This is a genomic window from Bradyrhizobium sp. SZCCHNR1043 (assembly GCF_032489675.1).
Taxonomy (GTDB): domain Bacteria; phylum Pseudomonadota; class Alphaproteobacteria; order Rhizobiales; family Xanthobacteraceae; genus Bradyrhizobium.
Map to the genome: position 1 here is coordinate 1 of NZ_JAUEYN010000010.1, position 57,671 is coordinate 57,671.

General features: G+C 64.9%; 47 protein-coding genes and 3 pseudogenes. 28 read left to right on the plus strand and 22 right to left on the minus strand.

The window, feature by feature from the left end; translation table 11 throughout:
• Positions 1–77: 77 nt before the first annotated feature.
• Positions 78–461 (minus strand): annotated as a pseudogene (locus QX039_RS18130) (hypothetical protein); the annotation flags it as partial.
• Between the two features lie 493 nt (positions 462–954).
• Here QX039_RS18130 and QX039_RS18135 point away from each other — a divergent pair.
• The 12 genes from QX039_RS18135 (at position 955) to QX039_RS18190 (ending at position 14,189) form a co-directional block, all read left to right on the plus strand.
• The gene (locus QX039_RS18135; RefSeq protein ID WP_315737946.1) at positions 955–2,295 is read left to right on the plus strand and encodes an ABC transporter substrate-binding protein; all 1,341 of its coding nucleotides are present in this window, start codon (positions 955–957) and stop codon (positions 2,293–2,295) included.
• 123 nt (positions 2,296–2,418) lie between these two features.
• Complete coding sequence (locus QX039_RS18140; RefSeq protein ID WP_315737945.1) at positions 2,419–3,354, plus strand: sugar ABC transporter permease; 936 nt, start codon at positions 2,419–2,421, stop codon at positions 3,352–3,354.
• On the plus strand, positions 3,354–4,265 hold the full coding sequence (locus tag QX039_RS18145; protein ID WP_315737944.1) for a carbohydrate ABC transporter permease: 912 nt from the start codon (positions 3,354–3,356) through the stop codon (positions 4,263–4,265). The genes QX039_RS18140 and QX039_RS18145 overlap by 1 nt, the downstream gene beginning before the upstream one ends.
• Before the next feature lie 19 nt (positions 4,266–4,284).
• Positions 4,285–5,385, plus strand: coding sequence for a sn-glycerol-3-phosphate ABC transporter ATP-binding protein UgpC (locus tag QX039_RS18150; RefSeq protein ID WP_315737943.1), 1,101 nt, complete (start codon positions 4,285–4,287; stop codon positions 5,383–5,385).
• Positions 5,386–5,413: 28 nt separating this feature from the next.
• Entirely contained in the window at positions 5,414–6,412 is a 999-nt protein-coding gene (locus QX039_RS18155; RefSeq protein ID WP_315737942.1) for a hydroxyacid dehydrogenase, read from the plus strand.
• Between the two features lie 252 nt (positions 6,413–6,664).
• Positions 6,665–7,075, plus strand: a complete 411-nt coding sequence (locus tag QX039_RS18160; RefSeq protein WP_315737941.1) for a hypothetical protein — start codon at positions 6,665–6,667, stop codon at positions 7,073–7,075.
• A gap of 172 nt (positions 7,076–7,247) precedes the next feature.
• Positions 7,248–8,039: a transporter substrate-binding domain-containing protein gene (locus QX039_RS18165; protein WP_315737940.1), complete on the plus strand. Its 792-nt coding sequence runs from the start codon at positions 7,248–7,250 to the stop codon at positions 8,037–8,039.
• A 274-nt stretch (positions 8,040–8,313) separates the two neighbouring features.
• Entirely contained in the window at positions 8,314–8,682 is a 369-nt protein-coding gene (locus tag QX039_RS18170) for a hypothetical protein (protein ID WP_315737939.1), read from the plus strand.
• Positions 8,683–8,773: 91 nt separating this feature from the next.
• Positions 8,774–9,166 carry a FixH family protein gene (locus QX039_RS18175; protein ID WP_315737938.1) on the plus strand — a complete coding sequence of 131 codons (393 nt, stop codon included), beginning with the start codon at positions 8,774–8,776 and terminating at the stop codon, positions 9,164–9,166.
• Between the two features lie 77 nt (positions 9,167–9,243).
• Complete coding sequence (locus tag QX039_RS18180) at positions 9,244–10,668, plus strand: efflux RND transporter periplasmic adaptor subunit (RefSeq protein WP_315737937.1); 1,425 nt, start codon at positions 9,244–9,246, stop codon at positions 10,666–10,668.
• Positions 10,665–13,838, plus strand: a complete 3,174-nt coding sequence (locus tag QX039_RS18185; protein WP_315737936.1) for an efflux RND transporter permease subunit — start codon at positions 10,665–10,667, stop codon at positions 13,836–13,838. The genes QX039_RS18180 and QX039_RS18185 overlap by 4 nt, the downstream gene beginning before the upstream one ends.
• A gap of 198 nt (positions 13,839–14,036) precedes the next feature.
• Entirely contained in the window at positions 14,037–14,189 is a 153-nt protein-coding gene (locus QX039_RS18190) for a GNAT family N-acetyltransferase (RefSeq protein WP_315772255.1), read from the plus strand.
• A 1,011-nt stretch (positions 14,190–15,200) separates the two neighbouring features.
• On the opposite strand, the gene QX039_RS18195 is transcribed toward QX039_RS18190, so the two are convergent.
• Positions 15,201–16,220, minus strand: coding sequence for a 1-aminocyclopropane-1-carboxylate deaminase (locus QX039_RS18195; protein WP_315737934.1), 1,020 nt, complete (start codon positions 16,218–16,220; stop codon positions 15,201–15,203).
• 133 nt (positions 16,221–16,353) lie between these two features.
• Between QX039_RS18195 and QX039_RS18200 the strand changes: the two genes are divergently transcribed.
• Positions 16,354–16,842 carry an Lrp/AsnC family transcriptional regulator gene (locus QX039_RS18200; RefSeq protein WP_315737933.1) on the plus strand — a complete coding sequence of 163 codons (489 nt, stop codon included), beginning with the start codon at positions 16,354–16,356 and terminating at the stop codon, positions 16,840–16,842.
• 91 nt (positions 16,843–16,933) lie between these two features.
• A complete protein-coding gene (locus QX039_RS18205; RefSeq protein ID WP_315737932.1) occupies positions 16,934–17,821 on the plus strand; it encodes a DUF2147 domain-containing protein in 888 nt (295 codons plus the stop codon).
• An 89-nt stretch (positions 17,822–17,910) separates the two neighbouring features.
• On the opposite strand, the gene QX039_RS18210 is transcribed toward QX039_RS18205, so the two are convergent.
• Both QX039_RS18210 and QX039_RS18215 read right to left on the minus strand, forming a co-directional pair.
• The gene (locus tag QX039_RS18210) at positions 17,911–18,318 is read right to left on the minus strand and encodes a cupin domain-containing protein (protein ID WP_315737931.1); all 408 of its coding nucleotides are present in this window, start codon (positions 18,316–18,318) and stop codon (positions 17,911–17,913) included.
• A 48-nt stretch (positions 18,319–18,366) separates the two neighbouring features.
• Positions 18,367–19,065 (minus strand): ribonuclease activity regulator RraA, encoded by a 699-nt coding sequence (locus QX039_RS18215; RefSeq protein WP_315737930.1) that lies wholly within the window; start codon positions 19,063–19,065, stop codon positions 18,367–18,369.
• Between the two features lie 247 nt (positions 19,066–19,312).
• On the opposite strand from QX039_RS18215, the gene pxpB reads away from it, so the two are divergent.
• Genes pxpB through QX039_RS18230 form a run of 3 tightly spaced genes read left to right on the plus strand, consistent with a single transcriptional unit; the run spans position 19,313 to position 21,893 of the window.
• Complete coding sequence (gene pxpB / locus QX039_RS18220) at positions 19,313–20,044, plus strand: 5-oxoprolinase subunit PxpB (protein ID WP_315737929.1); 732 nt, start codon at positions 19,313–19,315, stop codon at positions 20,042–20,044.
• Positions 20,041–21,075, plus strand: a complete 1,035-nt coding sequence (locus tag QX039_RS18225; protein WP_315737928.1) for a biotin-dependent carboxyltransferase family protein — start codon at positions 20,041–20,043, stop codon at positions 21,073–21,075. Before pxpB ends, QX039_RS18225 begins: the two co-directional genes overlap by 4 nt.
• Before the next feature lie 50 nt (positions 21,076–21,125).
• Positions 21,126–21,893: a 5-oxoprolinase subunit PxpA gene (locus tag QX039_RS18230; protein WP_315737927.1), complete on the plus strand. Its 768-nt coding sequence runs from the start codon at positions 21,126–21,128 to the stop codon at positions 21,891–21,893.
• Positions 21,894–21,899: 6 nt separating this feature from the next.
• On the opposite strand, the gene QX039_RS18235 is transcribed toward QX039_RS18230, so the two are convergent.
• From QX039_RS18235 to QX039_RS18255, 5 genes are all read right to left on the minus strand, one after another.
• Positions 21,900–22,049: a hypothetical protein gene (locus tag QX039_RS18235; protein ID WP_315737926.1), complete on the minus strand. Its 150-nt coding sequence runs from the start codon at positions 22,047–22,049 to the stop codon at positions 21,900–21,902.
• Positions 22,050–22,209: 160 nt separating this feature from the next.
• Positions 22,210–23,811, minus strand: coding sequence for a sulfite reductase subunit alpha (locus QX039_RS18240; protein WP_315772099.1), 1,602 nt, complete (start codon positions 23,809–23,811; stop codon positions 22,210–22,212).
• Complete coding sequence (locus QX039_RS18245) at positions 23,808–25,598, minus strand: NirA family protein (protein WP_315772100.1); 1,791 nt, start codon at positions 25,596–25,598, stop codon at positions 23,808–23,810. The genes QX039_RS18240 and QX039_RS18245 overlap by 4 nt, the downstream gene beginning before the upstream one ends.
• 345 nt (positions 25,599–25,943) lie before the next feature.
• Positions 25,944–27,098, minus strand: coding sequence for a CmpA/NrtA family ABC transporter substrate-binding protein (locus QX039_RS18250; RefSeq protein WP_315772101.1), 1,155 nt, complete (start codon positions 27,096–27,098; stop codon positions 25,944–25,946).
• The gene (locus QX039_RS18255) at positions 27,095–27,685 is read right to left on the minus strand and encodes an ANTAR domain-containing response regulator (protein ID WP_012044202.1); all 591 of its coding nucleotides are present in this window, start codon (positions 27,683–27,685) and stop codon (positions 27,095–27,097) included. The genes QX039_RS18250 and QX039_RS18255 overlap by 4 nt, the downstream gene beginning before the upstream one ends.
• 113 nt (positions 27,686–27,798) lie before the next feature.
• On the opposite strand from QX039_RS18255, the gene rimO reads away from it, so the two are divergent.
• Positions 27,799–29,124 (plus strand): 30S ribosomal protein S12 methylthiotransferase RimO, encoded by a 1,326-nt coding sequence (rimO, locus tag QX039_RS18260; RefSeq protein WP_315772102.1) that lies wholly within the window; start codon positions 27,799–27,801, stop codon positions 29,122–29,124.
• A gap of 91 nt (positions 29,125–29,215) precedes the next feature.
• Here rimO and QX039_RS18265 read toward each other — a convergent pair whose 3' ends face one another.
• Positions 29,216–30,337: a DUF2336 domain-containing protein gene (locus QX039_RS18265; RefSeq protein WP_315737921.1), complete on the minus strand. Its 1,122-nt coding sequence runs from the start codon at positions 30,335–30,337 to the stop codon at positions 29,216–29,218.
• A gap of 419 nt (positions 30,338–30,756) precedes the next feature.
• Here QX039_RS18265 and QX039_RS18270 point away from each other — a divergent pair, with 419 nt between their 5' ends.
• The 3 genes from QX039_RS18270 to QX039_RS18280 all read left to right on the plus strand — a co-directional run bounded on the left by QX039_RS18270 (position 30,757) and on the right by QX039_RS18280 (position 33,497).
• Positions 30,757–31,953 (plus strand): acetylornithine transaminase, encoded by a 1,197-nt coding sequence (locus QX039_RS18270; RefSeq protein ID WP_315772104.1) that lies wholly within the window; start codon positions 30,757–30,759, stop codon positions 31,951–31,953.
• A 386-nt stretch (positions 31,954–32,339) separates the two neighbouring features.
• A complete protein-coding gene (locus QX039_RS18275) occupies positions 32,340–32,621 on the plus strand; it encodes a hypothetical protein (protein WP_315772105.1) in 282 nt (93 codons plus the stop codon).
• A 120-nt stretch (positions 32,622–32,741) separates the two neighbouring features.
• Entirely contained in the window at positions 32,742–33,497 is a 756-nt protein-coding gene (locus QX039_RS18280; protein WP_315772106.1) for a hypothetical protein, read from the plus strand.
• 24 nt (positions 33,498–33,521) lie between these two features.
• On the opposite strand, the gene QX039_RS18285 is transcribed toward QX039_RS18280, so the two are convergent.
• From QX039_RS18285 to pcsA, 3 genes are all read right to left on the minus strand, one after another.
• A complete protein-coding gene (locus QX039_RS18285) occupies positions 33,522–34,496 on the minus strand; it encodes a quinone oxidoreductase (RefSeq protein WP_315772107.1) in 975 nt (324 codons plus the stop codon).
• A 184-nt stretch (positions 34,497–34,680) separates the two neighbouring features.
• Positions 34,681–35,406 (minus strand): TerC family protein, encoded by a 726-nt coding sequence (locus tag QX039_RS18290; protein ID WP_315772109.1) that lies wholly within the window; start codon positions 35,404–35,406, stop codon positions 34,681–34,683.
• The gene (pcsA, locus tag QX039_RS18295; protein ID WP_315772111.1) at positions 35,403–36,137 is read right to left on the minus strand and encodes a phosphatidylcholine synthase; all 735 of its coding nucleotides are present in this window, start codon (positions 36,135–36,137) and stop codon (positions 35,403–35,405) included. The genes QX039_RS18290 and pcsA overlap by 4 nt, the downstream gene beginning before the upstream one ends.
• A 118-nt stretch (positions 36,138–36,255) precedes the next feature.
• Here pcsA and QX039_RS18300 point away from each other — a divergent pair, with 118 nt between their 5' ends.
• Positions 36,256–37,455, plus strand: coding sequence for a UbiH/UbiF family hydroxylase (locus tag QX039_RS18300; protein ID WP_315772113.1), 1,200 nt, complete (start codon positions 36,256–36,258; stop codon positions 37,453–37,455).
• Positions 37,456–37,461: 6 nt separating this feature from the next.
• On the opposite strand, the gene QX039_RS18305 is transcribed toward QX039_RS18300, so the two are convergent.
• On the minus strand, positions 37,462–38,415 hold the full coding sequence (locus QX039_RS18305; RefSeq protein ID WP_315737913.1) for an AEC family transporter: 954 nt from the start codon (positions 38,413–38,415) through the stop codon (positions 37,462–37,464).
• A gap of 144 nt (positions 38,416–38,559) precedes the next feature.
• On the opposite strand from QX039_RS18305, the gene hspQ reads away from it, so the two are divergent.
• Entirely contained in the window at positions 38,560–38,892 is a 333-nt protein-coding gene (hspQ, locus tag QX039_RS18310) for a heat shock protein HspQ (RefSeq protein WP_315711998.1), read from the plus strand.
• A 149-nt stretch (positions 38,893–39,041) separates the two neighbouring features.
• Here the strand turns inward: hspQ and QX039_RS18315 are convergent, their stop codons facing one another.
• Entirely contained in the window at positions 39,042–39,818 is a 777-nt protein-coding gene (locus QX039_RS18315; protein ID WP_315737912.1) for an invasion associated locus B family protein, read from the minus strand.
• A 261-nt stretch (positions 39,819–40,079) separates the two neighbouring features.
• Between QX039_RS18315 and QX039_RS18320 the strand changes: the two genes are divergently transcribed.
• From QX039_RS18320 to QX039_RS18330, 3 genes are all read left to right on the plus strand, one after another.
• Entirely contained in the window at positions 40,080–41,906 is a 1,827-nt protein-coding gene (locus QX039_RS18320; protein WP_315737911.1) for an extracellular solute-binding protein, read from the plus strand.
• A 51-nt stretch (positions 41,907–41,957) separates the two neighbouring features.
• Positions 41,958–43,466 carry a class I adenylate-forming enzyme family protein gene (locus tag QX039_RS18325; protein ID WP_315737910.1) on the plus strand — a complete coding sequence of 503 codons (1,509 nt, stop codon included), beginning with the start codon at positions 41,958–41,960 and terminating at the stop codon, positions 43,464–43,466.
• Between the two features lie 155 nt (positions 43,467–43,621).
• Entirely contained in the window at positions 43,622–44,854 is a 1,233-nt protein-coding gene (locus QX039_RS18330) for a GGDEF domain-containing protein (RefSeq protein ID WP_315772115.1), read from the plus strand.
• A gap of 53 nt (positions 44,855–44,907) precedes the next feature.
• Here the strand turns inward: QX039_RS18330 and QX039_RS18335 are convergent.
• Both QX039_RS18335 and opgC read right to left on the minus strand, forming a co-directional pair.
• Positions 44,908–45,039, minus strand: a pseudogene (locus QX039_RS18335) (IS3 family transposase); the annotation flags it as partial.
• Between the two features lie 431 nt (positions 45,040–45,470).
• Positions 45,471–46,838, minus strand: a complete 1,368-nt coding sequence (gene opgC / locus QX039_RS18340) for an OpgC domain-containing protein (RefSeq protein WP_315772116.1) — start codon at positions 46,836–46,838, stop codon at positions 45,471–45,473.
• 566 nt (positions 46,839–47,404) lie between these two features.
• Here opgC and QX039_RS18345 point away from each other — a divergent pair.
• Positions 47,405–48,067: a response regulator transcription factor gene (locus QX039_RS18345; protein WP_315772117.1), complete on the plus strand. Its 663-nt coding sequence runs from the start codon at positions 47,405–47,407 to the stop codon at positions 48,065–48,067.
• Here the strand turns inward: QX039_RS18345 and QX039_RS18350 are convergent.
• The 5 genes and pseudogenes from QX039_RS18350 to QX039_RS18370 all read right to left on the minus strand — a co-directional run bounded on the left by QX039_RS18350 (position 48,062) and on the right by QX039_RS18370 (position 55,260).
• A complete protein-coding gene (locus QX039_RS18350; protein ID WP_315772119.1) occupies positions 48,062–50,182 on the minus strand; it encodes an MASE1 domain-containing protein in 2,121 nt (706 codons plus the stop codon). The two genes, QX039_RS18345 and QX039_RS18350, sit on opposite strands and share 6 nt — an antisense overlap.
• Before the next feature lie 217 nt (positions 50,183–50,399).
• Positions 50,400–50,933: pseudogene (locus tag QX039_RS18355) on the minus strand (integrase core domain-containing protein); the annotation flags it as partial.
• On the minus strand, positions 50,816–51,076 hold the full coding sequence (locus QX039_RS18360) for a transposase (protein ID WP_315772120.1): 261 nt from the start codon (positions 51,074–51,076) through the stop codon (positions 50,816–50,818). The pseudogene QX039_RS18355 and the gene QX039_RS18360, both read right to left, overlap by 118 nt.
• Positions 51,077–51,457: 381 nt before the next feature.
• Positions 51,458–54,973, minus strand: coding sequence for a transcription-repair coupling factor (gene mfd / locus QX039_RS18365; protein ID WP_315772122.1), 3,516 nt, complete (start codon positions 54,971–54,973; stop codon positions 51,458–51,460).
• On the minus strand, positions 54,973–55,260 hold the full coding sequence (locus tag QX039_RS18370) for a succinate dehydrogenase assembly factor 2 (protein ID WP_315757546.1): 288 nt from the start codon (positions 55,258–55,260) through the stop codon (positions 54,973–54,975). Before QX039_RS18370 ends, mfd begins: the two co-directional genes overlap by 1 nt.
• 196 nt (positions 55,261–55,456) lie before the next feature.
• Between QX039_RS18370 and recG the strand changes: the two genes are divergently transcribed.
• On the plus strand, positions 55,457–57,559 hold the full coding sequence (gene recG / locus QX039_RS18375; RefSeq protein ID WP_315772124.1) for an ATP-dependent DNA helicase RecG: 2,103 nt from the start codon (positions 55,457–55,459) through the stop codon (positions 57,557–57,559).
• Positions 57,560–57,671 lie beyond the last annotated feature (112 nt).

The following is a 57,671-nucleotide window of genomic DNA, read 5'->3' on the forward strand; positions in this document are numbered from 1 at the left end:
CTCCTTCGAATCGGACGAAGCTTGCCTGTCAGGAATCAACCCGGTCTGAATTGTCAGGACTCAGCCCGGTTCATACCACCCCAGTTCTTCGCCTGCTCTTCCGTCAGGTTCAGCCCGGTCTTCAGGCGCTCGATATTGCTGTCGCTGTTGGCGACGATCTGTTCGGCCGTGAGTTGCGGGACGCCCGGCTGCGTCAACATCGGCGTCGCCTTGGCGACCTTGCTCGTCTTCGTCGCCTTGGAAGGCTTCGCCTTCCTGCCCTCGGCCGGCGGTGCCTCGGGCTGCGTACTCTGCTGGCCGCTGTTGCCGGTGAACGCCCCGGTCACGCCGGTAACCACGCCGACGACACCGCCGATCGCGCCGCCGAGCACACCGCCGACCGGGCCCGCCGCCCTGTTGCCTTCGCGCGCGCCCTGCTCGACGCCCTTGAACAGGCCCTGCGCGCCAAGCTGACGCGGCAGGCCCGCGAGGCCGATGAGGCCTATTGACACTCCTATTGCGATGCACCGGAAAGACCGGCGCCAAATGCCGGCGGGGCTCGTCATCATCAGTTCAGGCTCCGTGCAACACGTCCGACCGTCGCGCGCAGTCGCTGGTCGTGACGGCCATGATTCCAACGAATTCTATCGTTGCCGCAACGCGCAAGTCCATCGGCCGCATGCAGTGCGATGCATCGAACGCGTTCGGCTAGACTGATTCCTGCTCTGCTTCCTGCTCTGCCGGGGACGCGCCTTGCACTGCAGCGCTCAGCGCTGCGATGCAATCAGTTACGGACCTGCGACGAATTGTGCCCGCCATTAGTTCAAGGATTCGCCTCACCTGCTTTCTCGACAGCCGCTCGCAATTCTGCTCTGATTGCACCCAAGCGAAATCCATGCGCGCATGACGCGACGCAACAACTAACAAATCGGATTCGCATTGACAGAATGCTTGGCTCACCAGGGAGGGAACGCCATGTCACGGAGGAAGCTGAACCGTCGACAATTCGTTGCTGCGACCGCTGCCACCTCGGCGGTCATGATTGCCGCGCCCTATGTGCGCGGTGCCTACGCCGCCGGCAAGCTCTCGATAGGCTTCTGGGACCATTGGGTTCCGGGCGCCAACCAGGCCTCGACCGATCTCGTCAACGAGTGGGCCGCCAAGGAGAAGGTCGAGGTCCAGATCGACTACATCACCAGCCAGGGCAAGAAGATCGAGCTGACGATCGCCGCCGAGGGCGCCGCGAAGTCCGGCCACGATCTGATCGCTATGCCGACCTGGTGGCCGCATGCGCATGCCGAATTGCTGGAGCCGGTCAACGACATCATGGGGCCGATCATCCAGGAGAATGGCGAGGTCAACGGCACCGTCAAATATCTCGGACAGTCCGGCGGCAAATGGCTCGCCGTGCCGGCCTGCGTCGGCAGTCAGATCAAGGGCCCCTGCACCCGCATCGATCTCATGAAGAAGCATGCGGGCATCGACGTGCAGGAGCTGTATCCGGCCGGCTCTCCACCGAAGGCCGACAGCTGGACCACAGAGACCTTCCTGAAAGCGGCGGAGGCCTGCCAGAAGGCTGGCGTGCCGTTCGGCATCGGGCTCGGCGAAACCACCGATAGCGTGGACTCCGCCGGCGCGTTCTTCCAGGCGTATGGCGCCGAGCTGGTGAATGCCAAGGGCGATGTCACGGTGAAGACGGATGCCGTGCGCCAGGCGCTCGAGTTCTACAAGCGGCTGATCGCGGCACTGCCGCCGGATGTCGCCTCATGGGACGACGCATCGAACAACAAATGGCTGGTCTCGGGCAAGGGCGCGATGATCATGAATCCGCCGAGCGCCTGGGCGGTGGCCAAGCGCGACGCGCCGCAGATTGCCGAGCAGTGCTGGACCCACGGCTTCCCGGCCGGCCCCAAGGGCCGCTTCGCGCCGTTCCTGCCCTACTTCTGGAGCATCTGGTCGTTCTCCAAGAACAAGGAGGCCGCCAAGAGCCTGATCGTGCACCTGTCGAAGCCGTCATCGATCGAGAAGATGGTGGTGGCGAGCGGCGGCTACGATCTGCCGGCCTATCAGAAGCTGACGACGCTCAAGGTGTGGCAGGAGGAGGGCCCGCCGAAGGGGACGCTCTATCACTATCCCAACCCCTATAATCACCAGACGCTGTCGATCGCAGCCTCCCCTGCTCCGCCCAAGATCGCGCAGCAGATCTATGCGCAGGCAACGATGACCAAGATGTGCCTGCGCTACGCCCAGGGCGAGAAGATGGAATCGACCCTCGCCTGGGCCGAAGGCGAGTGCGAAGGCTTCATGCGCAGCTGAGGCATGTTGAAGCAACGCCGGCGGTCCGCTTCAGCAGGCGGGCCGCCTCCTTTCACCTTGTCAGTGTTCCCCATCCAGTGAGGACCCCGCCGTCGCGGGGGACATCACGAGGAGCCCTTTTTCATGGTTGATGCCGCCATCGGTGAAAACGCCGTCGCCCGCCCTCGCGCGGCCCGCCGCAATGGTCTGCACAGGGCGCTGAAGCGGAAATCGACCGCCGCTTTCCTGATGACGCTGCCGCTGATCCTGCTGATCGTGCTCCTCGTCGTTTATCCCGCCCTGTATTCGGTGCATCTGGCGACGCTGAACAAGTCGATGCAGCGCTTCGTCGGTTTCGGCAATTTCGAGTTCCTGTTCAAGCGCGACACGTTCTGGCTGGTCGTCAAGCAGTCCTGCATCTTCGCGATCACCGCCGTCGTGTTCAAGGCGCTGATCGGCTTCATCGTCGCGCATTTCGTGCACAACATCCCCGCCAAGGGGCAGCGCAAATGGCGCGGCATGCTGCTCGTACCCTGGGTGATCCCGCCGGCGATGAGCACGCTGGCGTGGCTGTGGCTGTTCGACCCGTCCTACAGCGCCTTCAACTACACGCTCGCCTTCTTCGGCATCGGCCCGATCCCGTGGACCGGCGACGCCGCCTGGGCGCGGTTCTCGGTGATCCTGGTCAACATCTGGTACGGCGCGCCGTTCTTCATGATCATGTACCTGGCATCGCTGAAATCCGTCCCGGAGCAGCTCTACGAAGCCGCAGCGATCGACGGCGCCAATTGGTGGCAGCGCATCTGGTACGTGACGCTGCCGATGATGCGCAACATCATCGCCATCACGACGCTGTTCTCGCTGATCGTGACGTTCGCCAATTTCGACATCGTCCGCATCCTCACCGCCGGCGGCCCGCTCGACAAGACGCACATCTTCGCGACCTGGGCGTTCCGCGTCGGCATCGAGGGCAGCGACATTCCGCTCGGCGCCAGCGTCTCGCTGTTCATGGTGCCGATCCTGGCGGTGGCCGCCATCTTCATCCTGCGCGACGTCAACAAGCGGGGGAACGAATCCTGATGAGCACCGTCACGATCGACAAGGCCGGCCCGACCCGCAACGTCAAATATGGCTCGATGAGCCGCGACCGCGCCTGGGCGCTGCGCTGGTCGTATTTCTTCCTGACGCTGTTCGCGATCTTCTCGCTGGTGCCGCCGCTCTACATGCTGATCACCTCGCTGAAGGGCAGCGCGGAGATCTCCGCGGCGACCAATCCGTGGTGGGTATTCCACCCGACGCTGGAGAACTATCTCGAGCTGCTGACCTCGAACCAGTTCATGCGCTTCTTCTTCAACTCGGCCATGGTCTCGATCGTCGTCGTGATCATCACCATGCTGATCAGCATCCCCGCGGCGTTCGCGCTGTCGCGGATGAAATTCTGGGGCTCGGCCACGCTCGCGACCGGCGTGTTCCTGACTTACCTGATTCCGGACAGCCTGCTGTTCATCCCGCTGTTCAAGATGTTCGCACTGATCGGCGACGTCACGGGCATCCAATTGATCAACCGCTGGTACGTGCTGCTGTTCATCTATCCGACGCTGACGGTGCCGTTCTGCACCTGGATCATGATCGGCTATTTCGCGTCGATCCCGAAGGAGCTCGACGAAGCCGCCATCATCGACGGCGCCTCCTGGCTACAGACGCTGACGCGGATCTTCATTCCCGTCGCCCTGCCCGGCCTGATCGCCGCGACGATCTTTGCCTTCACCGTCTCCTGGGCGCAGTTCCTGTATCCGCTGGTGTTCACGACCTCGACCGACCAACTGGTGCTGCCGGTCGGCATCGTCACGAGCCTGATCAAGGGCGACGTCTTCAACTGGGGACAGATCATGACCGGCGCGCTGCTTGGCGCGGCGCCGCCGTTGATCATCTACGCGTTCCTGATGGATTATTACATTGCCGGACTCACGGCCGGCGCGACCAAGGGCTGATGACGGGGGTTGACCACACATGGCTGAAGTGAGCTTGCGCAAGGTCGTGAAGCGTTATGACGACGTCGAGGCGGTCAGGGGCATCGATCTCGATATCGCCGACCACGAGTTCGTCGTGCTGGTCGGCCCGTCCGGCTGCGGCAAGTCGACGACATTGCGGATGATCGCAGGGCTCGAGGACATCTCCGACGGAGACATCACCATCGGCGGCGACGTCGTCAACGACGTGCCGCCGAAGGACCGCGACATCGCGATGGTGTTCCAGAACTACGCGCTCTACCCGCACATGACGGTGGCCGAGAACATGTCGTTCGGGCTGCGTCTGAAGCACTATCCGAAGGCCGAGATCAAGAGCCGCGTGGCGGAGGCCGCGCGCATGCTGGATATCGCCGACCTCGTCGACCGCAAGCCCAAGCAGCTCTCCGGCGGCCAGCGCCAGCGCGTGGCGATGGGCCGTGCGATCGTGCGCAATCCCAAGGTCTTCCTGTTCGACGAGCCGCTGTCAAACCTCGACGCCAAGCTGCGCGTGCAGATGCGCATCGAGATCAAGAAGGTGCACCAGAAGGTCCGCACCACGACGGTCTACGTCACCCACGACCAGGTCGAGGCGATGACCCTGGCCGACCGTGTCGTGGTCATGAACAAGGGCCGCATCGAGCAGATCGGCACGCCGAACGAGCTGTACCACAATCCGGCGACACGCTTCGTCGCCGGCTTCATCGGCTCGCCCGCGATGAACTTCGTGCCGTGCCGGCTCGAGGAGGCCAATGGCCGGCTCCACATCCGCCTCACCGACCGCATCGCCTTTCCGCTGCCGCCGGCGCGCGCCGCGCGCTATCAATCCGTGTCACGAAATGAGCCGCTGCTGCTCGGCATCAGGCCGGAGCACATCACCGAGACCAAGCCGCATGCGGAGCCTGGGATTGAGCCGTTCGAGGCGCTGCTCGACGTCACCGAGCCGATGGGCATGGAGACGCTGGTCTACTTCACCCTCAACGAGACGCCGGTCTGCGGGCGGGTGAACCCCAACGCCGGCGCGCGGGATGGCAGCCCTCTGCGCATGGCAATGGACCTCAACAACATGCACCTGCTAAACGAGGCGACCGGGCTCGTGATCTGACGAGCACAAGAAGCTTCAAGGGCAGGATATGACCACCAGGACGGCAACCAACAAGAACAAGATCCTCGTCACGGAATCCTTCTCGGCCAAGGGACGCGCGCTGCTCGCGGCGCGCGACGACGTCGAGATGATCGAGTTCCCCAACATGATCTCGGCGGCGGACTTTTCTGCGCTGCTCACCTCCCATGCCCCGGTGCATGGCGTCGCCCTCGGTGCGACCCGGTTCGGCGAGCCGGAGCTCGTCGCTGCCGGCGACATGAAGGTCGTGACCCGGATCGGCGTCGGCTTCGACGCGGTCGACGTGCCGGCGCTGAGCCGCCACAAGGTGCCCTTGATGGTCGCGGGCACCGCGAATTCGCCGTCGGTCGCCGAGCAAGCGCTGTTCATGATGCTGACGCTGGCAAAGCGCGCCAACGAGATGCATGCGATGGTCAGGGACGGCACCTGGGGCGCGCGGCTCGGCGTGCTGCCGTTCGATCTCTACGGCAAGACCGTGCTGATCATCGGCTTCGGCCGCATCGGCACCCGCACCGCCAAGCGCTGCCTGGCGATGGAGATGCACGTCCTGGTCTACGACCCGTACAAGCCCGCCGCCGATATCACCGCCGCCGGCTGCGAGCCGGTGACCGACCTCGACGCCGCGCTGCCGCGCGCCGATTTCGTCAGCATCCACTGCCCGAAGACGCCGGAGACCATCGGCCTGTTCAATGCCGCGCGTCTGCGGCTGATGAAGCCGTCCGCCTATCTGATCAACACCGCGCGCGGTGGCCTGATCGACGAGGCCGCGCTGTACGACGCGCTGCTGTCCGGCCGCCTCGCCGGCGCCGGCCTCGACGTGTTCGAGCAGGAGCCGCCGCCGGTCGGCCACGCGCTGCATGCGCTACCCAACGTGATCATGGCGCCGCACGTCGCAGGCGTTACCCGCGAGGCCGTCGACCGCATGAGCGAGCAGACCGCGCGCAACATCCTGAGTGTGCTCGACGGCGATCCGATTCGGCAGAACGTGATCAATCAGGACGTGCTCTGAGTCGCGAGCTGGTGCCGTCCTCGGACTGACCCATGCTCAGTTCTCACGAATAATCATGGCCGGGCTCCGTCCCGGCCATCCATTTTTGGAGAACGGGCCGGCTGAGTCGAGCGTCCTCCTGCACTCCTCGAGATCCTCATCCACCGCTTTGTTGCCCAAATTTGAACGCATTATTGCATCTCGCCCAGATTTCGCTACAACTATAGCTATTGGCGTCGGCGTTTGCGCGCGTCAGTAGGAACAGAGGCGATCATGAGTGTTGCGACGGAGCACGCGCTCGCAACGATAGCGAGCATCCTCGACAAGCCGGAGTCTGCGAAGCGTGACGACCGGGCGGCCGCGCCTGCTCCCAACTCTCCCGCCAAGAAGGCCGCAGGCACGGTGGTCTCGTTCGATGAGGCCGACGGCTACACCAAGATCGGTCCCGGCCCGATCTCTGCGATCCGCTTTCGCTGGACCGCGCGGCGCGGCGAAGACGGCTACTACGTCGATGAGACCGTCGGGCCGACCTCGATCGCCGTCAGCAGCGGCCCGATGACGGCCGAAGCCGCCATCGACATGGTCGACACCCGTGCGCACGAGGCGGCAGAGCGCTTCGAGGCGCTGAAGAACGAGATGACCGGCAAGGGTGCGTTTGCTCCGGTAGGACCCGGCCGGACCTAGCGCTCGGTCGCTCCGCATCGTTGAATGATGCGCGGCATCGCCTGGTGGACCAGCAGGCTCGACCGCCGGCGGCGGCCGTGAGCCGATCCGAACGGCCGCCCCCTGCCCCTCGTCCAGCGACACCGCTTCGTATAAGAAGAACCTCGTCCCACTCAAGCCGAGGTGTCGCATCATGGGGTTCTTCGATCGTCCGCTGTCCGTCCTGACTGGGCTCGTCCTCGTCTGCAGCCTTGCCGTCCCGGCGGCCGCCGAGCAGGCCTCGCGCCTCGACGAGATCATGCAGCGCGGTAGCTTGCGGGTCGGCATGACCGGCGACTACAAGCCCTTCACCTATCTCGACAAGGCGACCGGAAAATTCTCCGGCTTCGACGTCGACATGGCCGAGTCGCTCGGCAAGGCGCTCGGCGTCAAGGTCGAGTTCGTGCCGACCAGTTGGCCGCAACTGATGAAGGATTTCGAGGCCGACAAGTTCGACGTCGCCATGGGCGGCGTGTCGATCACGCTCGACCGCCAGAAGAAGGGCTACTTCTCGACCGCGATCATGCGCGAGGGCAAGACGCCGATCGCTCGCTGCTCGGACACGTCGAAATACCAGACGCTGGCCGACATCGACAGACCCGGCACCCGCGTCGTCGTCAACCCCGGCGGCACCAACGAGCGTTTCGCCCGCGCCAACGTCAAGGCCGCCGACATCCGCGTCCACAACGACAACGTCACGATCTTCGAGGAGATCGCCAAGGGCGACGCCGACCTGATGATGACGGACGCGTCGGAGACGCGCTATCAGCAGAAGCTGCATCCCGGCGTGCTCTGCGCCGTCCACCCGGAGAAGCCGTTCGACTTCTCCGAGAAGGCCTACTGGCTGCAGCGCGACGTCGCCCTGAAGGCGTTCGTGGATCAGTGGCTGCATATCTCCACGGAGAACGGCAGCTACCAGGCGATCTACAAGAATTGGTTTGATTGACGTTGCCATTTGCCCCGCGCGACTCCTGTCGGAACCATCGCTTCAAACCGGGCGCGCGCCGGAATGGCAGGAATTCACCGGACTTTCGGTCGTCATGCCCGGCTCGCCCGGACATTCACCCGGCTTGCGGAATCTACCCCATGGGGGTATATCGTGGTCGATGACGTCGACCCTGGCAGCCATCGCGTCCGCGATGGCGCAGTTTGACCCGTCTCAAGGACTGCCTCCAGAAGCGCAGTAAGGTATGCTGCGGTCAAGGCAAACTCGGATCCTGATGCGGCTTGTTCGTACCATCCTGGCGTTCGCGATCGCCCTCTCGCTGGCGATGCTGCCGATTGGCGCATCGACGGCGGCGGTCGCAATGTCGTCGAACGACATGCAGACAAGCATGGCCATGGGCGATGGCGCCGACATGTCGATGGACGAGTGCTGTCCTGACGACGTGAAGGGGACGAGTTCCCCGTCACACGGCGACAAATGTGGGATGGGTTTCTGCTGCGCCGGCGGAACGGTTGCGCTCGGCGATATCAGGACCATCGTCGTCGCTCCACTCGCCATCGCGGCGACCACGCTGGCGCTTCCCGCCGACCAGGTGGCCTCCCTCGATAGCGGCAGTCCTCCTTTCCGACCTCCTCGAGTCTGATCTCGTTACCGACGCGCGCATGCCTGCGCGCCGACCGCTGACGTGCGCGCCATCGGCGCCACGGCCGAGATCCATTCATGAGGACAGGACCATGCTTTCCAGACTCAGCATCGCGGCGTTCGCCGCCACCCTTTCGCTTGCCACATCAGCCGCCCTGGCAGGCGCGACTGACTACACGTTCGAGCCGGTCACTCCGGAGATGAAGAAGGGCGACGATGTCACGGTCGCCATTCGTCTCACCAACAAGCAGACCGGCAAGCCGGTCGCCGACGCGGTCATCTTCAAGACGCGCGTCGACATGGCTCCCGACGGGATGGCCGACATGGTGTCGGACGTGGCGCCGCTGCCGTCGAAGGAACCGGGCGTCTACGCCTTCAAGACCGACCTGCCGATGGCCGGGCGCTACCAGGTCACGCTGTCCGCCAAGGTGCAGGGCGAGCCTGAGACGGTCACCGGCAAGGTCATCGTCAAGGCGACGAAGTGAGCTTCGCGGGGCGCTCCCGACGAGCGCCCCAGTCTCCCAACGGATAGCGCGCGCCTAGCGCGCCTCACGGTGATGCCATGAACACGTTGCGTCTGCTCGCGACCATTGCGGTCGGTGCTGGCCTCGGCTTGGGTGGGCTCGTATCCATCCAGACCACGCCTCCGTCGTTTCGCGCCCCTCTTGCCGCCGCCGCGGCGGATCGGATGCCGCTGTACTATCGCGACCCAAGCGGTGCCCCCGCTTGGTCGGCGACCCCCAGGAAGGACGATCGCGGGCACGACTATCTGCCCGTCTATGACGACGATCAAGCGGGGCCGGAGCCGGCCAAGCCGAAGCAGCAGGCGGACTCCTCACGCAAGATTCTCTACTACCGCAATCCGATGGGCCTGCCGGACACGTCTCCCACTCCGAAGAAGGACCCGATGGGAATGGACTACGTTCCCGTCTACGACGGCGACGAGGCCGACGACGGCGTGGTGAAGCTGTCGCCCGGCAAGATCCAGCGCAGCGGCGTGAAGTCAACGCCGGTCGAGCGGCGCACGCTCCACGTCGCGGTGAAGGCGCCGGGCACCATCCAGCTCGACGAGCGGCGCATCTCCGTGATCGCGATGCGCACCGAAAGCTTCGTGCAGAAGGTCGCCGACGTGACGACCGGCACGCGCGTCAGAGCGGGCCAGCCGCTGATGGAGATCTATAGCTCGGCGATCGCGGCGGCCGCCGCCGAATATCTCTCCACCATCAATTCCAACATCGTCGGCGGCAATGCCGCCTATGGCCGCGGCTCGCGCCAGCGGCTGACCAATCTGGACGTGCCGGAGCCGGTCATCGCGGCCATGGAGAAGTCGCACGTCGCCCCCGTGACGGTGCAATGGTCGGCGCCGCGCGACGGCATCGTGCTCGAGCGCAATGCGATCGAAGGCATGCGGGCCAATCCGGGCGACGTACTGTTCCGCATCGCCGACATCTCGCTGGTCTGGGCCCTGGTCGACGTCGCCGAACGCGACCTCGGCAGCATCGCGGTGGGTCAGCCCGTGATGATCCGCGCGCGCAGCTTCCCGGGGCGGACCTTCGCTGGCGCGATCGCGGTGATCTATCCCCAGGTGAACAAGGACACGCGGACGGCGCGGGTGCGGATCGAGCTCGCGAATCCGGACCTCGCGCTGCTGCCTGACATGTATGTCGATGCCGAGATCGAGACCGCAGCCCCGGCGCCGGTGCTGGCTGTGCCGGCGGATGCCGTGCTCGACACCGGCAGTCGCCAGGCGGTCCTGATCGACAAGGGCGACGGCCGCTACGAGCCGCGCGCCGTCAAGCTCGGCCGCCACGGCGCCGGCTATGTCGAGGTGCGGGACGGTCTGTCGGAGGGCGAGGCGGTCGTCACGTCAGCCAACTTCCTGATTGATGCCGAGAGCAACCTCAAGGCCGCGTTGAAGAGCTTTGCCGAAGCGGCTGAGCAGCAGCCCGCCAACGCCGATCACGCCGGGATGGGAGCGCACAAATGATCGCCCGCATCATCGCCTGGTCCGCGCGCAATCTCCTGCTGGTCCTGTTCGGCACCGGCTTCGCCGCAGCCGCCGGCTTCTACGCGCTCATTCATCTGCCGCTCGACGCGATCCCCGATCTGTCGGATACACAGGTCATCGTCTACACCGAATATCCCGGTCAGGCACCGCAGGTGATCGAGGATCAGGTCACCTATCCGCTGACCACGGCCATGCTCACGGTGCCGAAGTCGAAGGTCGTGCGCGGCTTCTCGTTCTTCGGCGTCTCGTTCGTCTACGTCATCTTCGAGGACGGCACCGACATCTATTGGGCACGCTCGCGCGTGATGGAATTCCTGAACAGCGCAGCGTCGCGGCTGCCGGCGGGAATTGCACCCACGATCGGCCCCGACGCCACCGGCGTCGGCTGGGTCTATCAATACGCCGTCATGTCGAAGGAGCTGAACCTCGCCGACGCCCGCACGATCCAGGACTGGACCCTCAAATTCGCATTGGCCAAGGCCGAAGGTGTCGCCGAGGTCGCGAGCATCGGCGGCTTCGTCAAGCAGTACAACGTCGTTCTCGATCCGCAGCGGATGCGCGATCGCGGCGTCAGCACGCAGAAGATCCGCGATGCGATCCGTTCCAGCAATGCCGATGTCGGCGGCCGCACCGTCGAGCTCTCGGAGTTCGAATACGTCATCCGCGGCAAGGGCTACATCAAGAATATAAACGACCTCGGCAACATCGTGCTGAAGACGTCCGGCGGCACGCCGGTGCTGCTGCGCGACGTCGCAACCGTCGAGCTCGGTCCGGACGAGCGGCGCGGCATTGCCGAGCTCAACGGCGAGGGCGAAGTCGCCAGCGGCATCGTGCTGCAGCGCTTCGGCGTCAACGCGCTCGATGTCATCGAGAACGTCAAGAAGCGCTTGCACGAGATCGCGAGCAGTCTGCCAAAATCGGTCGAGATCGTTCCGGTCTACGACCGCTCGAACCTGATCTATGCCGCCATAGCCACGCTCAAGCACACCCTGCTCGAGGAGAGCATCGTCGTCGCCCTCGTCTGCGTCGTCTTCCTGCTGCACGTCCGCAGCGCCCTGGTCGCGATCCTGATGCTCCCGGTCGGCGTGCTCATGGCGTTCGGCGCGATGAGACTGCTTGGGCTCGGCTCGAACATCATGAGCCTGGGCGGCATCGCGATTGCGATCGGCGCCATGGTCGATGCCGCGATCGTCATGATCGAGAACGCCCACAAGCACCTCGAGCGGGCCAAGCCCGACCAATCGCGTGTTCAAATCCTGATCGACGCGGCCGCGGAGGTCGGCCCTGCCCTGTTCTTCAGCCTCCTGATCATCACCGTGTCGTTCATGCCGATCTTCACGCTGGAGTCGCAGGAAGGCCGGCTGTTCAGCCCGCTCGCCTTCACCAAGACGTTCGCGATGGCGGCGGCCGCGCTGCTGTCGGTCACGCTGGTGCCGGCGCTGATGGTGATCTTCGTGCGCGGCAGAATCATTCCCGAGCGCCGCAACGTCATCAACCGCTTGCTGATCTGGATCTACCGGCCCGTCATCAAGGGCGTGTTGCGGGCCAAGACGATCGTAATCCTTGCCGCGGTCGCGGTGCTCGCCATCTCCATCTGGCCGGCGCGCCAGCTCGGCACCGAGTTCATGCCCAGCTTGAACGAGGGCACGCTGCTCTATATGCCCACGACCCTGCCCGGCATCTCCGTGACCAAGGCCGCGGAGCTGATGCAGATGCAGGACCGCATCATCAAATCGTTCCCGGAGGTCGCTTCGGTCTACGGCAAGGCCGGGCGGGCGGCGACCGCAACCGATCCCGCGCCGATCGAGATGTTCGAGACAGTCGTCAACCTCACGCCGAGGGATCAATGGCGCCCTGGCGTCACGATCGACAGCCTGATCGCCGAGATGGACAAGGCGTTGCAATTCCCCGGCGTTTCCAACGCCTGGACGATGCCGATCAAGGCCCGCATCGACATGCTCTCGACCGGCATCCGCACGCCGATCGGCGTGAAGGTGATGGGCACTGATTTGACCGAGATCGATCGCCTGGCAAAGCAGATCGAACGGGTCATCAAGACCGTCCCCGGAACGTCCTCGGCCTATGCCGAGCGCGGCATCGGCGGCTACTACCTCGAGATCACACCCGACCGCGAGGCGCTCGCCCGTTACGGCCTGCTGGTCCAGGACGTCCAGGATACGATCGCGGCTGCGCTCGGCGGCCAGACGGTCACCACCACGGTGGAGGGCCGCCAACGCTTCACGGTCAACATGAGGTATCCGCGCGATCTCCGCGACAATCCGAAGGCCATCGCCGACGATGTCCTGGTGCCGATGCCGGCCGGCGGCGCCGTGCCGCTCGGCGAGGTCGCCAGGATCGAGCCGGTCCGGGGACCCACCTCGATCCGGACCGAGAACGGACAGCTTGCAACTTACATCTATGTCGACATCCGCGATCGCGACATCGGCAGCTACGTCGCCGACGCGCAGCGCGCCGTCACCGAGAACATCCAGTTTCCAGCCGGCACCTACGTGGTCTGGAGCGGCCAGTACGAATATCTGCAGCGGGCCGCTGCCCGCCTCAAGATCGTCGTCCCCGTGACGCTCTCCATCATCTTCCTGCTGCTCTATCTGAACTTCCGGGCCATGACGGAGACCCTGATCGTGATGCTGTCGCTGCCGTTCGCGCTGGTGGGCGGCATCTGGATGATGTGGTGGCTCGGCTTCAATCTATCGGTCGCCGTCGCGGTCGGCTTCATTGCACTCGCCGGCGTGGCCGCTGAGACCGGCGTCGTGATGCTGATCTATCTCGACCACGCGCTCGCCGAGATGAAAGCCAGGCGGGCCGCTGAGGGCGCGCCCTTGACCCGGCGCGATCTCCATGACGCGATCATGGAGGGCGCCGTCGAGCGCGTCCGGCCGAAGATGATGACCGTGGTCGCCATCATGGCAGGTCTGCTTCCGATCATGTGGAGCAATGGTACGGGCTCCGAGATCATGCAGCGCATCGCCGTCCCCATGATCGGCGGCATGATCTCATCGACTCTGCTCACTCTGATCGTGATCCCCGCCATATTCGGTCTGGTGAAAGGACGTGGCCTGTCATCCGGCAGCACAGCGGCGCGCGGCACCTCTGGCGATGGATCGGAACCGGTGGCAGAGGCGGCTTGAGCCGAAGCTTCGAGACGGAGGTTAGGTCATCGCCCTGCCGCCAGGCTCGCTTGGACACGTCGACGGGACTTGCGGGTCGCGCGCTCGCGGTGGCACGCGAGAACAGCCGTCTTCCAATATGCTGCCTTGGGGGAGCTGCGCGACCTGCGTTGCGCCGACAGCGCCATTGCCTCCCCTCGTCTGGCGCAGGACACGTGCTTGCCTGGTGATTACGCCCATTGCGGCACCCTCGGCATAGGTCTGCTGCCAGCTCATCGCGGCCGCGGAATTGGTCGTGCTCTCATTCGACGGACGATGGACGCCGCGCTTGCCGTCGGCCTCACGCGCATCAAGCTGACCGTGTGCGAGTAGAACATGAATGCGATCGCCTTTTACAAGGACGTCGGCTTCCGAGCCGAAGGGCTGCAACGCTACGCCGTCCGCATCGACGGCCGCTATGAGAACGTGATCTCGACGGCGTTCGTGGTAGCGTGAGTGTAGCATAGTGCGATGATTTCGCTGCTGTGGATGTCTCCGGAGAGCATTATCGCGGGGCTTATACAAGACGGCGGTCGGGGTCTCCATTGGGATACTGCGGATTCCGAGATGAGGCCGCAGCCGGAACCTGACATGGAATGTCCAGCAGGACGCAAAACGCAAAGTCCTGCAGTCATTTCAACGCGAAGACCCCTGTCCAGTCCTTGCGCTAAAAATATTCACATTTCGTTTTTCCGGAAACTATGATTGACTGCCGCCATCCCACCTCAACGAGAGGGGCGTTGCGCGCGATCGTCACGACACGCGAGGTGGGGAGGCGATGGCCGCGTTTTGCCGCAGCGTGCTTGCACGCGGACGAACGGCACGGCGCGGACGTGAAATCGCAGCGTCCTGACACCCCGATGCTGGTGTCCAGCGCAGTGCGCGCAAGCGCATTGTCGCCATGGTGGCCAACAAGCCCGGCGCACCAGGGAGACTGCGTATAAGCGTTAAGACCGTCGCGCAGGGAATGCCGGATGTTCGGCTGATCCTGTGGTAACTGCCGCCTGCTTTTCTTGTTGCAGGCGGGCCATGGGTGAGGCCCTCACCCGGCATTCCCTGCGCCCTCTTCATTCAGAGGGGCGAACTGATGGATCCCTCGGACGCTGGCGCGTCGCGAGAAGGCGACGTCATGTGTGGATCGCTCGCGCGACACATTCGGTGTCGTCCCGGCCTTGAGCCGGGACCCATACTCACAGGCCGTGGTTTGAGGCACAGCCGGAGATGCAGAGGACGACAACAGCACCGCCGGCGGCTATGGGTCCCGGCCCGAAGGCCGGGACGACAGCGGAATGTGGTGTTGGACCTCGGACCACCGCTACGCTGCGGCGGAAGACGAAACCGCCCTCACCCGTTCCGGTACGTGTAGCTGTAGCCGTTGATCGCCGGGGCACCACCGAGATGCGCATAGAGCACCTTCGAGCCTTCCGGGAAGTAGCCCTTCTTGACCAGGTCGATCATGCCCTGCATCGACTTGCCCTCATAGACCGGGTCGGTGATCATCGCCTCGGTGCGGGCGGCGAGGCGGATGGCCTCGTTGGTCTCGGCGCTCGGCACGCCATAGGCCGGATAGGCGTAGTCATTCAGGATCACGATCTCGTCGTCGCGGACCTTGCGGCCGAGCTCGACGAGCTCGGCGGTGTTGTCGACGATCTGGCGCACCTGGGTGCGGGTCTGCTCCGGCGTGCCGGAGGCGTCGATGCCGATGACGCGGTCGGCGCGGCCGTCGGCGGCGAAGCCGACGATCATGCCGGCCTGGGTCGAGCCGGTCACGACGCAGACGATGATGTAGTCGAACTTGATGCCCATCTCGGCTTCCTGCGCCCTCACCTCCTCGGCGAAGCCGACATAGCCAAGGCCGCCGAACTTGTGCACGGAGGCGCCGGCCGGAATGCCGTAGGGCTTGCCGCCGGCATCCTTCACCGACTGGATCGCATCCTCCCAGCTCTTGCGGATGCCGATGTCGAATCCATCCGGCACGATTCGGCTGTCGGCGCCCATCAGGCGCGTCATCAGGATGTTGCCGACGCGGTCATAGACGGCGTCCTCGTGCGGCACCCAGCTCTCCTGCACCACGACGCACTTCATGCCGATCTTGGCGGCAGTCGCCGCGACCATGCGGGTGTGGTTGGACTGCACGCCGCCGATCGAGACCAGCGTGTCGGCATTCGACTCGATCGCGTCGGGCATGATGTATTCGAGCTTGCGCAGCTTGTTGCCGCCCATCGCGAGGCCGGAATTGCAGTCGTCGCGCTTGGCGTAGATCTGCACCTTGCCGCCGAGTGCCGCGGTCAGCCGCGGCAGATGCTCGATGGGCGTGGCGCCGAAGGTGAGCGGATACTTCTTGAACTTGTCGAGCCGAAGCACGGGATCTCTCCGTGGGTGGATGAAAGGGTCGCCTCACCATACGAAAATCCCTCAGAAAGGTGCTCTCTTTATCGCCCAATGTTTTCGTGCTTACCTCCGCATCGTCGCGATTTGACGATAGATACATCCGCAAATGACGCAGAAATCGAAAGAAGCTTCCACCCCTGATCTGAACCGTGTCGACCGGCGCATTCTGCAATTGCTGCAGAAGGACGGCCGGATGACCAATGCCGAGCTCGCCGCCGCCGTCCACGTCAGCCCCGCCACCTGCCATCGCCGCACGCAGCGGCTATTCGACGACGGCTACATCACCGGTGTGCGCGCCCAGATCGCGCCCGAGAAGGTCGAGCGCAGCGCGCTGGTCCTGGTCGGGGTCGTGCTCGACCGTTCAACGCCGGAGAGCTTTCGCACCTTCGAGGCCGCGATCCGAAAGCTGAAATTCGTGCTCGACTGTCATCTCGTGGCCGGCGATTTCGACTTCTTCCTGAAGATCCGCGTCCGCGACATGCACGACTTCAATCGGATGCATGGCGACCAACTGATCTCGCTGCCCGGCGTGCGCCAGACGCGCACGTTCTTCGTGATGAAGGAGGTCGTCGACAATGCGCCGCTCGATTTCTGAGCAGGTGGCGCATTGAACCGGGGACGCCGCATCAGCGACTTAACTGCGCGTGAGCTCGCTCACATCAGCAACCGACATCGCGGAGACACGGATGAAGAGGCTGTTGGCTGTTGTGGCTTTGGTTCTGGCCAGCAGTGCCGCCGAGGCGCAGTACGTCATCGAATACGGCGGCAAGACGATCCGCATCGATCCCGACCGCGGCACCGTGCAGATCCCCGGGGTCTACGACAATACCGAGCAGAAGAAGACCAAGCGCACCAAGCGCGATCCGGATCCGGCGGCCAGGCCGCAGCCCGGCGCGGACAAGCCGGCCCAGGCGCCAGCCGAGGCGGCCGTTACGCCGGCCCCGCAGCCGCAGGTTCCGGCCGCCGCGGCCCCAGCCCCTGTTCCTCCCGCACCAGCTCCGACGGCAGCCGTACCGGCGACCCCGCCGGTTGCGCCTGCTCCCGCCCAATCAGCCGCGCCACCAGCGCCGCTGCCGCCTACGGCAGCCCCGGCCGCCAACGCCGCGGCACCGGTTGCGCCGCCAGCCGCTGCGACGGCCGTTGTGGCACCTGCTGCGGCTCCGGCTCCTGCCGCCGCGCCGCCGCCACCGCGCCCAGCCCAGACGCCTGCCGTGACCACCGCAGCCGCGCCGCCCGCTGCGGCGCAGACCGCCGGTCGCGATCCCAACTCGCCGGTCGGCATCTGGTTGACCGAGGAGAAGGAGGGCCAGATCCGCATCGAGCCCTGCGGCACCAATCTCTGCGGCTACGCCGTGGACGCAAAGACCAACCAGAACGGCGAGCAGATCCTGATCAACATGCGTCCGAGCGACAAGACGCAGGAGAAGAAGTGGACCGGCCGCATCTTCGATCCGAACAGCGGCAGCACCTACGACTCGACCATCGCGCTGAAGGGAATGGACAGTCTGCGCGTGCAGGGCTGCGCCTTCGGCGGCATGTTCTGCGGCGGCCAGACCTGGACGCGGGTGAACTGAGCGCCGCGCCTGCGGTCGACGCTCTTTCAAATGAAAAGCGCGCGGCCCTGCGACCGCGCGCTCGAACTGATCTCGGGGGCTGCTCAGCTTCAGCCGACCTGGGTGGCGTATTCCTCGTCGGTGACGTGCTCCATCCACGTCACGTGCTCGCCATTGAGCGATTCATGCATCGCGACGTGGACCATGCCGGTGGTCGGCGCTGCGCCATGCCAATGCTTCTCGCCCGGCGGAATCCAGACGACGTCGCCGGCCTTGATCTCGCGCACCGGCCCGCCCTTGGCCTGCACGCGGCCGACGCCCTGGATGACATAGAGCGTCTGCCCGAGGGGATGGGTGTGCCAGGCCGTGCGAGCACCCGGCTCGAACGCGACACGCGCCGAGGCGACGCGAGCCGGAGCCTGTGGCGTGATGATCGGATCCTGCCAGACCGTGCCCGTAAAGCTTTCCGCCGCCGCGCGGCGGGTGGGGCGAGAGCCCGCGAGATAGACTTCGACCATTGTTCTACCTTTCCTGAATCTGTGCCGTCGATTGATCGGGGCCGTGAACTACTTCTTCGACGCGGAGTAACGCGCCTTGGTCTCTGCGTTCATCGGATAGAGACCCGGCAGCACCGCGCCCTTGTTCACCTCGTCGACGATCCAGGCCTCCATGCGTTCCTGCTCGGGGCCCTCGGCGAGCACGTGATCGAGCATCGCCTGCGGGATCAGCACCGCACCGTCCTGGTCGGCCACGACGACGTCGTTCGGGAACACGGCCACACCGCCGCAGCCGATCGCCTCGCCCCAACCGACGAAGGTCAGGCCGGCGACCGAGGGCGGAGCAGCGTAGCCGTCGCACCATACCGGAAGCCCGGTGCCGAGCACGCCTTCGAGGTCACGCACCACGCCGTCGGTGATCAGCGCGGTGACGCCGCGCTTGACCATGCGGGCGCAGAGGATGTCGCCGAAGATGCCGGCGTCCTTGACGCCCATCGCATCGACCACGGCGATGCAGCCTTCGGGCATGGCCTCGATCGCGGTGCGGGTCGAGATCGGCGACGACCACGATTCCGGCGTCGCCAAATCCTCGCGCGCCGGCACGAAGCGGAGCGTGAAGGCGGGACCGACCAGCCGCTTCTGTCCCGGGCGCAGCGGCTTGGCGCCGCGCAGCCAGACATTGCGCAACCCCTTCTTCAGCAAGACCGTCGTGATGGTCGCGGTTGTGACTTGAGACAGGGTGGCGATGGCTTCGGGAGTGAGGGACATCTTGAGACTGGCGCTCCAAACAGCTGGCGGAAAAAGCAGGCGCATCTTGCGAGCGACGAAGGCGGCGTCAAGGGCATGCTCGGTGCGTCCAGCGCATGCGGGGCTTGCGCCCATCCGATAAAGTCTTCTTATCGCCGAGCATCCGATTAATTTATTGAATTTTCGAGACTTTTTGCCTTTGACCCAATTCCACTTGCGATCGAAACGAGCTAGATCAGGGACCATCAACGCGGATCACTTCGGACTCATGGCCGATCCTTTTCCACCTCCCCGCCTGCTGCCCAGCGGCGACAGCGCCGTCACCGTCGAGTTCAGCCGGACCATCGACGAGATCGCCAACCGCCGCGTCCTGGCGCTCGACCATGCAGTGGCAGCGGCCGGGATCGAGGGCATCACGGAGACGGTGCCGACCTATCGTTCGCTGCTCGTGCATTATGATGCTGACGTCATCGACCACGACACGCTGGGGGCAAGGCTCTTCGCGCTGTCGGCCGGGTCGCTCGCGCCGGACAGCGAGGTCAGGCGCTGGCGGGTTCCAGTCTGCTATGGCGGAGAGAATGGCATCGACCTCGAGGATGTCGCCAAGGCGTTGAGCCTCACGCCGGACGAAGTCGTCGCACGCCATATCGCCAGCACTTATCGCGTCGCAATGATCGGCTTCACACCGGGCTGGTCCTATTTGTCCGGTCTCGATCCCACGCTGCAGATGTCGCGCCGCCAGAATCCGCGGCTCTGGACACCGGCCGGCATCATCGCCATCGGCGGCATCCAGACCGGCATCCAATGCCTTGCCGGCCCGTGCGGCTGGCACCTGCTTGGCCGCACCGCGATGCGGACGTTTCAACTGCATCGCGAGCCGACCTTTCTGCTCGAGCCCGGCGACGAGGTCAGCTTCTATGCCGTTGACGTCAAGACCTTCGCGGAGCAGGAGCGCGCCGCCGAGGGCGGCGAGCTCATCGCCGAGCGGGTCGCCGCATGAGCACGCTCGTCGTCTCACAGATCGGCCCGGCAAGCTCGGTCCAGGATGGCGGGCGTTTCGGCGCGCAGCGCTACGGGCTGACACCGTCCGGTGCAATGGACAAGCTGGCGCTGGCCGCAGCTAACAGCCTCGTCGGCAATGAGCCGATGGCGGCTGCGATCGAGATCGGCCCGTTCGGCGCGACCTTCACGGCGAAGGGCGGCGCGGTGCGCGTGGCGCTCGCGGGCGCGCAACGACCGGCGGATGTTGCCAAGCGGCAGGTCGAGATCAACACGTCGGTGACGCTGAACGACGGAGAGGAACTCACGCTCGGCTTTGCTCGCGGCGGCTCCTTCACCTATCTCGCCGTCGAAGGCGGCATCGCCGGCGAACCGATGTTCAACAGTCTCTCGGTGAATGCACGCGCTGGACTTGGCAGTCCCTACCCGCGGCCGCTCCAGGCCGGCGACGTGTTCGAGGTCGCACCCGCCGGCGACGCGCCGGAACTGCGGATCGATCTGCCGAAAATTAGCGGCGCGATTCGAGTCGTCATGGGGCCGCAGGACGACGAGTTCAGCGACGAGATGAAAGCGCTGTTCCTCGGCAGCGACTGGATGGTCTCGGCGACCAGCGACCGCATGGGCTATCGGCTCGAGGGGCCGCAGATCCACCACCTGCACGGTCACAACATCGTCTCGGACGGCACCGTGGACGGCAGCATCCAGGTGCCCGGCAATGGTTCGCCGATCGTGCTGATGTCGGACCGCGGCACCAGCGGCGGCTATCCGAAGATCGCGACCGTCATCACAGCCGATTTCGGCCGCCTGGCGCAGACGCCCGCCGGCACGCCGTTCCGCTTCAAGGCGGTGAGCATGGCCGAGGCGCAGGCCGAGCTGCGCCGCTATAAGGGCCTGTTGCGCAGCCTGCCCGGCCGCGTCACCGCGATCGCGAGCAGCGACTTCAACGTCGATGCGCTGCTCACGGCCAATGTGGCCGGTCATGCCGTCAGCGCAACCGACGCCACCACCTGGCCCGAAGTGACTCTCGATTAACCTGATCGCATCTCACGTTGCTTCGGACCCATCAACGAGCGGACCCTGACATGACCAGCACCGTCGATCTGAACTGCGACCTCGGAGAAGGCTTCGGCCCGTGGGAAATGGGCAATGACGTCGCGATGATCGAGCTGGCGACATCGGTCAACGTCGCCTGCGGCTTTCATGCCGGTGACGCCGACATCATGCGGCGGACGGTCGAGATGGCGAAGGCCAAAGGCGTCAGCGTCGGCGCGCATCCCGGCTATCGCGATCTGCATGGTTTCGGTCGGCGTCCGATGCCGGGGCTGAAATCATCGGAGATCGAGAACCTCGTAGCCTATCAGATCGGCGCCCTGCAGGCGATCGCCACCGCGGCCGGTCACAAGGTCACGCATGTGAAGGCACACGGCGCGCTGTCCAATGTCGCCTGCGAGGACGAGATGACGGCGAACGCCATCGCCAAGGCGATCAAGGCCGTCGATCCCACCCTGATCTTCGTCGTGCTCGCCAACTCCAAGCTGGTGACAGCTGGCGAGAAGGCCAATCTGAGGATGGCTCACGAGGTGTTTGCCGACCGCGCCTATGGCGACGATGGACTGCTGGTGTCGCGCAGCAAGCCCGGCGCGGTGCTGCACGATCCCAAGGTCATCGCCGATCGCGTCGTGCGCATGGTTCTGGACGGCGCGGTGATTTCGGTGACTGGCAAGGTGATGAAGATGCGGACCGACACCGTCTGCATCCATGGCGACACCGCCGGCGCCGTCGAGATCGCACGCGAGGTCCGCAAGGCACTCGACGCGGCCGCCATCACGGTCGCGCCGTTCAAGAGGTGATGAGAATCAGAACGGATGCGTGAAAGACGTGCCCAGGGTGATCGCGGCAATCAGCGCCATCGCGCTGTAGAAGGCAACCAGCGCGACCGCGGTGCCGCGCTCGCGAATGGCGCGGGCCTGGGGCATGTGTCGCAGGGGCGTCGATATCGTCCGCATGGCCGGTCTCCTGAAGTTCCGGCCATGAGAAAAGCGTTCCCGCGGCCGGGTGCAAGGCAACCGGCGAAATAACGACAAGCCCCCTGTTTCGGGTCCGCTTGGAACCAAAAAATTCTCGATCGGTGTTCCGACCGAGAAATATTCTCCATCGGGTTCCGGCTCAGTAGACGTCGAGCTGGAACCGGCCCTTCTTCTTGAGGTCCGCAACGAAGCTGACGGCCTCATCCGTGGACCGGGCACCAAACTGGGCGACGATGTCGACCAGGGCGCGCTCGACGTCCTTGGCCATGCGCTTGGCGTCGCCGCAGATGTAGAGGTGGGCGCCGTCGGCGAGCCAGGTCCACACCTCACGGCCGACCTCGCGCATGCGGTCCTGGACGTAGAACTTCTTGTCGCCGTCGCGCGACCACGCCAGCGACAGCCGCGTCAAGAGGCCCGCGGTCTTCATGGCGTTGAGCTCGTCGGCGTAGAAGAAGTCGCAGTCGCTGCGCTGATGGCCGAAGAACAGCCAGTTCTTGCCCGGCGCGCCGGTCGCCCTGCGATCGAGCAGGAAGGCACGGAACGGAGCAACGCCGGTGCCGGGGCCGACCATGATGATCGGCGTCTTGGGATCGGCCGGCAGCGCGAAGCCATGCGCCTTCTGCACATAGACGCGCAGCTTGTCGCCGGGATTAATCCGCTCGGCCAGGAACGTCGAGGCGAGGCCCAGCCGCTTGCGCTTCCCGATGACGTAGCGGACGCAGTCGACCGTCAGCGACAACTTGCCGGGCGTGGCATTGTGCGACGACGAGATCGAGTAGAGCCGCGGCTGCAGCGGCTCCAGCGCCTCGACGAAGGCTTCGGGATGCGGCCGGACACCGGAGAACTTCTGCAGCACCGCCATCACATCGAGCGTCGCCGCATCGCCATCGGGATCCTCACCCTGCGCCAGTTGCCGCGCCTTCTCGCGGGTCGCGCCGCCGGTGATGAAGGAGATCAGCTCGAACAGCGAATCCGGCGCCGGCGCCAGCGAGACATCCTCCAAGAGGCACTGCCGCAGCGGCTTGCCGTTCACCTCGGTCATGTGCGAGGCGCCGAGCAGCGCGATGATCTGGTCGACCAGGCCGAGATCATTCTTGGCGAAGATGCCGAAGGAATCGCCGACGACGTAGTCGAGCCCGCTCTCTCCCAGATCAAACTCGATGTGCCAGGTCTCTTTCTCCGAGCCCGGCTTGTTGAGCAGGCGCCGCGACAGGAACGTCGCCTCGACCGGATTGTCGCGCGAGCGGCCGGGCTCGCTGACGACGACGGAGACGGTGGCCGGCGCGGCAGCAGCGGGCTTGGCGGCCGCCGGAGCCGTGTCGATCTCCTCGTAAAGAGCCTTCAACATCCGCGCGGTTTCTTTGCCACCGGGGACGCACAGATTCAGCCGCGCCTCGCTGCGACCGGCAATCGCATCCGAATAGTCGTTGCAATTGTAGCCACATTGGCCGCAGTCCTGCTGCGCCATGGCTGCCATCATGCGCCGGCGCAGCGGACGGCCCTCGGCCAGCTTCATGCGCTCGGCGATCGGCATGGTCTGATCGTGCCATGGCGCCTCGCCGTCATCACCGTCGCCTGCGGGCGCGAGCACAGCGCCGTTCTGCGCCGGCGACAATGCTGTCGAGCCGTCTAGACCGAGCGCTCCGGCCAGGAAGCCGTTGAGCCACGAGCGCTGCGCTTCGGAAAATGGCGCCGTCGGAGGAATGATATCGATGTTGGGCATGGGCGTGATCTGGTTCATGCTGACACCTGCGACGAGGTCTGGGCTTCGGCGAGATTGCGCAGCGCTTCGCCGTCGTGACGGCGTGCGAACGACAGGAAGGTCTCCTCGGGCGAGGCGCGATGGGCGAGATAGGCCTTGAGCAGCTTCTCGACGGTTACAGGCGCATCCGCCGCCTTGAGGTCGCGATAGACCTCGCGGCCGATATCGGCCTGAGGGCCGAAACCACCCCCGGCGAACAGATGATAGCCTTCGACCGTGTCGTCGCCGTCACCAACCGGCACCTTTGCCGCGATCAAGCCGATGTCGCTGATGTAGTGCTGGGCGCAGGAGTGATGACAGCCGGTGAGATGAATGTTCAGCGGCGTGTCGACGTCCACCCTGCTCTCGCACCAGTCGCCGATCTCGGCCGCATGTTTCTTGGTGTTGGATGCTGCGAACTTGCAGCCGGCGTTGCCTGTGCAGGCGATCAGTCCGGCGCGGATGTGCGAGGCCTTGACCGACAGTCCGATCTGCTCGACCGCGGCGCAGGCCAGCGCGACCTTGTCGTCGCGGACGCCCGATAACAGCAGGTTCTGCCACACCGTGAGCCGGATCTCGCCGTCGCCAAGATCCGCTGCGATTCTGGCAAGCGCGCGCATCTGATCCGTGGTCAGCTTGCCCAGCGGCAGCACGACGCCAATCCAGTTCAGCCCCTGCTGCTTCTGCTGGTGCACGCCGACATGGGCCATGCGGTCGGAGTCGGGTCGCGGCTCGAGCGCCTCGTCCGGCACGCGCGCAAGCTTGCGGCCGAGCCTCGTCTCGACGGCTTCCATGAACTTGTCGTGCCCCATGTTGTCGAGCACATATTTGAGCCGCGCTTTGAGACGATTGGTGCGGTCGCCGGTCTCGATAAAGAGCCGCACGATGGCGTCAGCCACCTCGGTCGCCCGCTCCGGCTCGACGATGATGCCGGTCGACTTGGCAAAATCCTTGTGTCCCGTAATGCCGCCGAGGCCGAGTCTGAACCACACGCCGGGCGCAACCCCAAATCCGTCCTTCACCTCGACCGCCGAGAACGCAATGTCGTTGGTGTCCTCGAGCGCCGCGATCTGCCCGGCACCATCGAAAGCGACGTTGAACTTGCGTGGCAGGCCGTACAGCGAGCGGTCGTTGAGGATGTGGAAATGCCATTCGCGCGCATAGGGCCGCGTATCCAGCAATTCCTGCGGATCGATCCCCGCGGTTGGCGTTCCCGTTACGTTGCGGATGTTGTCGGCGCCGGAGCCGCGCGCGGTCAGACCGAGATCCGAAAGTCCCTCCAGCAGCATGACCGCGTGCCTGGGTGGGATTTCGCGCAGTTGCAGGTTTGCCCGCGTGGTGACGTGGCTGTAGGGACCGCAAAGCTCGTCGGCGAGATCGGCGAGGCCGGTCAACTGCCAATGCTTCAGGATGCCGTTGGGGATGCGCAGACGGCACATGTAGGAGTCCTGCGCCGGAGCGACGTGAAACAGGCCGTAGTAGCGCCAACGGAAATTGTCGGCCGTGGATGGCGCGGCATCGTTGCGCGCCTGCTCCTTCAGCCGTTCGTAGGCATCGAACGGATGTCCTTCGCGCTTGACCTTTTCCTGGTCGGCGAGCTTCCGTCCCGACGCGATCACCTTGTCCTGCGCCTTGATGTGGATGGCGTCCGGACCGGTCGGCTCGCTTGCTGTCGGCGCGCCACCCTGGCCGCGTCCTGCGAGCGTGACCTTGAGGCCCGCGGCCAACCCTTCGAGGTAGCGCTTCTGCTCGTCGTTGAAGTCGACTGACAACGATTCGATTTTCATGATGGCGGACGAAGCTCCAGCGGCCAGGGCGATTGGCGTTCGGGAATGGGATGAGGATCGCATCGTCCGACCGGCCGGTATGGCCTGCTTCAGGTGAGCGATCCGACCAGCTTCGTTGCTGCGGAAATCCGACATGGATTGCAGTCAGCGGCGTCTGCGGCGGCCGACTGCACCGCAACATTCAAGTTGCGTGCCAGCGGGACAAATCAAGGAAAAGCGCGAAGAATCAGGTCGCTGCCCGAATCGATGAAGGCGCGTTGTCAGGCTCAAGCCCCGAAATACGGGCACGCCGCCCAAAAATTGGTCGGCGGCGCCCGGTGCCCAGACCCTGATCGGAGCGGTGGATCAGGCCGTCCAGCGGCCGATCTTGAATGCCTTGAGATGGCCGATCACGTCGTCCACCGCAAAAGGCGGACCAGCGAACGCGCCGATGGCGGCATCCGTGCCGACCGCGGCCGTGCCCATCGCCGCGTCGTAGATATCCGGCCGGAACACGCCCATGGCGGTGCCCAGGGCTTCATTGCTGAGGGGCGTCTGGCCCCACCGCACCATCTGGGCATACAGCCATGCCGCCTGGATCTTCTCGGGCCGTCCCGCTTCTTCCCGGCCCACCAGCAGATAGCGCGAGCTTTCGCGGAAGGTGCCGTCCGGCGAGATCTTGAGGCGGCCGTCCAGCGTACGCTGGAGCACCTCCGCATCGACGCCGATCCGCTCCGGCTGGGCCAGGATACGCGCGGCCTCCCCATGGTTCTGCTCGATGAAATCGGCGGCCTTCGCGCAGGCGCGGACCAGGCCGGAGAGGGCGCCGGGATTTTTGTCAGCCCAGCTCTGCCTGACCGCCAGCACCTTTTCGGCCGCGCGCACCAGCACGTCAGACACGAAGTGGAGAATATGACCGATGCCGAGATCGACCGCGATCGAGTTCCACGGTGCTCCGACGCAGAACGCGTCGACGTGACCGTTGGCGAGGCTCTCCACCATGTAGGGCGGCGGCAGCACCACGAGGCGGACGTCCTCATCGGGGTCGACGCCGCCTGCGGCCATCCAGAACCGCAACTGATAGTTGTGGGTCGAGAACGGAAACGTCATGCCGAAAGTCAGCGGCTCGGCGCCGGCCTTGCGCCGTTCAGCGACGACGCGCGCCAGGGCCAGCGCCGTCGCCATCGGGTCGAAACGATCACCCTCGAGGTGGGCCATGATTGCCGCATGCAGCGCCGGCGTCACGGTGATCGCGTTGCCGTTCACGCCGAGATTGAACGGCGCGACGATCGGAACCTTGACGTGGCCGATACCAAGACTGGACGCAATGGCCACCGGTGCCAGCAGATGCGCGGCATCGAACAGGCCAATGTTGAGCTTGTCGCGGACGTTCGACCAGGAGACCTCGCGGACGAGGGTGACGTCGAGCCCCTCCGCGGCCGTGAAGCCCTTATCGACGGCGACGATCAGCGCCGCGGCATCGACCAGCGGAATGAAGCCAATGCGAAGCGGGCCGGTCATTTCAACATCTCCGAGGCGGTCAGGATCGATTGTGCGATCTCGCCGATCTTCTTCTTTTCGCGCATGGCTGTGGAGCGCAACAGCACGTAGGCTTCCTCTTCGGTGAAGCCCTTCATCTTCATCAGAATGCCCTTGGCGCGGTCGATCACCTTGCGGTCCTCGAGCGCGGACTTGGCGCGCTCCAGCTCGTCCTGAAGCTTGGAGAACGCATTGAAGCGGGAGATGCAGAGGTCGAGGATCGGCTTGATCCGCTCCTTCTTCAGGCCATCAACGATGTAGGCGGAGACGCCCGCCTCCACCGAGGCCTGGATCGAGGCGGCGTCGCTCTGGTCCACGAACATCGCGATCGGCCGGCGGACGGCGCGGCTGACCTGGAACATCTGCTCCAGCACGTCGCGGCTCGGGTTCTCCAGGTCGATGACGATGACGTCCGGATCCAGGGCATAGATGCGCGCCAGAAGACCCTGCATCTCGCTGACATGCACGACGCCGGTAAAGCCCGCTTCCCGCAAGCCCTCCTCCAGGATGGCCGCGCGGATCGGGCTTTCGTCGACGATCACGATTTTAGGCGATTGCTCGGCGCTCATCGATCACCAGGTTGTCCGGGCCCTCACCCATAGCATGGACGTGGCCGCCTCAAAGCCTTGTCTTTCTGGACAATTCGGACTAGCTGACGCCTATCTCATCAGGCAGTTCCAAGATGCAGCAGGGTTCGGCGCCCAAGATCAGCTTTGTTTCGCTCGGATGTCCCAAGGCCTTGGTCGATTCCGAGCGCATCATCACGCGTCTCCGCGCCGAGGGCTATGAGCTTGCCCGAAAGCATGACGGCGCCGACGTCGTCATCGTCAACACCTGCGGGTTCCTGGACAGTGCCAAGCAGGAATCGCTGTCGGCGATCGGCTCCGCCATGGCCGAGAACGGCAAGGTCATCGTGACCGGCTGCATGGGCGCCGAGCCGGAGCAGATCGAGCAGGCCTATCCCGGCGTGCTGTCGATCACCGGCCCGCAGCAGTATGAGAGTGTGCTGGACGCGGTCCACCGCGCATCGCCGCCTGCGCACAACCCTCATCTCGACCTGGTTCCTCCGCAGGGCATCAAGCTTACGCCCCGGCACTACGCCTATCTGAAGATCTCCGAAGGTTGCAACAACCGCTGCACCTTCTGCATCATCCCGAAGCTGCGTGGCGATCTGGTGTCGCGCCCCGCAGCCGACGTGCTGCGCGAGGCCGAGCGGCTGGTCGCAGCCGGGGTCAAGGAGCTCCTGGTCATTTCGCAGGACACCTCGGCCTATGGGCTGGACCTGAAATATGCCGAAAGCGCCTGGAAGGACCGCAGCGTCCGGGCACGCTTCCTCGATCTGGCGCGCGAGCTCGGTGAGCTCGGAGCCTGGGTCCGGCTGCACTACGTCTACCCCTACCCGCATGTCGACGAGGTGATTGGCCTCATGACAGACGGTAAGATATTGCCTTATCTCGACATCCCATTCCAGCATGCCAGCCCGAACGTCCTGAAGGCGATGCGCCGCCCGGCGGCGCAGGACAAGACGCTGGAGCGGATCAAGGCCTGGCGGACAGCCTGCCCCGACCTTGCGCTGCGCTCGACGTTCATCGTCGGATTCCCCGGCGAGACGGACGCGGATTTCGCCTATCTGCTGGACTGGCTGGATGAGGCCGAGATCGATCGGCTCGGATGCTTCAAATACGAGCCGGTGGCCGGCGCGACCTCCAACGCCCTGCCCGACCAAGTCCCGGACGCGGTCAAGCAGGAGCGCTGGGACGCGCTGATGGCCCGCCAGCAGAAGATCTCGGCGCGCAGGCTCAAGCGCAAGGTTGGCACGCGTCAGCAGGTGATCATCGACGAGGTCGGGCCGAGCGTCGCCAAGGGCCGCACCAAGGCTGATGCCCCTGACATCGATGGCGCCGTCTATCTGTCCAGCCGCCGGCCGCTGCGTGTCGGCGAGATCGTCACGGTCAAGATCGAGCGTGCCGACGAATACGACCTGCACGGCACGGTCGCGGGTTTCTAGCGCGGCTCTGTCGCGTCTCGGGCCACCCGCCGGGAACTCGGGGGAATTACAGACGGGCGAGGAGATGCGTCCTGGACCTGCGGACCGCCCCTCAGTGCGAGGAGCCCGTGGTGCGAACCGACCAGAGCTTCAGCAGGCGAAGCGCCTCGTCCTGCTTCAGTTCGAGATATTTGTTCTTGAGCTTGGTCAGCTCGTCGGGAGGCGTTGCACCTGAGACGAACCGGCTGTCGAGGATGGCCGCAACCGTGACCCAGCTCAGTCCAGCGGCCTTGCACGGCACGAGAATGCCGTCGCTGCGCAGGCTCTGCATCAGCGGCCGCACCAGCTCGATGCTGCATTTCGCGAGCTCCGCGATGGCCGCGATCGTCTCGCCGTAGCGCCGCTGACGGGCAAATTCCAGCAGCGCGGCCTCGGTCAGCTTTCCGCCCTGCTTCAGCTGGCCAACCGCCACCTTGGAGCTGCCACCATCGCGGTTTCGCGACATGTCGCGCTCGGCGTCGACCGTGGCCGCTGAAATGGCGCTGCGGATTTCTTCGTAGAGATGCGGCGGCGCCGACGCGAGCAGCCGCGCCCTCACCGCCTCCGTCGCGCGCTGCAACAGGGTCCTGCGCAAGGCTGCCGGCAGATCGGCGCGGATGCCGGCCGCGACCGTGAGCTCCGCATCTCCAGCCGCCTGTGCCACGATGGCGGCGAATCCGGCGGGAGACACCCGCGCCCCGGGATTCCTCATCAGTTGGCGGCTCACGCTCGGATAGCGTCGCGCGAGCAGCGCATCGGTAACGATCTCCTGCAGCCACCAGCGCCCGGCGATCGCAATCAGGTGCTTCTCGCCGCGCGTCTGCGCGATCTCGACGAGATCCTCGCTGCTCAGCCGCGGCGATTCCGAAAGCACCGGCCCCGCGACGGCGATGTCGTCATGATAGGCCAGCCGCCGGATCACGCCGGCCGGCGCCTGCGGGATCGGGGCAAGCTGGGCGCTGAGTTCGGCGAGTGCGATCCGGGCACCGACGTCGGCCAGCGCGCGCAGCTCGATGGTGTTGACGAGACGCTCGAAGACGTCGGCAAACAGCGCGTGCTGCTCGATATCCAGGCTGCCGGCCGAGGCGACGAACAGGGCGGCCACCCGCTCGGCCACGCCGGAGCAGCGGTCGGCTGAGCCGGTGGCTATGGCCGCCTGCACTTCTTCGGCGATCGTGAGATGGGGGTTCGACATCGCTCGTCCTGAGCGCTTGCATTTTCAAGCTGCCCGGCAAAGTAAACGCAGCCGCTAAATGTTTGGTAAAGTTGTCACTAAAGCGCGAGACCCGAGATTGGATCGTGCGGCCTTCGCACCGGCCGGCGCTTCCCTCGCCGCTTCCCGGAGCAGCGGCCCGTATTGCAGCCTGCAGGCCGGCATCTTGACACCGGTTGCGATTTGCCTGTATGGCCGCCGCATGATCTTCAACCGGACCAACCGCCGCGCCGCCGTTTGCCGTCGTCACCGCCGTGACGATGCCGGGGCGCGCCATGTCCGAAGACGTTGCTGATCAGCTAGCTCATCAGCTCCAGGTTTTCGAGAAGGCCGCTCCCGCAAAGGAGCGGCCTTCTCGCTTTTTGGCCCACCGTTTCCCCCCTGAGCACAGGAGATTGCACATGCTGACCGCCTCCCATCCCTATGACGCTCTGATGGAGATCACGGCGCGTCCGCGCACCATCTTCGTTCAGGGCAAAGGCTCCTGGCTATGGGACGACGACGGCAAGCGCTATCTGGACTTCATCCAGGGCTGGGCCGTGAACGCGCTCGGGCATGCGCCGCCGGAGCTTGCCAGCGCGCTCACCAACCAGGCGGCGCGCCTGATCACGCCGAGCCCGGCCTATTTCAACGATACCAGCCTGCAACTCGCCAAAGCACTGGTCGACCGCTCGTGCTTCGGCCAGGTGTTCTTCACAAATTCGGGCGCCGAAGCCAATGAAGGCGCCATCAAGCTCGCGCGCAAATACGGCGCCCTGCGCAAGAACGGCGCGTATGAGATCATCACCTTCGAGGGCGGCTTCCACGGCCGGACGCTGGCGATGATGTCGGCTTCTGGCAAGAAGGCGTTCGAGCCGCTGTTCGAGCCGAAGGTGCCTGGCTTTCCCAAGGCGCGCCTGAACGACATCGGCTCGGTCGAGGCGCTGATCTCCGACCAGACGGTGGCGATCATGCTCGAGCCGATCCAGGGCGAGGCCGGCGTGTGGCCCGCGACGGACAAGTTCCTGCAGCATTTGCGGGCGCTGACCACCGAGCACGGTCTGCTGCTGATCGTCGACGAGATCCAGACCGGAATGGGCCGCACCGGAAAGCTGTTCGGCTATGAGCATGCCGACGTCCTCCCGGACATCATGACCTTGGGCAAGGGCATCGGCGGTGGCGTCCCGCTCGCCGCCCTGCTGGCGACCGACGCGGCGTCTTGTTTCGAGCATGGCGATCAGGGCGGCACCTTCAACGGCAATCCGCTCATGTGCGCGGCGGGACTCGCCGTGCTCGACGTCATCGAGAAGCCGGAGTTTCTCAAGGCTGTCGCGGACAACGGGATCTATCTGGAGAGCGAGTTGCAGCGCATCTCGGCAAGGCACGGCCTGGGCGAAGTGCGCGGCCGCGGTCTGTTGCTCGCGCTCGACGTGATTAGGCCGATCGCGCCGGCGATCGTCGCGCATGCCTTCGAGCTCGGCCTGCTGCTGAACGCGCCGCGTCCGGATGCGTTGCGCTTCATGCCGGCGCTCAACGTGACCCGGGACGAAATCGCGGCGATGATCGACACGCTGGATGGCATCCTGACCAAGGTCGGCGCTGCCCGGTGCGTGGCGTAGCGGCCGAGATCGCGGGAGGACCGACGCGGCATTCATCAGTCGAGCCGGCCTTGCCGGATGCGCGTCCGGAGGGGCGCGCGATCGCCGAGAACATGATTGTCGGAGGAGCGGAAGAATGCCGGCGCGAAGACGAGGAGCCACAGCGTCAGGTCTATCGCGTCGCGACGGAGGTTCCCGGACGTCGATTGACATAGATCAAAGACAGCGCGCCGCCTGACCAACGATCTTTGCGGAGCCAAACACCTGCGGTCCGATGACATACGTTATATCCTTGTGGATATAGCGTTGTACGGGATGTGATCAGCTCGGAGGGACGAGGCTTGCCGGACCAAGCTGATGATCATTCCGCCGACAACGACGTCGGTACGACACAAGGAGATACGAGAATGGCGAGAGACAATCTGGCTCGGGCACTACCCGTCACGGACGCCACGAGCCACATCGCCCCCGCTGCCGCCACCGAAGAGGTTTTGATTCACGTCCGCTTCTTTCCGAACTCGGACATCAACTCGATCGGCGAGAAGCCGGCCGGGCTCACCGCGAACGAATGGTACGAGCGGCTGCTCGAGATGGCACGTCCGCACTATCGGACGTTCGCCGGCGGCCGCGGCTTCTTCCGCATCCCCCGCTCCTGCTTCGACGCGATCCTGAAAGGCGTTGCTGCCTGACGTCGGCTCTCTCCGGATGAGGCAGCGGGCGTCCTCTCTGCCTCATCCATGTCGACCGCGGTGCGCCGGGTGCGCCGCGGTCGCTGACGTTTTGGTTCGTGCGGGCGTCGGAGGACAACATTGAGCGAAGCAGCTTTCAGCGAACTGCGACGGGTCTTCAGCGCGCTGCTGGCGTCCGGGCGGGCCTCGCAGAACCTGGCGAACATGCTCGCCGACCGCGCCTTCGATCTGTTCGAAGCCAACATCCATGCCCAGACGGCGCATCTGCCCGCCCTCGCCTGCGCCAAAGGCTGCCCCTCCTGTTGCGCGCTGCGCGTGACGGCGACGGTACCGGAGATCTTCCTGCTCGCGCGCTACGCCCGGCAGATCGATCAGCGCATGCCGGCAACCGCGCTCGGCTCGCTGTCACGACGGATCAAGCTCGCCAACCGCACGACGCGCGGCTTGGGCGAGACCGAGCGAATGAAGCTGCGCCAGCCTTGCCCATTCGTCGTGCGCGGCGGCTGCATCATCCATCCCGCGCGTCCGCTCGCCTGCCGCGGCCATGCCTCGTTCGACCGGCGCGCCTGCGCGCAGGCCATGGCCGGCCGCGAGGTGGACGTGCCGGTCTCGGCGCCACACGTCGCTCTGCGCGCCCTGGTGCAGGATTCGCTCAGGGAAGCGCTCGACAGCGCAGGACTCGCCGCTGGCCTCTATGAGCTCAATCAGGGTCTCGTTCTGGCGCTCGACGACCCCGAGCGCGAGCGCGCCTGGCGCGACGGACAAGACAGCCTCGCGCCGGCGCGGATCGAGGCGTCGACGACGGCAGCGCAGACGGACGCGGTGCTCTGGAGCCGGGCTTCGGCTGGTGGCGCTTCGATCCGGGACGAGTTCTAGCGGCAGATCGCGATCGCCAAGCGCCTATGGCTTGAGGATCGAGGCCCCGGTCGTGGCGCGGCTTTCGAGATCGGCGTGCGCCCGGCCCGCATCCTTCAGCGCATAGGCGTGATTGATCTGCACGTGCAGCTTGCCGCTGATCACCGCCGAGAACAGCGTGTCGGCGCCCTCCAGCAACTCGGACCGTTTGCCGATGTAGTCGTTGAGCTTCGGCCGGGTCGCGAACAAAGAGCCATGGCTGTTGAGCTCCGCGATCGAGAATGGCGGCACCGGACCCGAGGCATTGCCGAAGCTGACGAACAGACCGCGCGGCTTCAAGCAGGACAACGAGCCGGGGAAGGTCGACTTGCCGACCCCGTCATAGACCACGTCGCACAATTCACCGCGGCTGATCTGCTTGACCCGTGCGACGAAGTCCTCCTCGTTGTAGAGGATGACGTGGTCGCAGCCATTGGCCAGGGCGAGATCGGCCTTCGCCTTGGAGCCGACGGTGCCGATGACGTGCGCACCAAGCGCGCGCGCCCACTGGCAGGCCAGCAGGCCGATGCCGCCGGCGGCAGCGTGGATCAGCACGCGATGGTGCGGCTCGACCTTGAACGTCTTGTGCAGCAGATACCAGACCGTCAGCCCCTTGAGCATCAGCACCGCGCCCTGCTCATAGGTGATGTGGTCGGGCAGCTTGACCAGGCGCTGCCAAGCGATATTGCGCTCGGTCGCGTAGCCGCCCAGATTTTCGTAGTAGGCGACGCGGTCACCGGGATGAAAATTCGTGACGCCCGGCCCTACGGCGATCACCTCGCCTGCCGCCTCGTTGCCGGTGATGAACGGCAGGCCGGGCGCCTTGTACAGTCCGGTGCGGTAGTACACGTCGATGAAGTTCAGGCCGATCGCGTGCTGGCGGATGCGGACCTCGCCGGGGCCAGGCGCGGCGACGTCGACCGGCTCATAGACGAGCACCTCGGGGCCTCCCACCTTGTGCACGCGCACCGCCTTGGTCATCCCACCATCTCCCTTCGGACTCTCCATCGCCGCGTCCGAGAATCCGGCGAAAGAACTTCCGACACTTACCTGATTCTCATCGGACATCCGGCTCCGTTGAAGGAGCCGGACTCCGGCCGCGCATCGGGCGCTGCCGGAGGCAAAAGCGAAGGCGATCACGACGGCCTTGTCAACTCGGCACCTGTCAGGCGTTGCGCTTCCTGCGGTTGCGCGAGGCCATCACGTTGAAGGCTTCGACCGCCAGCGCAAAGACAATCGCGAAGTAGATGTAGCCGCGCGGGATGTGGAACTTGAAGCCGTCGGCGACCAGCGCGACGCCGATCAGGACCAGGAAGGCGAGCGCCAGCATCTTGGTGGTCGGATGGTTCGCCACGAAGCGAGCGACCGGTCCGGAGGACACGTACATGATGACCATGGCGATGATGACGGCGGCGATCATGATCTCGAGATCCTGGGCCATGCCGATCGCCGTGATGATCGAGTCCAGCGAGAACACGAGATCGATGACGATGATCTGCACGATCACCCAAAAGAACTTGTTGGTGCCGCCGCCCTGCGACCCGCCGTCCTCACGCGCCTCGACCTCGGCATGGATCTCATGCGTGGCCTTGGCGATCAGGAACAAGCCGCCGGCGATCAGGATGATGTCGCGCCAGGAGAAGCCGACGCCGCCGATCGTGAGCACCGGCTGCGTCAGCCCGATCAGCCAGACCAGCACGCTGAGTAGCACGATGCGGAAGATCAAGGCCAGCGCCAGCCCGACCTGCCGGGCGCGTGTCGCCTGCGGCTGCGGGATGCGCGAGGTGATCACCGACAGGAAGATGACGTTGTCGATGCCGAGAACGATCTCGAGGGCGGTCAGGGTGAGCAGCGCCGCCCACGCTTCGGGACTGGTCAGAAGGTCGATCATGCTTTCAAGGATCTCAACAGGCGGATCGCGGAGTCGCTCGCGACGATGTAGAGGGCGATCGCGCACAACAGCGTCGTCACGATCGGGTCCACGGCGAAGTTGTTTCCCAGCACATCGATGACCAGGACGCCCCAGAGCGCGACCAGCGGCAGCGTCAGCCAGCGCAGCCGTTCGACGCGCACCGGGTGGATGACATGGAATGGGACGAAGGTCAGCGCGATCAGGACCGCGAGCCCCAAGGTCGCCAACGATGGCGAGGGATGCAGCAGGAACAGGTAGAATGCCGCGATGTTCCAGAGTCCCGGAAAGCCGCGAAAATGATTGTCGTCGCTCTTCATGCGGCGATCGGCGAAATACAGCGCGCCGGTGACGGCGATGCCGACGCCGATGACAGGCGCCGCGAGCGGCAGCAGCATCCCGCTGGCGGTGATGGCGTAGGCCGGCACGAACACATAGGTCGTGAAATCCACTACCAGATCGAGCACTTCGCCCGACCAGTCCGGCTGCACATGGACGACGTCGAGCCGACGCGCCAGCGGTCCGTCGATGCCGTCGATGACGAGCGCGACGCCGAGCCACCAGAACATCGCAGTCCAATGCTCGCGCACGGCCTCGAGCAGCGCGAGCAGCGCGACGCCCGCACCGAGCGCGGTGAAGACGTGCACCGAGAACGCCGCGGCGCGATGGGCGGGCGTTGCGGCCACCCTGCTCTCTGGTCTCAACTGATCCATGCGGCGCCAGTGCTATCAGGAATCGGAGCCAATTGCATATCCGCCGTTGCGGCGATGCGCCGCGCAGGCTCACGCAATACTCTTGAAAAAGCCCCGCAGGAACGTCAAATGTTCCCGCATGAGCAACACAGACGCCAGCTTTGATGTCATCGTCGTCGGCGGCGGGCCCGCCGGGCTCGCCGCCGCCGTTGCCTTGTCGCAGACCGGGGCGCGGACGGCGCTCGTGGCCCGCAAGGCCCCGTATGCAGACAACCGCACCACCGCCCTGCTCGGCGGCTCGGTCGATTTCCTCGACGAGATCGGCGTCTGGTCATCGTGCCGTGACCGCGCCGCCGGCCTGAAGGCGATGCGGCTGGTCGACGATACCGGCCGGCTGATCCGGGCCCCGGAGGTGCGCTTCGTCGCCGACGAGATCGGTCTCGACGTGTTCGGCTACAACGTCGCCAATGCCGTCCTGGTCGAGGCGCTGGAACAACGCGCCGGCGAGATCGACGGCCTGATGCGGATCGCCGAGGATGCGGAAAGCGTCCGCAGCGATGCCGATGCGGTGACCGTCACCAGCGCATCGGGCCGCGTGCTGACGGCGCGGCTCGTGATCGGCGCCGATGGCCGGCATTCGCTGTGCCGCGAGGCCGCCGGCATCGGCGTGAGCCGGCGCACGCTGCAACAGTCGGCGCTGACCTTCAACATCACCCATGCGCGGCCGCATCACAACGTGTCGACGGAATTCCACACGCCGCAGGGACCTTGTGTGTTCGTGCCGCTGCCGGGCGACCGCTCCAGCGTCGTCTGGGTCGCAGCCCCGAAGGAGGCCGACCGGCTGTTCGCGCTCGACGACGATGCCCTGTCCGCCGCGGCCGAGCGGCAGTCGCATTCGATCTTCGGCCGCGTTCGCGTCGAGCCGGGCCGCCATGTGTTTCCGCTCGCGATCGAGCGGCCCCTGCGCTACGCGCAAAACCGCATCGTCCTGGTCGGCGAGGCCGCGCATGTGGTGCCGCCGATCGGTGCCCAGGGACTGAACCTCGGCCTGCGCGACGGCATCGACATCGCCGATGTCGTGCGCAAGGCCAATGCGGCCGGCGAGGATATCGGGGCGCCGCAGGTGCTCGCGCGCTATGGTGCGGCGCGCCGCGCCGACATCCTGAGCCGCACCTTCGCCATCGACGTCGCCAACCGCTCGCTGCTCAGCGATCTCCTGCCGATGCAGTCGCTGCGCGCCGTCGGCATGCACCTGATCGGCGGCATCGGCCCGCTGCGGCGGCTCGCGATGCGCGAGGGCCTGGCGCCGTCATGGAGAGCCACGCGCAGGGCCGGTTGAGCACCGTCAGGGAAACACCAGCCGGCCAGTCTGGATCAGCCACATCACGCTGGTCAGGGTGATCACCGAGGCGAAGGTGCCGATCAGCACCGCCGATGAGGCCGGCTCGATCCAGCTGTCATTCTGGCGCGCGATTACGAACACATTGAGCGCCGGCGGCAGCGCCGCCATCAGCACCGCGGTCGCCGCCCAGGGCTGCGCGAACGGCCCGAACAGCAGCATCAGCCCGAACGACAGCAGCGGGTGGACGACGAGCTTCACCACGGTCAGGACCGGCACCTCCCAGGGCAGCCGCTCGAACGGGCGCAGCGCCACGGTCACGCCGAGCGCGAACAGCGCCGTCGGCGCAGCGGCGTTCTGCAGGAACTGCAGGGTGCGATCGAGCACCGTCGGCGGATGCAGCTGAAATGCGGCCGCCAGGATGCCGGCTGCCGTCGCCATGATCAGCGGGTTCTGCAGGATCTGGCGCAGCACGGTGCGCAGCGCATGCGCCACCGAGGCGTGGTCGCGCTCGGTCAGCTCGACGAGCAGCGGCACGATCGAGAACAGGAAGATGCTGTCGCAGCAGAAGATCAGCGCGGTCGGCGCCGCCGCCTTAGTCCCGAGCACGGCCAGCGCCAGCCCCGGCCCCATATAGCCGATATTGCCGTAGCCACCCGCGAGCCCGGCCATGGTCGCCTCGCGCAGCGACAGCCGCCCGATGGCCTTGCCGAGCACGAGCGCCAGGGCGAAGGTGAGCATGGTGGCAAGCGTCGTTGCAACCAGGAAGGGAGGGTTGCTCAGCTCCGTGAACGGCGTGCGCGCGATGAGGTTGAACATCAAAGCGGGCAGCGAGACGTAGAGCAGGAAGAAGTTCATCCAGGCGAGCCCGGCTTCGGGCAGCCTCCTCCACTTACCGCAGGCGAAGCCTATGAAAACGACGCCGAAATAAGGCAGGGCCAGATTGAGAATGTCGAACATGGGCTCGGAAGATGACCCCCTGAGGGGGCCTGGGAAGGGCCTGGAATGCGGGGGCGTCGCGGCTTGACGCGAATCGGATTGGTCTAGATCAAATCCGCCCGCGGGGCACTAGCATCGCTCCCCATCCTGGTCTATTCGACTGGGATGATCAAAGCGCGAACTGCCAAGTTTCAGATCGGCCAGATCGTCCGGCATCGGGTGTTCTCGTTCCGGGGCGTGATTTTTGACATCGATCCGGAGTTCAACAACACTGAGGAATGGTGGTTGTCGATTCCCGAGGAGGTCCGTCCGCACAAGGACCAGCCATTCTATCACCTGCTGGCCGAGAACGCGGAATCCGAATACGTCGCCTATGTCTCCGAGCAGAACCTGGTTCCCGACGAGTCCGGCGAGCCGATCCGCCATTCCCAGGTTGCGGAGATCTTCATCAAGGACAAGTCGGGCGGCTATCGTCCGCGCAATCCGCTGATGAACTGACCTGTCGACCGGAGGGTTTCAACCCAGCGCCGTCGGCGCAGGCTTGATCTTTGGTCCCGGCGCGCAAGTTCCCCTCACATCCGTTCGCAGAACGAAAAAGGCGCTCCGAATGGAGCGCCCTTGATTTTGCGGAATGGACCCGACCGGCGTTACTGCTTCGCCTGCGGCTGGCCTGGCTGGGTCTGCTCGAGCTTCTTGCGCTGCTCCTCGGCGCGCTTCTGCAGCTCTTCCTGCAGCTTCTTCTGGGTCTCCTCGAACTGCTTCGGGTCGGTCGGCGGGCCATCATAGGCTTTGGCGAAGCTGCTGTTGCCTTCCTGCAGCGGCAGCGGCAGCGTCAGCGCGGTGCCGTTCGAGTTGATCGCCTGGACAAACAGGGTCTGGCCCTTCTTCAGGTTGTTCACGAACTCAGGCGTGGCTTCGTAGTCCGACATGCAGCCGTTCTGGAAGCAGATGACGTATTTGCCTTCCATGAACTGGTTGTTGTCGATGACGATGCGGGTTCCGGGCTGGAGCTGCATGCCGAGCGGCAGCGTCACGCGCAGGATCTTCTTCGGCTCGCCTTCAGGCTCGATGATGACGGCTGCAACCACAGGCTGACCGGATTCGATGCGGCCGTCCTTGCCGATGAAGCAGACCTGCTTGGCGTTGGCATCCTGCCCCTTCAGGCAGAACTTGGTCCACGGCGCGTAGATCAGCTGCGGCATCTCCTGCTGAGCCTGGGCCTGAGGCTGGCCGCCGGCGGGAGGAGTTGCAGGGGCCTGAGCGGCCGGAGCGGGAGCCTTGGGAGCGGCAGCCGGAGCCTTCGCCTTCGGCGCTTGAGCCTGCGCAACCGAAGAAGCGAAGGAAACGGCCAGCGCGGTGACCGCGAGCAGCGCGACGAGCCGCCCACGCGGCCCAACCGACGAGGCCAAGTCACGGAAATTCATTGCGGAAAACCCTTTCTGAACGGCAGCGCCCGAGACCGCCAAAGGCGCCACACCAAGCCGTTGAAGCGGCTGTCTCCTCAGGAAATGAGGCGGTTAAGTGACAGGCGTTGCCGCCCTCACTCAATCGCCCGCCTTCTTAACGCGGTGCGCGGAAGAATCAATGCCGCGAGACCATGTCGAAGCCGCGGTCTAGCGCTGGCGAGCCTGTGGTAAAAGCCCCTTGTGACCTGTTCCGAATCAAATGCTTGCGCCCCGATCCTGATGCTGCAGCGCATGTTCAGCGCGGCCGTGCGATGGGTCGCCGTCATTCTGGCATTGTTGCCCGCGGTCTACACTCCCACGGCGAACGCGGCAGAAACTGCGGCGATCGCCATGCATGGTCACCCGGCCTTGCCCGCCGACTTCGACCACATGGCGTACGCGAATCCCGACGCGCCCAAGGGCGGTCGTCTGGTCTGGGGACTGCTCGGCACCTTCGATAGCCTGAACCCGTTCATCGTCCGCGGCATCGCAGTGCAGCAAATCCGCAGCTATGTGGTCGAGAGCCTGCTCACTCGCGGCAATGACGAGCCGTTCACGCTGTATGGCCTGCTGGCGAAAACCGTCGAGACCGACGAGAACAGGACCTATGTCACCTTCCGACTCGACCCGCGTGCCCGCTTCTCCGACGGCAGCCCGGTGCTCGCCGAGGACGTGGCGTTCTCCTTTGCGCTGCTGCGCGATCACGGCCGCCCCAACCACCGGCAGTTCTACGGCAAGGTCGCCAGGGCCGACGTGCTCGACCCGCTGACCATCCGGTTCGATTTCGGCGGCGCCGAGGACCGCGAGCTGCCGCTGATCCTCGGCCTGATGCCCATTCTAGCGAAGCACGCGACGGACGTGGCGAGCTTCGAGGACACGACGATGACCGCGCCGCTCGGGTCAGGCCCGTATCGTGTCACGGCGGTGCAGCCGGGATCCAGCGTCACCCTCACCCGCAATCCGGACTATTGGGGACGCGACCTGCCGGTCAACCGCGGATTGTGGAACTTCGACGAGATCAGGCTCGATTACTACCGCGAGTCCAATGGACAGTTCGAAGCCTTCAAACGCGGGCTGTACGACTTCCGCGTCGAGACCGAGCCGCTGCGCTGGCACGACGGGTACGATTTCCCGGCCGCGCGCAATGGCGAGGTCATCCGCGACAGCTTCACCTCGGGGATGCCGCAGCCCTCGCAGTTCCTGGTGTTCAACACGCGGCGGCCGGTGTTCGCCGACGTGAAGGTGCGCCGTGCGCTGACGCTGCTGTTCGATTTCGAATGGATCAACCGCAACTACTTCTTCGGGCTGTACCGCCGCAGCGGCGGCTATTTCGCCGGATCCGAGCTTTCGGCCTATGGACGTCCAGCCGATGCGGCCGAGCTCGAGCTGTTGAAGCCGTACGCCGCGCAGATCCCCGCCGACATCCTGGACGGCAGCTACCGCCTGCCGATCACCGACGGGTCCGGCCGCGACCGCGCAACGCTGAAGGCGGCGCTCGATCTGCTGAACGAGGCTGGCTACGGCTTCGACGGGACCGTCTTGCGGCATCGGACGACGCGGGCCCCCCTCGCCTTCGAGATCCTGGTCACGACGCGCGATCAGGAGCGTATTGCACTGGCTTACGCCGGCAGTCTCAAGCGGGCCGGCATCAATGCTTCGATCAGGGTCGTCGATCCCGTGCAGTTCGACCAGCGCCGCCTGAGCTTCGAGTTCGACATGATCCAGAACCGCTGGGACCAGTCGCTGTCTCCCGGCAACGAGCAGGCGTTCTATTGGGGCAGCGAGGCCGCCGACCGCACCGGAACCCGCAACTACATGGGCGCCAAGGATCCTGCGATCGACGCCATGATCGCGGCGCTGTTGCGCGCCCGCGACAGGCCGGAATTTATCTCGACGGTTCGCGCATTGGACCGTACCCTGATGGCGGGGTTCTACGCTATTCCAGTGCTCAATGCCGCCGAGGAATGGATTGCTCGGTGGAATCGTATAGAACGGCCAAAGAGGACGGCTTTGACGGGAGCGCTCCCGGAGAGCTGGTGGCAGCGGCCGGAGCCGGCACAGAAGTGACCAATCGGGGCAATTGGTCGTGGCCGGGTCCGTGAAAGTACGGGGCAACAGGTGAATCAGGCCAATACGTCGCCGACGCTCGACGCGTTGTTTCAACGCATCCTGGCGCGCAAGCCGGATGCGGTTGCGCTGGTCGATCCGATCAACAAGCAGCGCGTCGCCGGGCGGCCGCCGATGCGCCTGACCTATGCCGAAGCCGATCGCGTGATCTCTGCGCTGGCGGCGCATTTCATCGACGCCGGCCTGCCCGCTCATTCGGTGATCGCGGTCCAACTGCCCAACACCATCGAGTTCGTGCTGACGGTGCTGGCCGCGCATCGCGCCGGCCTCGTGGTCGCCGTGTTCCCGCTGCTGTGGCGTCAGTCGGAGCTCGTGGCGGCGCTGAACCGCACCAGCGCGCGCGCCATCGTCACGATGTCGAAGATCGACGGCGTGATCCACTCCGATCTCGCGATGAACGCGGCGGCGGAGGCGTTCTCGATCCGCCACGTCTGCGGCTTCGGCTCCGACCTGCCGGAGGGCATGTATTCGCTGGACCAGTCGATCGCAAAACCCTCGCGTTCGACGCGCGGGATGATGCCGGACGGCCGCAAGGCCGCGATCGTCTCGTTCGACGTGACCGCCGACGGCTTCCGCGCCGTCCCGCGCACCCATTTGAGCCTGATCGCCGGCGGGCTCGCCGTCTCGCTCGAGAGCGATCTGCCGCAGGGCGTGAATATGATGTCGGCCTTCCTGCCGTCGTCATTCGCCGGTCTCGCCGCTTCGGTCGTGACATGGCTGTTGTCCGGCGGCACCCTTGCGCTACATCACCCGTTCGACGCCGATGCGCTGGAACAGCAGCTCGCGGAGCTGGCCTGCGATACGCTGATCGCCCCGGCCCAACTCGCCTTGCGTCTCGACGAGGGCGACCTCGCCGCGCGGCTGCCGAACCTGCGCTATGTGCTCGGCCTGTGGCGCGCGCCCGAGCAGGTCGCGTCGAGCGCATCGTGGAAGACGCGCGACATCGAGCTCACCGATGTCTATCTGTTCGGCGAAGCCGGCCTGTTCGCGGTGCGCCGCACCGCGGCCGACGGCAGCCCGGGCCCGGTCAAACCGGGACGCCAGGGCGCGCCGCGCGAACAGCCGGGCTCGTCGATCGCCGGCGAGATCCTGGTGACGCCGAAGGGCACGCTCGGACTGCGTGGGCCCATGGTCGTGCTGGCCGCCTACGCGCCACCGCCGCCGCCAAGCGACTCGCTGCTGCCGGCAGCGCCGCGCGACTACGTCGACACCGAATACGCCGTGCGTTTCGACCGCGCCCAGGACACAATCTCGATCACGGCGCCGCCGGCAGGCGTGATGGCCGTGGGCGGCTACCGCTTCCTCGCGCAAGATCTGCACGAATGGTCACGGCGGCTCGGCCAAGGCGCGCTGCTCACCGCTCTGCCCGACCGTCTCAGCGGTCACCGCCTCGCGGGCCGCGCGATGGACAATGCGCGCGCACGGGAAGCGCTCGCCGAACTCGGACTCAATCCGCTGATGGTCGAGGCCTTCCGCGATCGCGCCAGCTCGGGCGGTTGATATTGCCGCGTTGGCCAGGTCGTCGATCCGGTGCGCCCGCGAGAAGGGCGCGCGCTCTGACAGGGGAACCGGTGCGTTCGGAACAGTGTTGACGCCGCGTTAACGGGAACGACCTAGGATCGCGACGTATCGTCAGCGTATCCTGAGTTTCCTGGATGTCCCCACAAGGCCCGCTTCTCATCGTCTCTCCTTCCACGCGGCCTTCGCTGACGGCTGCCCTCGCGGCGGCGCAGATTCTCCCCTCCGTCGAAACGCGCTGGACCGATGCGCTGAGCGCGATGTCCAAGGTGCAGCCGGCCGCAGTGGTGGCCGTGATGGAGGGCGCTGATGCGGCCGAGCTTGCGGCGCTCTCGCGTCATATCGGCGCGCGAAAGCCCTACGTGCCGCTGATCGCAATCACGCCGGGTGACGCAACCCTGCCCGATCACGCTCTTCCCCTGCAGGACAGCGACAACCACGAACGGCTGCTGGCGCGATTGCGCGCCGCCCTGCGTGTCCGCACTCTGCACACCACCGTGTTGCGCCGTCTCGACGAGAAGAAGACGCCCGACGCCGCGCTGCCGGAAACAGACCCGCTCGATGATGCGACCGTGCTACTGCTCGGCCGCGGCATCTCTCTGCCCGGCCTCTCGGTTGCGCTCGGTGAGCGCATGGCCGTGGTCGGCGCGCTGAGCATCGAAGCCGCCGCGAAGCATCTGTCGAGCCGCGACATCGACGGCATCGTGCTCGGCGAAGGTTTTTCGCCGCGCGTGGTCGATGCGTTCCTCGCCGTCCTTGCCGAGGACACTCGCTTCCGCAACCTCGCCGTGGTCGTCACCGCGAACCAGCCGGCACCGCTGCAGGAACTCGCCAATCTCGAGATCATCGCCGGCGCACCCGCGCACATCGCGGCCAGCGCCCTGCCCTTGATCCGCCAGCACGCCTTCGAGGCCCGCCTCAACCGCACGCTGCGCGCCATCGAAGCCGGCGGCATGCTCGATCCGCAGACCGGCCTGCTCACCCGCAACGCGTTCGCCCGCGACTTCGCCGCCGCCGTCAGCCAGACCCAGAAGAACGGCGGCAGCCTTGCCGTCGCCCGCTTCGCGTTCGATCCGGTCAATCCGCGCGCGCAGTATGACGGCGCGCGCATCATCAGCCGCCTGATGCGGCGGATGGATTTCGGCACCCACGAGGACAACGGCTCGGTCGTCGTCGTGTTCGCCGAGACCGATCTGCGCTCGGCTCACGCCATCGCGCGCCGCCTCTCCAGCGTGATGCGCCACACCTCCCACGGCAAGCGCGATACGCGCACGGAGCCTTCGGTCACCGTCGCCGCGCTGCAGGCCGGCGATACCGCCCGAAGCCTGCTGGCCCGCGTCTACGGCGAGGCGCAACGCGCGGCTTCATAGAACGATGTTGCCTGCGTCACGGGCGTCATTGCGAGTGACCTGCCACCGAAGTTTCATCCAGTAGCATTTAGAGTCCTGTTGAATTTTGCGCCGAGTGGCGCGGGTGCAGCAACGGGCGATTGGCGGAACTGGTCGGGGTTGCGCAGCCGATCGCCCGTTGCGGTGAGGTTGGCGGCATAGGCCGCAAATTCTTAGGGGCAGGTCACTACATCAAAGCATATAACGTCAGATCTGAGCCCTTCGTCTGGACCAAGAAACGTCTGGACCAAGAAAAAGGCCCGGCAACGCCGCTTCAAAGACCGCCGCGTCACCGAGCTATGATTCCGGGTACCAGGTCCGCTTGCGCACGCCAGTTGAAACGGTCTCGTGTGCACGCACATGGGTGCAGGTCGTGATAACGAGCGCAAGCCGGCTGCACTGCCAGTCAGCGCCGAGCGCGGCGCTAGTGGGTGACGTCAGGTTGACCGACAATAATGCCGCTACGCAGGCAAACATCACACACGCCGCGATCAGCACCGCTCCCTTGTGGGTCCTTGGGTGGGAAATCATGGCCTTGGCTCCTCTGTACGATGGCCGGAAGAATAAAGGGCAGGCTCCACGGTCCTTGTGATCTAATTCACGACCTGACCCACAGTTTTCGCTGGTGGCCCGAAGGCGTGCTCATTGCTGGCACTGGACCAGCGCCGCAGCCGGACTCGCGCACCGGAACAAACAGCATCCTTATTCGGCCACCTCGTCGGCCCGAGGCGGGCGACGTGGGCGGAATGTCAACGCCGAGCGCCTTGGCTGGCTTGAGATTGACGACCAGCTCAGACCTGGTTGTCTGCTCGACGGGCTTCGCGTCCGGCTGCTGCCTCGGCTTGATCTTGATCAAGTTCAGCAGCGTCGCCGCCACGATCGTCACCAGGACGCCACCAACACTGAGCGCGATCTGCATCGTCAGCCCCTCCGAGATGCCGAGCAGCGCCAGGCGGCTGGCGAACGTCAGCAGAACGCCGAGGCAGTAGATTGGCAGCGAATTCTGGCCACAGAGAATGGCGCCGCGCATCACCGCCGTCGTCAGCCCTCGCCAATTGCGAGGCACTAACCATACCACCAAAACCGCAAGGGCCAAGAAATGCAGCAGTCGCAATGGATCGAGATTCGATTTGTCCATCGGGTAAAGCAGCGTCAGCAGCGCCTGCGGGACCAGCGCTTCCAGCGGTTTGATGCTCCAGCTCAATGCGATGATGAGGCTGAACACCAGATAGAGAGCGGCAGCCACAAGCGCGGTGCCTGAGGTCACCCATGGCCGGGCTCTCTTGTCTTCGATCATCCACCACACGCCAAGCACGACCAGCAGCTGCCACGCCAGCGGATTGAAGGCCCAGTGGCCGTTCGGCCATGCCGGGATGCTCCAGCCGAAGACGTGCACCAGTGCGTAAAGCAACAGCGACGCGCCGAGCGTTGCGTTCGGCGCTCGCAGCAGCAGCCACAGCAGCGGCGCGAACAAAAGGTGATAAAGCACGAAGAGCGGCAAGACGTCGGTGTTGACGGGGCAGTATTGCAGGATCGCCGCGTGCGCGAGCGTCACGCCCGGCTGTTCCAACAGAATGCGCGTATTGCTCTCGTCGGCAAGATGGCCGCCGCCTGCGAGGTGAACCATGATGGCGCAGGCGAGCGTGAGCAGCAGAAATGCGACATAAATATCCCAGCTTCGCCACAGCGTTCGGCCGATCACGCCGGTCCAGCCCCCGCAGCGCCATGCCTTGCCGTAGGCCAACGTGCAGGTTACGCCCGACACGAACATGAACACTTCCGCGGCATCGCTGAAGCCGTAGTTCCGCAGCGTCAGCCAGCTCCCGATGTTGTTGGGGACATGATCAAGAAAGATGCACCAGAGCGCGATGCCGCGGCAGGCATCAATGCGCAAATCGCGGCCGTAGCCTTTCAGCTCCGGCAACGCGCCTACCGATGGCTTCAGGTCGGCAGTTCGATCATGCATCTGATTGCCCCGTCCCGCGTACGAGCACGCTTCAAGAGGGACCGAATTTGACGAAAAGTCACCGCCGCGCTGCCGGATCGTGACAACGCCGCAATCTAGATCTGCTTCACGCCGACCCCGCCACGAAAGCTACTACGATAACGATCATATGGCGGCGCTTGGTAGAACCTGCTGGCGCGTGAGTTTGACGATCATCGTTCAAACGGCACAGCGCGTAAATCAGCCGGAGGTCCACAGAGAGAGGTTCCTAGGTCCTATGATCAAGGTACCGTACAGATCTCGGCATCAATCACCTTTGCCTACAGGCGAAGGAGACTCTGAGTCCCACGACTTTCGTGGTCCGTACTCACGCTCCTACCGTGAGGTGACTACAATTACACCACACAACGGCATTCGGCTCCTACCTTGAGTGCGCGGCGGCGAACCGCTGGTTGGGCCAAGGATGATGGTGGGATGGACGGTATCGGGAGCCAGTCTTCCGCCAGCTTCTTCCTCGCCAAAGACCCGAAGGTGGGTGTATGATTTTTAAGTTGGATCTCCGTGCAATGGGATGACGGAGAGCTTTTATGAAAGTTCTTATTGTCGACGATCATGCATTAATCCGCGAGGCGTTGCACGCTGTCGTGAAACAACTGAAGCGAGACTCCGTCATTTTTGAAGCTTCGAACGGCCGTGAGGCAGTGCACATAGTCGAGGAACATCCTGACATCAGCCTCATTTTGCTTGATATCAATTTGCCTGATCGAGATGGCTTCTCTGTCCTCCGCGAACTGCGTGACCGCTATGCGACCATTGCTATCGTCATGCTCTCGTCCTCGGATGATCAAGATACAGTCAAGCGCGCTTTCAAACTTGGCGCTCTGGGTTTCATCCCGAAAACTACCGAACGTGAGGTCATGCTCAACGCCATCAAGTTGGTGTTTTCTGGCGGCATTTACATTCCCTCGGAGATTCTTGAGGAACCAACGTCTCCGCGGCTTACAAATAAGCTAGCGGCGCGCGACTCTCCCAAGGGTCTCGGGTTGACCGATCGGCAGATTGAAGTGCTTGCGCTCCTGATGAAGGGAAAAAGCAACAAGATCATTGCCAAGACCCTCGATATGGCCGTGCCGACAGTGAAGAACCACATCACGGTCGTTCTCAAGGCACTCAATGTAACGAGTCGCACCGAGGCAGTAATAAAAGTCGGAAAAATGGGCTGGGAATTGTCGCCGAAATCTGATTCATAACGCCGCCCCGGTGTCTCTCCTATCGTCTTGATCCCTCAAGAACTCTTGCATGACAGCGCGGAGCCGCATTGGGTCGACAGGTTTGTGCAGCAAAATGTACCCTCTATCCTTAGCGTCACGTAATGGTTCGGGTGCCGTATCGCCGCTGGTGAGGATAGCCGGAATTGATGAGCCAAACGCCGCACTAATTTGTTCAATTGCTCGGATCCCGGTCTTTCCGCTCGCAAGATGATAATCCGAGATTATAAGATCGAGGCGTTGCTGGCGCTCAGCCAGTCGGATAAGCGCAGCTTCGTCGGATCCGGCGGTAAGGACGGAGTATCCCCATTTGCCAAGCAATCCGCCCGTCTCCTCTCGCACAATTGGAGCATCGGCAATAACAAGAATTACCTTGCCTTCGACCGCAACGACTGCGGGGCGAGGTGTGTCGACGGGCTCAGTGGACGTGACGCATTTATCGGCCATCGGAATCAAGATTGCGAATCGCGAACCTCGGCCCACGGTCGAAGCTAAGTCGACTTGATGGTTGAGAAGTACGCGAAGCCTGTCGACAATAGCCAGGCCGAGCCCCAGGCCGCCGTACCGGTTCCGTTCTGGGCCGGGTAGTTGAAAAAACTCGCCAAAGATATTCTGCTTCTGATCCTCAGGAATGCCGGCACCGCTATCCCATACTTCGATACGCAACATTTCACCGCGCCGACGACATCCGACGATGATCCCGCCCCGTGACGTATAGCGCACAGCATTGGATACCAGATTGAGCAGTATGCGTTCGAGCAGCATGGCGTCGCTCCGCACCCAGGCATCACTTCGCCGAACGCGTAGACGCAAGCCTTTTTCTCGCGTTGCCTGATCAAACGTAGTCTCAATTGTTTGCAACAGGCGCGCGATCGGGAATTCGGTAATTTTGGGTGTAAGGATTCCAGCATCGAGCCTGGAAATATCCAGGAGCGAGTTGAACATTTCATCCATTTCTTTGCGCGTTGCATCGATCCGCTCGATCGTCTTTGTCCTTTCCCCCGATTTGAGCGGCGTGCGCAGCTGGGCAACGAACAGGCCTAGTGCATGTAATGGCTGCCGCAAATCATGGCTTGCCATGGCAAGAAAGCGCGATTTTGCTGCATTGGCGAGCTCCAGCTCTTGCGTACGCTCTGCAACCTTCCGTTCGAGTTCCATCTGCGAGTGGCGCAGACTTTCCTCCGCTTTCTTGCGCACCTCGACGTCGGCGCTCAGTAACAAGCTTGGAACGGTAATACTGATCAAGAACATCAATACCAGCAGGAATGAAACGTTGAGATCCACGGTCGTGAAGGGGCCGCCGCCCGTGAGCGTCCCCCAAATCGTGATCCCCGCAAGCACCAGCGCAACCGTTGCAGTGTCACGTGGACCGCGGCGCAGCGCCGCCCACAACATTGGCAGGATCGCAAGAAAACCCAGTGGATTTCGGCTCGGCGTTTGCTCGATCAGGGGGCTGAAAGCAATGAGTCCAACAGCCGCCGCTGTTGCGAGGACGCCGACCGTCTCCAAAAATTCCTTGCGGTTGAAAGCATGGTAGGGGCTTGATGCCCAAAGCACGATAACGGGGGCAATGACCAGCGCGCCGGTCACATCTCCCAGCCACCATGTGACCCAGGCGTTTGCGAAATTCGTCCGTTCGATGTACCCGGCGGTTGCCAGGCTGGACAGTCCAATGGTGGCGCTGATCGGTGTCGCGATCACGAGGCAAATCAGGGTAAACTTCGCGACAGAATTTGGCGTCGAAAACGTGTTACATCCGCTCGACCATCGATTGATTAGGTAAGCGCCAACAACCGCTTCAAGAGAGTTACCGGTCGCAATCGCAATTGCGGTGGCAACCGAGCCGGCGGTCGCCGCATTGGCGATCACCGCCGCCGCGAAGATTGCGGGCCAAGTCCGATATCCCCACAACAGCACCGCCGCCAGCGCGACACCTGTCGGTGGCCAAATTGGCGTTGCACTGGGATGAATAGAGGCGAGAGCAAGGCCACCTTTTGCCAGGACGAAATAGATCAGTCCAATTGCGACCAGACCGCCGGCATAGCTAATGCCTCGGCGGAAATTTATCTCCGGCGATAGTGATCGTGGATCGGACATCGTCGACGCCTGGACTAGGCAGTTGGACCGTCCCCCACAACTGATCTTTGATCTTCTTGATGAAGATCTGCGAAACATTAATCCTCTTTAGGGACTCGTGCGACCATCTCAAGGTTGCACACGCGTTCGAGCCGGACTTAGCTAGCGCTCGCATGATGCCGATACGGGCGAGCATCGCAGGCCCGCCGTGTTCTGCAACTGACCTGCCACCGAAGTTTCATCCAGGAGCATTTGGAGTCCTGTTGGGTTTTTACGCGGAGTGGCGCGGGTGCAGCAACGGGCGATTGGCGGAGCTGGTCGGGGTTGCGCCGCCGATCGCCCGTTGCGGGGAGGTTGGCGGCATAGGCCGCAGGGTCTGGTATTTCAGTGAGGAGTGCGGCCGCTCGCCGTTGTAGTCCGTGACCCAGGCGGCGAGCTTGCGCCGCGTGTCGTCGAGGCCGAAGAACAGCGTTTCGTTCAAGAACTCGTCGCGCATCCGGCCGTTGAAGCTCTCGACAAAGGCGTTATGGATCGGCTTGCCGGGCGCGATGAAGTGCCAGTCGATGGCGTTGTCCTTGCACCAGGCCAGCATCGCCTCGGTGCCGTTGTCCGAGACGATCGAACCCGGCTTGCCGCGTCGGGCGACGATAGTGGTCATCTCCCGCGCCACCCACCGGCCCGAGATCGAGGTGTCAGCGATCGCTCCCAGGCTCTCCTCGGTGACGTCGTCAACGATGTTGAGGATACGGAAGCGCTGTCCTGGGGCGAACTGGACACGTCCATGCCGCCAAACTTGGTCTTCCAATTGTAGAACGTCGTCTCCGAGATCCCGTGCTTGCGGGCGAGATCAGCCGTCTTCGCGCCGGTTTTCAAAACCGCGATGGTCTGCTCTTCCGTGAACCGTTTACGCTTCATCTGTCCGTCCTTCGTCAGGCCGGACTCTAAATCCTTCTGGAGGAAATTCTTAGAGGCAGGTCACGAGGAGCAAAGCGACGAAGCAATCCGGAATTCTGGCGTGGCTTCTGGATTGCTCCGCTTCGCTCGCAATGACAGAACGCCGGCTTGGCCACGATCTCAACCAAACACGTACATCTTCAGATCGCGCATTCGCCTCACTCGTCTGATCTGATCATCGGACGGGGCGTGTGGCGTCTTGTGAAGCGGAGCGTTGCGATGCAGAACAGACAATCTCGCGATGAGACCGACTGGATCAGCGTGATCGCGATCGTCTCAGTCTTCACGATCGCCAGCCTTGCGTTGCATTTCGGCTGGATGCTTCGCTAACGCTCCATTCCGCTACGCCGCCTTCTTCTTCTCCGCGAGGTCGGCGAGCTCCTTCAGGATATCGGTGGTGCCGGCGAGCCGCTCCTCGGGCGTCTCCCAGACCTGCAGGAACACGACCTTCATGTCGGGGCGCACCTTGGCGGCCTGGCCGTGGCGCTTGATGAAGGCGACGAGACGATCGGGATAGGCGAAGCTGTTGTCGCGGAAGGCGATGACCGCGCCCTTCGGGCCGGCATCGACCTTCTCGACATTGGCACGGCGGCAGTAGTTCTTGATCGCAGCGACCTTGAACAGATAGCGCGTCTCGTCCGGCAGCTTGCCGAAGCGGTCGCGCAGCTCGGCCGCGAAGTTGTCGATCTCGTCGTCGGTCTCGAGATCGGCGAGCCGACGGTACAGCGACAGTCGCACCGAGAGGTCGGAGACGTAGTCCTCAGGGATCAGCACGGGCATGCCGATCGTGATCTGCGGCGACCAGCGGTCGACGGTCGGCTCGGTGATGCCCGCCTTGAGGTTCTCGATCGCCTCCTCCAGCATCGACTGATAGAGCTCGAAGCCGACCTCCCTGATGTGGCCGGACTGCTCGTCGCCGAGGAGGTTGCCGGCGCCTCGGATGTCGAGGTCGTGGCTGGCGAGCTGGAAGCCGGCCCCCAGCGTCTCCAGCGACTGCAGCACGCCCAGGCGCTTTTCGGCCAGTGGGCTGATCTTGTGCGTCGACGGCAGGGTGAACAGCGCATAAGCGCGCAGCTTGGAGCGGCCGACGCGGCCGCGCAGCTGATAGAGCTGGGCAAGGCCGAACATGTCGGCACGGTGCACGATCAGCGTGTTGGCGCGGGGAATGTCGAGGCCGGATTCGACGATCGTGGTCGACAGCAGGATGTCGAACTTGCCGTCGTAGAACGCCCCGATGATGTCCTCGATCACGGTCGGCGCCATCTGGCCGTGCGCGACGGCGACCTTCATCTCCGGCACGGTCTTGTCGAGGAACTCCTTGACCTCGGCGAGATCGTCGATACGCGGCACGACGTAGAACGCCTGACCGCCGCGATAGCGCTCACGCAGCAGGGCCTCGCGGATCATCACGGGGTCGTGCGGCGCGACGAAGGTGCGAACGGCGAGACGATCGACTGGCGGCGAGGCGATGATCGACAGCTCGCGCACGCCGGTGAGTGCGAGCTGCAAGGTGCGCGGGATCGGCGTCGCCGACAGGGTCAGCACATGCACCTCGGCGCGCAGCTGCTTCAGCCGCTCCTTGTGGCTGACGCCGAAATGCTGCTCCTCGTCGACGATGACGAGGCCGAGATCGCGGAACTTGATCGCCTTGCCGAGCAGCGCGTGGGTGCCGACGACGATGTCGACCGAGCCGTCGGCGAGGCCCTTCTTGACCTGATTGAGCTCCTTGGTGCTGACCAGCCGCGACGCCTGTGCGACGTTGACCGGAAAGCCCTTGAAGCGCTCAGCGAAAGTCTTTGCATGCTGGCGCGCGAGCAGCGTGGTCGGCACGACGACTGCGACCTGCTTGCCGTCGAGCGCGACGGCAAAGGCGGCGCGTAGCGCCACCTCGGTCTTGCCGAAGCCGACGTCGCCGCAGACCAGCCGGTCCATCGGACGTCCCGCTTCGAGATCGGCGAGCGTCGCCTGGATCGCGGCGAGCTGGTCCTCGGTCTCGTCATAGGGGAAGCGGGCGCAGAACTCGTCATAGAGGCCGACCTGCACCGGCAGCTTCGGCGCCTCGTGCAGCATGCGCTCGGCGGCGATCTTGATCAGCTCACCGGCCATCTCGCGGATGCGGTTCTTCAGCTTGGCCTTGCGCGTCTGCCAGCCGGAGCCGCCGAGCTTGTCGAGCTCGACGTTGGTCTGGTCGGAGCCGTAGCGCGACAACAGCTCGATGTTCTCGACCGGCAGATACAGCTTGGTCTCGCCGGCATAGCGCAGTTCGAGACAGTCATGCGGCGCGCCGGCGACCTCGAGCGTCTGCAGCCCGACGAAACGGCCGATGCCGTGATCGACATGGACCACGATGTCGCCGATCGCGAGGCTCGTCACCTCCGAGATGAAGTTGTCGAGCTTGCGGCTCGCCCGGCGCGGCCGCACCAGGCGGTCGCCGAGAATGTCCTGCTCGGAGATGACGGCGATCTGGTCGGTCTCGAAGCCGGTCTCCAGGCCCAGCACCGCGAGCATGGTCTCGTTGCGCGGCGTCGCCTGCACCACGCGCCAGGTGTTGACGCTGGTGACATGGATCAGCTTGTGGTCCTTCAGCATGCTGGCCATGCGGTCGCGCGAGCCTTCGCTCCACAGCGCGATCACGACCTTCTTGCGCACCGATTGCAGCGCCTGCACGTGCGCCACCACGGCCTCGAATACGTTGACGGCGGAATCGTTGCGCTCGGGCGCGAAGTTGCGGCCCTGCCGCGCACCGATGTCGACGACGTTGGCGCTCTCCGGCACCGCGAACGGAGTGACACGCGCCAGCGGGACGGCGGCGAGCCGCTCGGCCCATTCGGAGGACGTCAGATAGAGGCGGTCGACCGTCAGCGGCTTGTAGATCGCCCCGCCGCCGGGATGCTCCATCGCCTCGCGGCGCGCGTCGTAATAATCGATGATCTGCTTGAAGCGCTCGCGCGCGGCGTCCTCGCCCTGCGGCTCGATCACGATGGGTGTGTTCGGCAGATAGTCGAACAATGTCTCCATCTTGTCATGGAACAGCGGCAGCCAGTGCTCCATGCCGGGATAGCGGCGGCCTTCGCTGACGGCCTCGTACAGCGCGTCGTCGCGCTCGGGCGCGCCGAACTCGGCGACATAGCCCATGCGGAAGCGGCGGATGGTGTCGGTGACGAGCTGGAATTCAGAGACGGGCACGAGATCCAGCGAACGCATGTCGAGCAAGGTGCGCTGCGTCTCGGCGTCGAAGGTGCGGATCGACTCCAGGCTGTCGCCGAAGAAGTCGAAGCGCACCGGCTGGTCGAGGCCGGCGGGAAACAGGTCGAGAATGCCGCCGCGCACGGCATATTCGCCGCTCTCGCGCACGGTCGACGAGCGGTGATAGCCGTTATGCTCGAGCCAGGCGACGACGGAGTCCATCGGCACGACATGGCCGGGCGCGACCGACAGCGCCTGCCCGGCCATGGTGTCGCGCGCCGGCACGCGCTGCACGATGGCGTTGACGGTGGTCAGCACGATCAGCGGCTTGTCGCTGCCGGCGAGGCGCGACAGCCGCGCCAGCGTCGTGACGCGCTGGGCGAGAATACCGCCATGCGGCGAGACGCGATCGTAAGGCTGGCAGTCCCAGGCCGGGAACTGCATCACCGGCAGATCCGGCGCGAAGAAGTCGAGCGCCCGCGCCAGCTGCTGCATCCGATTGCCGTCGCGACAGACCACGGCGAGGCTCACCGCCGGCGGCTTCGGCTTGGCCGCGACCGCCCGCGCGAGATCGGAGACGACCAGGCCTTCGGCGCCCTCGGCGACATTGGCGAGCGTCAGCGCGCGCCCCGGCGCGAGATGCTCGGCTGGCGACTTGACCGGGCTCTTCATCAATCGGCGCCCACCGCGCGGAACGCCTTGATGCGCTCGAACAATGCCGGGGTCTGCTCCGGCGGCAGCGGCCGGGCGCCGGTCACCGCGGCGTAGAAATCCGGGTCCGGAACTTCCAGAAGCTGTTCGAGCTCGGCCAGCTCGCTCTCGGAGAGGCTCCCGATCTCGGCATCGGCGAAGCGGCCGAGGATCAGGTCCATCTCACGGGTGCCGCGATGCCAGCAGCGGAACAGGAGCCGCTTGCGACGGTCGTCTAGGCCTTGGCTCGATCGGGTCGTTCCGGTCATCGCGATATTCCTGCAGGACAACGCCAAAAGCCCGGACGGTGCCGGGCGCGGTTCGATATAGCGGCACGCAGCGCTCCTGTCAGCCCTCCCAGGCTGCAGAACCGGCATGCCCGGCACCTGAAACCTGAGAAAAAGACGTGGATGTCTTGGCATTCGCGGCTATTCCGGCTCTCAAACCGCTTTAAGTGTTCGGTCCATGCGCCCAAGCGTTCTCAATCCCCTGTTCGCGCCGGTCACCACCCTCTCCGGGGTCGGGCCGAAGCAGGACAAGCTGCTGCGCTACCTGCTCGGCTGCAGCGAGACGCCTCGCCTGGTCGACCTGCTCCTGCATCTGCCGGCCAGCGTGATCGACCGCCGCAACCGGCCCAAGGTGCGCGACGTCGCGGTCGGAACCGTGGTGACGCTCGAAGTCACGGTCGATCGCCACCGTCCCTCGCGCAACGCCCGCGCGCCGTACCTCGTTTACGCCAGCGACGAGACCGGCGACGTCGTGCTGACCTTCTTCCGTCCCAAGGGCGACTACATCGAGAAGGTGCTGCCGGTCGGCGCCAAGCGCTATGTCTCCGGCACCGTGCAGATGTATGACGGCGTGCCGCAGATCGTGCACCCCGACCGCATCCTGGATGAAGCGGGGTTTGCAAAACTCTCCGGCATCGATCCGGTCTATCCGCTGACGGAAGGCCTCGCGCTCGGATCGTTGCGGCGCGCGATCGCCGCGGCGCTGACCAAGCTGCCCGAACTGCCGGAATGGATCAGTCCGGAGGTGCTCAGCCGCTGCGGCTTCCCGCCCTTGAAGGAGGCGCTGACGCGGGTGCATGTGCCGCAGGAGCTGACGGACATCCTGCCGGAAAACCGGTTCTGGTCGCGGCTCGCGTTCGATGAGCTGCTCGCCGGCCAACTGGCACTGGCACTGGTGCGGGCGCAACTGCGCCGTCCTGCGGGCAACCGTCATGCCGGCGACGGCCGGCTGCGCCGCAAGATCATCGACGCCCTGCCCTATGCGCTGACGAACTCGCAAGCCGAGGCGATGGCCGCGATCGCCGCCGATCTCGAAAAGCCGGTGCGGATGCTGCGGCTGCTGCAGGGCGACGTCGGTTCCGGCAAGACGGTGGTGGCGCTGCTGGCGGCGGCCGCCGTCGCCGAGGCCGGCAAGCAGACGGCGCTGATGGCGCCGACCGAGATTCTGGCGCGCCAGCATGCCAAGACCATCACGCCGCTCGCCGAGCGCGCTGGGATGAACGTGGCCATTCTCACGGGGCGCGAGAAAGGCAAGGAGCGTCGCGACATTCTTGCGCGTCTGGAGGCCGGCGAAATCGACCTGCTGGTCGGCACCCACGCGCTGATCCAGGACGACGTGGTCTTCAAGTCGCTGGCGCTCGCCATCGTCGACGAGCAGCATCGCTTCGGTGTGCGCGAGCGGCTGGCGCTGACCTCGAAGGGCGAGGCCGTCGACGTGCTCGTGCTGTCGGCGACGCCAATCCCGCGCACCCTCGTGCTGACCTATTTCGGCGACATGGACATCTCCGAGCTGCGCGAGAAGCCGGCCGGCCGGCAGCCGATCGACACCCGTGCGGTCGCCGACACCAGGCTCGGCGAGGTCATCGACGCGGTGGGGCGCGCGCTCGATGCCGGCAAGCTGGTGTACTGGATCTGCCCGCTGGTCGAGGAATCCGAGGCCGAGGGCATCGATCATCTCACCAATGCGACGGATCGCTTCGAGAGCCTGCGCGAGCGCTTCGGTGCCAAGGTCGGCCTCGTCCACGGCAAGATGAAGGGCAGCGAGAAGGACGACGTCATGGGCCGGTTCGCGGCCCACGAGTTGCGGCTGCTGGTTGCGACCACCGTGGTCGAGGTCGGCGTCGACGTGCCGGCCGCCAGCATCATGGTGATCGAGAATGCCGAGCGCTTCGGTCTCGCCCAGCTGCACCAGTTGCGCGGCCGCATCGGCCGCGGCTCGGAGGCCTCGACCTGCATCCTGCTCTATCACGAGCCGCTGGGGCAGATGTCGAAGGCGCGGCTCGCGGTGATCCGCGAGACCACCGATGGCTTCCGGATCGCCGAGGAGGACCTCAAGCTGCGCGGCGAAGGCGACGTGCTCGGCATCCGCCAGAGTGGCCTGCCCGGCTATCGCATCGCCCGGCCCGAGGTGCATGCCCAACTGATCACCCAGGCGCGCGACGAGGCGCTGCGGATCCTCAAGGAAGACCCGAAGCTGAAGGGCCCGCGCAGCGACGCGCTGCGCTGCCTGCTCTATCTCTACGAACGCGACGAGGCGATCCCGCTGCTGACGGCGGGCTGACATGTCGTAGGGTGGGCAAAGCGACGCCAAAGGCGGCGCGTGCCCACCATGTCGATGGTCGTAAAGAACAACCGTGGGCACGTCACACCGCGCGTTGCGCGGTGCGCCTTTG

What these genes read in the sequence shown, in the direction of transcription:
- QX039_RS18135 (WP_315737946.1), top strand. Translation starts at nt 955, where the DNA reads ATGTCACGGAGGAAGCTGAACCGTCGACAATTCGTTGCTGCGACCGCT.
- QX039_RS18140 (WP_315737945.1), top strand. Translation starts at nt 2,419, where the DNA reads ATGGTTGATGCCGCCATCGGTGAAAACGCCGTCGCCCGCCCTCGCGCG.
- QX039_RS18145 (WP_315737944.1), top strand. Translation starts at nt 3,354, where the DNA reads ATGAGCACCGTCACGATCGACAAGGCCGGCCCGACCCGCAACGTCAAA.
- QX039_RS18150 (WP_315737943.1), top strand. Translation starts at nt 4,285, where the DNA reads ATGGCTGAAGTGAGCTTGCGCAAGGTCGTGAAGCGTTATGACGACGTC.
- QX039_RS18155 (WP_315737942.1), top strand. Translation starts at nt 5,414, where the DNA reads ATGACCACCAGGACGGCAACCAACAAGAACAAGATCCTCGTCACGGAA.
- QX039_RS18160 (WP_315737941.1), top strand. Translation starts at nt 6,665, where the DNA reads ATGAGTGTTGCGACGGAGCACGCGCTCGCAACGATAGCGAGCATCCTC.
- QX039_RS18165 (WP_315737940.1), top strand. Translation starts at nt 7,248, where the DNA reads ATGGGGTTCTTCGATCGTCCGCTGTCCGTCCTGACTGGGCTCGTCCTC.
- QX039_RS18170 (WP_315737939.1), top strand. Translation starts at nt 8,314, where the DNA reads ATGCGGCTTGTTCGTACCATCCTGGCGTTCGCGATCGCCCTCTCGCTG.
- QX039_RS18175 (WP_315737938.1), top strand. Translation starts at nt 8,774, where the DNA reads ATGCTTTCCAGACTCAGCATCGCGGCGTTCGCCGCCACCCTTTCGCTT.
- QX039_RS18180 (WP_315737937.1), top strand. Translation starts at nt 9,244, where the DNA reads ATGAACACGTTGCGTCTGCTCGCGACCATTGCGGTCGGTGCTGGCCTC.
- QX039_RS18185 (WP_315737936.1), top strand. Translation starts at nt 10,665, where the DNA reads ATGATCGCCCGCATCATCGCCTGGTCCGCGCGCAATCTCCTGCTGGTC.
- QX039_RS18200 (WP_315737933.1), top strand. Translation starts at nt 16,354, where the DNA reads ATGACGCAGAAATCGAAAGAAGCTTCCACCCCTGATCTGAACCGTGTC.
- QX039_RS18205 (WP_315737932.1), top strand. Translation starts at nt 16,934, where the DNA reads ATGAAGAGGCTGTTGGCTGTTGTGGCTTTGGTTCTGGCCAGCAGTGCC.
- QX039_RS18210 (WP_315737931.1), bottom strand. Translation starts at nt 18,318, where the DNA reads ATGGTCGAAGTCTATCTCGCGGGCTCTCGCCCCACCCGCCGCGCGGCG.
- QX039_RS18215 (WP_315737930.1), bottom strand. Translation starts at nt 19,065, where the DNA reads ATGTCCCTCACTCCCGAAGCCATCGCCACCCTGTCTCAAGTCACAACC.
- pxpB (WP_315737929.1), top strand. Translation starts at nt 19,313, where the DNA reads ATGGCCGATCCTTTTCCACCTCCCCGCCTGCTGCCCAGCGGCGACAGC.
- QX039_RS18225 (WP_315737928.1), top strand. Translation starts at nt 20,041, where the DNA reads ATGAGCACGCTCGTCGTCTCACAGATCGGCCCGGCAAGCTCGGTCCAG.
- QX039_RS18230 (WP_315737927.1), top strand. Translation starts at nt 21,126, where the DNA reads ATGACCAGCACCGTCGATCTGAACTGCGACCTCGGAGAAGGCTTCGGC.
- QX039_RS18235 (WP_315737926.1), bottom strand. Translation starts at nt 22,049, where the DNA reads ATGCGGACGATATCGACGCCCCTGCGACACATGCCCCAGGCCCGCGCC.
- QX039_RS18240 (WP_315772099.1), bottom strand. Translation starts at nt 23,811, where the DNA reads ATGAACCAGATCACGCCCATGCCCAACATCGATATCATTCCTCCGACG.
- QX039_RS18245 (WP_315772100.1), bottom strand. Translation starts at nt 25,598, where the DNA reads ATGAAAATCGAATCGTTGTCAGTCGACTTCAACGACGAGCAGAAGCGC.
- QX039_RS18250 (WP_315772101.1), bottom strand. Translation starts at nt 27,098, where the DNA reads ATGACCGGCCCGCTTCGCATTGGCTTCATTCCGCTGGTCGATGCCGCG.
- QX039_RS18255 (WP_012044202.1), bottom strand. Translation starts at nt 27,685, where the DNA reads ATGAGCGCCGAGCAATCGCCTAAAATCGTGATCGTCGACGAAAGCCCG.
- rimO (WP_315772102.1), top strand. Translation starts at nt 27,799, where the DNA reads ATGCAGCAGGGTTCGGCGCCCAAGATCAGCTTTGTTTCGCTCGGATGT.
- QX039_RS18265 (WP_315737921.1), bottom strand. Translation starts at nt 30,337, where the DNA reads ATGTCGAACCCCCATCTCACGATCGCCGAAGAAGTGCAGGCGGCCATA.
- QX039_RS18270 (WP_315772104.1), top strand. Translation starts at nt 30,757, where the DNA reads ATGCTGACCGCCTCCCATCCCTATGACGCTCTGATGGAGATCACGGCG.
- QX039_RS18275 (WP_315772105.1), top strand. Translation starts at nt 32,340, where the DNA reads ATGGCGAGAGACAATCTGGCTCGGGCACTACCCGTCACGGACGCCACG.
- QX039_RS18285 (WP_315772107.1), bottom strand. Translation starts at nt 34,496, where the DNA reads ATGACCAAGGCGGTGCGCGTGCACAAGGTGGGAGGCCCCGAGGTGCTC.
- QX039_RS18290 (WP_315772109.1), bottom strand. Translation starts at nt 35,406, where the DNA reads ATGATCGACCTTCTGACCAGTCCCGAAGCGTGGGCGGCGCTGCTCACC.
- pcsA (WP_315772111.1), bottom strand. Translation starts at nt 36,137, where the DNA reads ATGGATCAGTTGAGACCAGAGAGCAGGGTGGCCGCAACGCCCGCCCAT.
- QX039_RS18300 (WP_315772113.1), top strand. Translation starts at nt 36,256, where the DNA reads ATGAGCAACACAGACGCCAGCTTTGATGTCATCGTCGTCGGCGGCGGG.
- QX039_RS18305 (WP_315737913.1), bottom strand. Translation starts at nt 38,415, where the DNA reads ATGTTCGACATTCTCAATCTGGCCCTGCCTTATTTCGGCGTCGTTTTC.
- hspQ (WP_315711998.1), top strand. Translation starts at nt 38,560, where the DNA reads ATGATCAAAGCGCGAACTGCCAAGTTTCAGATCGGCCAGATCGTCCGG.
- QX039_RS18315 (WP_315737912.1), bottom strand. Translation starts at nt 39,818, where the DNA reads ATGAATTTCCGTGACTTGGCCTCGTCGGTTGGGCCGCGTGGGCGGCTC.
- QX039_RS18320 (WP_315737911.1), top strand. Translation starts at nt 40,080, where the DNA reads ATGCTGCAGCGCATGTTCAGCGCGGCCGTGCGATGGGTCGCCGTCATT.
- QX039_RS18330 (WP_315772115.1), top strand. Translation starts at nt 43,622, where the DNA reads ATGTCCCCACAAGGCCCGCTTCTCATCGTCTCTCCTTCCACGCGGCCT.
- opgC (WP_315772116.1), bottom strand. Translation starts at nt 46,838, where the DNA reads ATGCATGATCGAACTGCCGACCTGAAGCCATCGGTAGGCGCGTTGCCG.
- QX039_RS18345 (WP_315772117.1), top strand. Translation starts at nt 47,405, where the DNA reads ATGAAAGTTCTTATTGTCGACGATCATGCATTAATCCGCGAGGCGTTG.
- QX039_RS18350 (WP_315772119.1), bottom strand. Translation starts at nt 50,182, where the DNA reads ATGTCCGATCCACGATCACTATCGCCGGAGATAAATTTCCGCCGAGGC.
- QX039_RS18360 (WP_315772120.1), bottom strand. Translation starts at nt 51,076, where the DNA reads ATGAAGCGTAAACGGTTCACGGAAGAGCAGACCATCGCGGTTTTGAAA.
- mfd (WP_315772122.1), bottom strand. Translation starts at nt 54,973, where the DNA reads ATGAAGAGCCCGGTCAAGTCGCCAGCCGAGCATCTCGCGCCGGGGCGC.
- QX039_RS18370 (WP_315757546.1), bottom strand. Translation starts at nt 55,260, where the DNA reads ATGACCGGAACGACCCGATCGAGCCAAGGCCTAGACGACCGTCGCAAG.
- recG (WP_315772124.1), top strand. Translation starts at nt 55,457, where the DNA reads ATGCGCCCAAGCGTTCTCAATCCCCTGTTCGCGCCGGTCACCACCCTC.